47 protein-coding genes and 2 riboswitches (1 of these 49 running past the window's edge) are annotated in these 57,671 nt (G+C 45.5%); of the genes, 37 read left to right on the forward strand and 10 right to left on the reverse strand.

Annotated features, from left to right (window positions below; all coding sequences use genetic code 11):
- Positions 1–68: 68 nt before the first annotated feature.
- The 13 genes from Q5866_RS03400 (at position 69) to Q5866_RS03460 (ending at position 15,811) form a co-directional block, all read left to right on the forward strand.
- Complete coding sequence (locus Q5866_RS03400) at positions 69–383, forward strand: hypothetical protein (protein ID WP_303178797.1); 315 nt, start codon at positions 69–71, stop codon at positions 381–383.
- Positions 380–1,039 (forward strand): hypothetical protein, encoded by a 660-nt coding sequence (locus tag Q5866_RS03405; protein WP_303178799.1) that lies wholly within the window; start codon positions 380–382, stop codon positions 1,037–1,039. The genes Q5866_RS03400 and Q5866_RS03405 overlap by 4 nt, the downstream gene beginning before the upstream one ends.
- A 12-nt stretch (positions 1,040–1,051) precedes the next feature.
- Positions 1,052–1,588: a hypothetical protein gene (locus Q5866_RS03410; protein WP_303178800.1), complete on the forward strand. Its 537-nt coding sequence runs from the start codon at positions 1,052–1,054 to the stop codon at positions 1,586–1,588.
- A gap of 128 nt (positions 1,589–1,716) precedes the next feature.
- Positions 1,717–3,528 carry a hypothetical protein gene (locus Q5866_RS03415; protein WP_303178802.1) on the forward strand — a complete coding sequence of 604 codons (1,812 nt, stop codon included), beginning with the start codon at positions 1,717–1,719 and terminating at the stop codon, positions 3,526–3,528.
- A gap of 69 nt (positions 3,529–3,597) precedes the next feature.
- A riboswitch (cobalamin riboswitch) is annotated at positions 3,598–3,805 on the forward strand.
- A 52-nt stretch (positions 3,806–3,857) separates the two neighbouring features.
- Entirely contained in the window at positions 3,858–6,086 is a 2,229-nt protein-coding gene (locus tag Q5866_RS03420) for a TonB-dependent receptor (protein ID WP_303178804.1), read from the forward strand.
- Positions 6,087–6,096: 10 nt separating this feature from the next.
- The gene (locus tag Q5866_RS03425; protein WP_292267967.1) at positions 6,097–7,020 is read left to right on the forward strand and encodes a sirohydrochlorin cobaltochelatase; all 924 of its coding nucleotides are present in this window, start codon (positions 6,097–6,099) and stop codon (positions 7,018–7,020) included.
- Between the two features lie 4 nt (positions 7,021–7,024).
- Positions 7,025–8,503 carry a PepSY domain-containing protein gene (locus Q5866_RS03430; RefSeq protein ID WP_292267965.1) on the forward strand — a complete coding sequence of 493 codons (1,479 nt, stop codon included), beginning with the start codon at positions 7,025–7,027 and terminating at the stop codon, positions 8,501–8,503.
- A 250-nt stretch (positions 8,504–8,753) separates the two neighbouring features.
- Positions 8,754–10,160, forward strand: a complete 1,407-nt coding sequence (gene cobJ, locus Q5866_RS03435) for a precorrin-3B C(17)-methyltransferase (protein ID WP_303178808.1) — start codon at positions 8,754–8,756, stop codon at positions 10,158–10,160.
- Positions 10,161–10,289: 129 nt separating this feature from the next.
- Positions 10,290–11,483 (forward strand): precorrin-6y C5,15-methyltransferase (decarboxylating) subunit CbiE, encoded by a 1,194-nt coding sequence (gene cbiE, locus Q5866_RS03440; protein ID WP_303178810.1) that lies wholly within the window; start codon positions 10,290–10,292, stop codon positions 11,481–11,483.
- A complete protein-coding gene (gene cobM, locus Q5866_RS03445) occupies positions 11,476–13,290 on the forward strand; it encodes a precorrin-4 C(11)-methyltransferase (RefSeq protein ID WP_303178811.1) in 1,815 nt (604 codons plus the stop codon). Before cbiE ends, cobM begins: the two co-directional genes overlap by 8 nt.
- A gap of 57 nt (positions 13,291–13,347) precedes the next feature.
- The gene (cbiD, locus tag Q5866_RS03450; RefSeq protein WP_303178812.1) at positions 13,348–15,129 is read left to right on the forward strand and encodes a cobalt-precorrin-5B (C(1))-methyltransferase CbiD; all 1,782 of its coding nucleotides are present in this window, start codon (positions 13,348–13,350) and stop codon (positions 15,127–15,129) included.
- A gap of 132 nt (positions 15,130–15,261) precedes the next feature.
- A complete protein-coding gene (locus Q5866_RS03455; RefSeq protein ID WP_099290879.1) occupies positions 15,262–15,573 on the forward strand; it encodes a hypothetical protein in 312 nt (103 codons plus the stop codon).
- A gap of 22 nt (positions 15,574–15,595) precedes the next feature.
- On the forward strand, positions 15,596–15,811 hold the full coding sequence (locus Q5866_RS03460) for a hypothetical protein (RefSeq protein WP_099290881.1): 216 nt from the start codon (positions 15,596–15,598) through the stop codon (positions 15,809–15,811).
- On the opposite strand, the gene Q5866_RS03465 is transcribed toward Q5866_RS03460, so the two are convergent.
- The 3 genes from Q5866_RS03465 to Q5866_RS03475 are packed head-to-tail and all read right to left on the reverse strand — an operon-like array spanning position 15,776 to position 19,034.
- Positions 15,776–16,783, reverse strand: coding sequence for an ABC transporter ATP-binding protein (locus tag Q5866_RS03465; RefSeq protein WP_303178816.1), 1,008 nt, complete (start codon positions 16,781–16,783; stop codon positions 15,776–15,778). The two genes, Q5866_RS03460 and Q5866_RS03465, sit on opposite strands and share 36 nt — an antisense overlap.
- Before the next feature lie 46 nt (positions 16,784–16,829).
- Complete coding sequence (locus tag Q5866_RS03470) at positions 16,830–17,873, reverse strand: iron ABC transporter permease (RefSeq protein WP_303178818.1); 1,044 nt, start codon at positions 17,871–17,873, stop codon at positions 16,830–16,832.
- A 6-nt stretch (positions 17,874–17,879) separates the two neighbouring features.
- On the reverse strand, positions 17,880–19,034 hold the full coding sequence (locus Q5866_RS03475) for an ABC transporter substrate-binding protein (protein WP_303178995.1): 1,155 nt from the start codon (positions 19,032–19,034) through the stop codon (positions 17,880–17,882).
- Between the two features lie 20 nt (positions 19,035–19,054).
- Positions 19,055–19,250: riboswitch (cobalamin riboswitch) on the reverse strand.
- Between the two features lie 185 nt (positions 19,251–19,435).
- Here Q5866_RS03475 and cobI point away from each other — a divergent pair.
- From cobI to Q5866_RS03535, 12 genes are all read left to right on the forward strand, one after another.
- Entirely contained in the window at positions 19,436–20,152 is a 717-nt protein-coding gene (gene cobI, locus Q5866_RS03480; RefSeq protein ID WP_303178820.1) for a precorrin-2 C(20)-methyltransferase, read from the forward strand.
- 88 nt (positions 20,153–20,240) lie between these two features.
- Complete coding sequence (locus Q5866_RS03485) at positions 20,241–21,386, forward strand: BamA/TamA family outer membrane protein (protein ID WP_303178822.1); 1,146 nt, start codon at positions 20,241–20,243, stop codon at positions 21,384–21,386.
- Between the two features lie 16 nt (positions 21,387–21,402).
- Entirely contained in the window at positions 21,403–23,106 is a 1,704-nt protein-coding gene (locus tag Q5866_RS03490; protein ID WP_303178824.1) for a lipid A phosphoethanolamine transferase, read from the forward strand.
- A gap of 410 nt (positions 23,107–23,516) precedes the next feature.
- Positions 23,517–24,506 (forward strand): aspartate-semialdehyde dehydrogenase, encoded by a 990-nt coding sequence (locus Q5866_RS03495; protein WP_303178826.1) that lies wholly within the window; start codon positions 23,517–23,519, stop codon positions 24,504–24,506.
- Between the two features lie 251 nt (positions 24,507–24,757).
- Positions 24,758–26,122: a peroxiredoxin gene (locus Q5866_RS03500; RefSeq protein WP_303178828.1), complete on the forward strand. Its 1,365-nt coding sequence runs from the start codon at positions 24,758–24,760 to the stop codon at positions 26,120–26,122.
- 99 nt (positions 26,123–26,221) lie between these two features.
- The gene (locus Q5866_RS03505) at positions 26,222–26,788 is read left to right on the forward strand and encodes an RNA polymerase sigma factor (RefSeq protein WP_186974545.1); all 567 of its coding nucleotides are present in this window, start codon (positions 26,222–26,224) and stop codon (positions 26,786–26,788) included.
- Positions 26,789–26,871: 83 nt separating this feature from the next.
- Positions 26,872–28,002 (forward strand): FecR family protein, encoded by a 1,131-nt coding sequence (locus tag Q5866_RS03510; protein ID WP_303178830.1) that lies wholly within the window; start codon positions 26,872–26,874, stop codon positions 28,000–28,002.
- A 49-nt stretch (positions 28,003–28,051) separates the two neighbouring features.
- Positions 28,052–31,642, forward strand: coding sequence for a SusC/RagA family TonB-linked outer membrane protein (locus Q5866_RS03515; protein WP_303178832.1), 3,591 nt, complete (start codon positions 28,052–28,054; stop codon positions 31,640–31,642).
- A gap of 11 nt (positions 31,643–31,653) precedes the next feature.
- Entirely contained in the window at positions 31,654–33,228 is a 1,575-nt protein-coding gene (locus Q5866_RS03520) for a RagB/SusD family nutrient uptake outer membrane protein (RefSeq protein WP_303178834.1), read from the forward strand.
- An 11-nt stretch (positions 33,229–33,239) separates the two neighbouring features.
- A complete protein-coding gene (locus tag Q5866_RS03525) occupies positions 33,240–34,349 on the forward strand; it encodes a hypothetical protein (RefSeq protein WP_303178836.1) in 1,110 nt (369 codons plus the stop codon).
- A gap of 216 nt (positions 34,350–34,565) precedes the next feature.
- Positions 34,566–35,513: a TlpA disulfide reductase family protein gene (locus Q5866_RS03530; protein ID WP_303178838.1), complete on the forward strand. Its 948-nt coding sequence runs from the start codon at positions 34,566–34,568 to the stop codon at positions 35,511–35,513.
- 2 nt (positions 35,514–35,515) lie between these two features.
- Positions 35,516–36,595: a thioredoxin family protein gene (locus Q5866_RS03535; protein WP_303178839.1), complete on the forward strand. Its 1,080-nt coding sequence runs from the start codon at positions 35,516–35,518 to the stop codon at positions 36,593–36,595.
- Positions 36,596–36,819: 224 nt separating this feature from the next.
- Here Q5866_RS03535 and Q5866_RS03540 read toward each other — a convergent pair whose 3' ends face one another.
- Complete coding sequence (locus Q5866_RS03540; protein WP_303178841.1) at positions 36,820–37,497, reverse strand: 4'-phosphopantetheinyl transferase superfamily protein; 678 nt, start codon at positions 37,495–37,497, stop codon at positions 36,820–36,822.
- 222 nt (positions 37,498–37,719) lie between these two features.
- Between Q5866_RS03540 and Q5866_RS03545 the strand changes: the two genes are divergently transcribed.
- From Q5866_RS03545 to Q5866_RS03565, 5 genes are all read left to right on the forward strand, one after another.
- On the forward strand, positions 37,720–38,415 hold the full coding sequence (locus tag Q5866_RS03545) for an energy transducer TonB (RefSeq protein WP_099290897.1): 696 nt from the start codon (positions 37,720–37,722) through the stop codon (positions 38,413–38,415).
- Positions 38,416–38,617: 202 nt separating this feature from the next.
- Positions 38,618–39,301 (forward strand): energy transducer TonB, encoded by a 684-nt coding sequence (locus Q5866_RS03550; RefSeq protein ID WP_303178844.1) that lies wholly within the window; start codon positions 38,618–38,620, stop codon positions 39,299–39,301.
- A gap of 197 nt (positions 39,302–39,498) precedes the next feature.
- Complete coding sequence (locus Q5866_RS03555; RefSeq protein ID WP_099290899.1) at positions 39,499–40,185, forward strand: energy transducer TonB; 687 nt, start codon at positions 39,499–39,501, stop codon at positions 40,183–40,185.
- A gap of 63 nt (positions 40,186–40,248) precedes the next feature.
- The gene (gene hflX, locus Q5866_RS03560; protein WP_099290900.1) at positions 40,249–41,469 is read left to right on the forward strand and encodes a GTPase HflX; all 1,221 of its coding nucleotides are present in this window, start codon (positions 40,249–40,251) and stop codon (positions 41,467–41,469) included.
- 220 nt (positions 41,470–41,689) lie between these two features.
- Positions 41,690–42,403, forward strand: a complete 714-nt coding sequence (locus Q5866_RS03565) for an energy transducer TonB (RefSeq protein WP_303178847.1) — start codon at positions 41,690–41,692, stop codon at positions 42,401–42,403.
- Positions 42,404–42,526: 123 nt separating this feature from the next.
- Here the strand turns inward: Q5866_RS03565 and tyrS are convergent, their stop codons facing one another.
- Both tyrS and Q5866_RS03575 read right to left on the reverse strand, forming a co-directional pair.
- On the reverse strand, positions 42,527–43,819 hold the full coding sequence (gene tyrS, locus Q5866_RS03570; RefSeq protein ID WP_099290902.1) for a tyrosine--tRNA ligase: 1,293 nt from the start codon (positions 43,817–43,819) through the stop codon (positions 42,527–42,529).
- Between the two features lie 36 nt (positions 43,820–43,855).
- Positions 43,856–44,335: a CvpA family protein gene (locus tag Q5866_RS03575; protein WP_099290903.1), complete on the reverse strand. Its 480-nt coding sequence runs from the start codon at positions 44,333–44,335 to the stop codon at positions 43,856–43,858.
- Between the two features lie 189 nt (positions 44,336–44,524).
- Here Q5866_RS03575 and aspS point away from each other — a divergent pair, with 189 nt between their 5' ends.
- From aspS to Q5866_RS03610, 7 genes are all read left to right on the forward strand, one after another.
- Positions 44,525–46,273 (forward strand): aspartate--tRNA ligase, encoded by a 1,749-nt coding sequence (aspS, locus tag Q5866_RS03580; protein ID WP_303178849.1) that lies wholly within the window; start codon positions 44,525–44,527, stop codon positions 46,271–46,273.
- 95 nt (positions 46,274–46,368) lie between these two features.
- A complete protein-coding gene (locus tag Q5866_RS03585; RefSeq protein WP_303178850.1) occupies positions 46,369–47,496 on the forward strand; it encodes a DNA polymerase III subunit delta in 1,128 nt (375 codons plus the stop codon).
- Between the two features lie 140 nt (positions 47,497–47,636).
- Positions 47,637–49,052 carry a regulatory iron-sulfur-containing complex subunit RicT gene (gene ricT / locus Q5866_RS03590; RefSeq protein WP_303178852.1) on the forward strand — a complete coding sequence of 472 codons (1,416 nt, stop codon included), beginning with the start codon at positions 47,637–47,639 and terminating at the stop codon, positions 49,050–49,052.
- On the forward strand, positions 49,049–49,873 hold the full coding sequence (locus tag Q5866_RS03595) for a rhomboid family intramembrane serine protease (protein WP_303178854.1): 825 nt from the start codon (positions 49,049–49,051) through the stop codon (positions 49,871–49,873). The genes ricT and Q5866_RS03595 overlap by 4 nt, the downstream gene beginning before the upstream one ends.
- 12 nt (positions 49,874–49,885) lie before the next feature.
- Positions 49,886–50,809 (forward strand): rhomboid family intramembrane serine protease, encoded by a 924-nt coding sequence (locus Q5866_RS03600; RefSeq protein ID WP_303178856.1) that lies wholly within the window; start codon positions 49,886–49,888, stop codon positions 50,807–50,809.
- Positions 50,810–50,955: 146 nt separating this feature from the next.
- A complete protein-coding gene (locus tag Q5866_RS03605) occupies positions 50,956–51,981 on the forward strand; it encodes an endonuclease/exonuclease/phosphatase family protein (RefSeq protein ID WP_303178858.1) in 1,026 nt (341 codons plus the stop codon).
- A gap of 137 nt (positions 51,982–52,118) precedes the next feature.
- Positions 52,119–53,240 carry an ATP-binding protein gene (locus tag Q5866_RS03610; protein WP_303178859.1) on the forward strand — a complete coding sequence of 374 codons (1,122 nt, stop codon included), beginning with the start codon at positions 52,119–52,121 and terminating at the stop codon, positions 53,238–53,240.
- A 163-nt stretch (positions 53,241–53,403) separates the two neighbouring features.
- Here Q5866_RS03610 and Q5866_RS03615 read toward each other — a convergent pair whose 3' ends face one another.
- The 4 genes in view from Q5866_RS03615 to Q5866_RS03630 are tightly spaced (at most 47 nt apart) and all read right to left on the reverse strand, a layout consistent with a single transcriptional unit that may run on beyond the window.
- Positions 53,404–54,681: a thioredoxin family protein gene (locus tag Q5866_RS03615; RefSeq protein WP_303178861.1), complete on the reverse strand. Its 1,278-nt coding sequence runs from the start codon at positions 54,679–54,681 to the stop codon at positions 53,404–53,406.
- Positions 54,682–54,728: 47 nt separating this feature from the next.
- Entirely contained in the window at positions 54,729–55,487 is a 759-nt protein-coding gene (locus Q5866_RS03620) for a hypothetical protein (RefSeq protein ID WP_186974557.1), read from the reverse strand.
- An 11-nt stretch (positions 55,488–55,498) separates the two neighbouring features.
- Positions 55,499–56,167 carry a hypothetical protein gene (locus Q5866_RS03625; RefSeq protein WP_186974558.1) on the reverse strand — a complete coding sequence of 223 codons (669 nt, stop codon included), beginning with the start codon at positions 56,165–56,167 and terminating at the stop codon, positions 55,499–55,501.
- Positions 56,152–57,671 carry the 3' portion of a RagB/SusD family nutrient uptake outer membrane protein gene (locus Q5866_RS03630; RefSeq protein ID WP_186974559.1) on the reverse strand. It continues 106 nt past the right edge of the window, so only the last 1,520 of its 1,626 coding nucleotides appear in the window; its start codon lies off the right edge, out of view — the gene reads right to left on this strand; the stop codon is at positions 56,152–56,154. Before Q5866_RS03630 ends, Q5866_RS03625 begins: the two co-directional genes overlap by 16 nt.

A 57,671-nucleotide genomic window follows, 5' to 3' on the forward strand; every position in this document is an offset into this window, starting at 1 on the left:
GGATGAAGAGTATTCCCGCCTGAGTTTCAGCGAAACGTCAAGCACGAGAGCGAGCATGTTCTCCGGGAATGAAAGCGGGGGAGGCGGCATCGATCACGGCAAATGCCAACACGGCTACACCAAAGGCTTTTGCCCGTACGGTTGTTCTGCCGGAGTCGACGAGGTTGACGTCATCGTGTGCAGATATTGCGGCACGCGAGACGGGTGTGTTTGTTCAAGATGCTTTTATTGCGGGAACAAGGAACCGGAATGCTCGTGCACGAGATGTACGATATGCCACAAAAAGATGCCGGATTGTAGATGTTACGAGTACCCTGACCCCGATAAACCGATTAATCCACCGGGAGGAGGGGGTGGTGGAACTACAACATCCCCCTCAATGAGTGATAAAACTGCCGCATTATTCAAAAAAAATGGCTTAGGTGATGATATTAAAAAATTCAATGAATTAATGGATGAATTAGTTAGAGATTGCGCCTATAAAGCTATCTTTGAATACTTAAAAACAAAAACTCCTTTCGAAGAAGTCAAATATGATCCAAACATGGGTGAAGGAACACAATTTGCAGGAGCTAGTGCCGCAGCGAATAACAGTAGTCTAAAATTCAAAGATAAAGAAAGTATGAACATTGAAAGTTTGCGACATGAAATATTCCATATGTATCAATATCGTTATTTTGGAGTATCCAACTTAACACAGAATAGACACATGGTTGAATTTGAAGAAAGAATTTATGAGGATATCGCTGCATTCGTCCGCTACGGGGGAAACGAGGAAGTTGCGTTGGAATCTGGACATGCATTTTATTGTATCTATCCAGGTTTGTCAACGTACGAAAAAGAATACTATGCATTTCTAAAAAAGATAACCATCAATGGAGCAAAATACGGAACTTTGACTAAAGAAGAATTTTATCATTGGGCTAATATTTTTGGGAAAACAAGTAGAACTTATCCAGAAACATCTTATGATTACGCCGTCCCTTACGAACCTTCCATTAATGATTTATTGCAATCAATAGAACAAGTATGTAACTAATAGAAATAAATTATGAAATTAATATTACTTATATTCGCCTTTATCTTAGGAGCATTCTCGCTCACAGCACAGGAAGTAGACACCACTATACTTAAAGTAGACAGTGTTATCTACATGAAATATACAGGTTATGGAGACATTTATATCGAGAACACCAACCCAAAAATAAAAAAAGTACCGGCAAACTATGATGTACATGATCAAGCATATGGAATACATTATAGCGATAAAAACCTTCTTTTACAACTTATCAAGAAATGGTTTACACCGTATTTCAAAAAAAACGGAGTATTAACAGATATCCCTTCCTTTTCCAATAATATTATATTCAATCTTCACGCAGATACTGAAGGAAATATCATTGGAGTTGATTTCAAGTTTTCTGATAGATACGATATTCCAATACAACTTCTTCACCAATTCTCTTTAGATTTACAAAAAAGCAAATTCAAATTGACATATAACAAAAATTGGCATATATACAAGAATGCCAAAAGATTAGAACGAGTATTCGCTATAAAATGCTCTAATATACGCGATCTGAAATAATTAATAAGTACAAAAAAAGGATGAGGGATACTCATCCTTTTACACTTACTATTAAGTATACAACATAATCAGAATAACCCATTTTAAGCACAATCTCATTTTTAAACTTATGAGAATATAACACAAACATGAAACTGTCAATAATACTATCCAGTTACCTTATAACCATACTAACAGCTTGTTGCACTCCATCCAAGCTAGAACAAGCACTCACACTCAGCAGAGATAACCGACCAGAACTCGAGAAAGTGCTACATCATTATTCCGCACCCGCCGATAGCTTGAAATTACAAGCGGCACGTTTCCTGATCGAAAATATGCCGGGACATTACACGCTAAGGGGTGACAAAATAGATGCTTATCGACAAATAATAGATCAAGATACAACATGCTCTTACTACTACAAAAAATTGTACGATATTACACTCGATCATTTTATTCAAGACGATAAAAACATTCGACGTGAAGAAGACGTAAAATACATTACGGCAGACTACCTGATCCGACACATTGATGCCTCGTTTGAATTGATCAACAAGCAAGGGTTACTCGAGATCATCCCTTTTGATTTCTTTATCGAGTACATCCTTCCCTATCGTTTCAAGCATGAACGCCTAGACCTATGGCGAGATTCCATGCAGGTTACTTCCTTCGATATTCCCTTGTCTACACTCAAGCATGATCTCGAGAAACTAGCATCAAATTTCACGTTAAACGATCCTAAAAACGGGGGCTCTTCCATTTTCAAATTATTGAATCCGTTCGGGGACTGTTATTTCATCACATACAACACTATGCTTGCGCATCGCTCACTAGGTATCCCTTCTATCATTGATTGTATTCCTTTTTACTCGAACCGCAACGGTTACCATTATTGGTGCTCCGAACCACCATACCTTTATAAATCCTTCACCATTAAAGGTGCGTTTGACCGTAGAACCGCAAAAGTATACCGGAATACATTTTCTCGTAATCCTTTCCTCGTACCCGAAGAAGAAGAATTCATCCCCGAATTCTTCAAAGACCCGTTCATGCAAGACGTGACGGATTCATACTGCTACACCACCGATATCCAAATAGAAAACAATTCTTCCTATTCCCCTCGACACGCATACCTATGCGTGTTTAATAACCTTGAATGGAAACCTATTGCAGCCGGAAAGGTTTCAAATAACAAAGCGAAATTCAGTGAATTGGCAAAAAACATCGCTTACCTACCTGTCTATTACGATTCCACCGGCATGTATCATCCATTCAACTACCCGTTCATTCTTGACACAAAAGGAGATACCCACTACCTTATCCCTAGCCCCCAAAAACATACATTACACTTGGAACGAAAGAATCCGGATTTAACAAACGCCTTACACAAATATCTTAACACCTTAAACGGCACTATTATTGAAGCCTCCAACGATAAAGAATTTTCACGAGTGGACACGGTCTTTGTACTTGAGCCATCGAAAAAACTATTCTTCAAAGCCAGGAACATGCATCCCGATAAAAAATACCAATGGTACCGCATTCCCCAAAGCGGTAGAGAGAAATATATTGCAGAATTGTATTTTTTTAACTCGAGAGGTGAAAAACTACAAGCGATAACTGATTCTCTGTACCATGCCGCCATTGACGGCAACCCTCTAACTAATGTTTCGTTATACAATACATTTCTAACCTTACATTTCGATACACCCGTAACAATCGACGAACTCGTCTGCCTGCCTAGAAATGATGGCAACGGGATTTACCCCGGCAATTTATACAAGTTACTATACCACGACCGGGACGGCTGGCAATCGTTAGGCATACAAGAAGGATGCAATTTTTACCTAGAATATGACAACGTGCCAAAAAACGCACTATATTGGTTGCGCAATCTGACCACTGGCGTGGAAGAAAGAATATTCACGTATGAAAATGGCGTAATCACATTTTGGTAAAACAAGCATCCTAAAACCAATAGAGTACAAATTTTCTCCGTTTCATTGTATTTTTTAATGGAATCTGCATACATTCGCGGAGTCTTTGGTGATGTGTTAATATCCCATTAGCGCACAAGAGGGAAGTCGGTTAGAATCCGACACAGTGCCCGCTACTGTGATGCCCGTTTCTCCGCAAGGAGATTCAAAGGAAAGTTCTTGCACCACTGTCCTCGCGGACGGGAAGGTACTTTTCTTAGGCGTAGTCAGGAGACCTGCCAAAGCAAAACAGGTAATAGCGTATTCCCGGGGTCAGGAGTACCATTATGAACTTTTAAACTTAATCTTACATGAAGAAATTTGTAGCGCTGACTACATTATTCGTAGTAGCATTAGCGAGCGTCGCTTTTGCAGAAATCACCTTAAAGGGGAAAGTTGTAGATGCCAAAACCGGTAAAGCTCTTGCCGGGGCAAATGTTCGGTTAGTCGGAACAAGCATCGGTATCGCCACGAATAACAAGGGCGAATTCATTCTGGAAAAAATACCCGACGGGACTTACACGCTTCGTGCCAGCTACTCCGGTTACGAGGTCGGTTCCATGAAAGTGAACGGAAACAAAAGTGACATATTATTCCAGTTACTCGCCACCCCGGTAAACTTGAATCAGGTCGTGGTGACGGGAACAGGAACCCACCGCCGATTGAAAGATTCGCCCGTCCCGGTAGAAGTGATTAGCGGGTCGGACTTAAGGCAGGCAGGAGTAAACTCCTTCGAGGACGCCCTTCTGTTGCTGAACCCCGCGTTCAATATTCGCCCCACGGTCATGGGCTCGTACTTCACGCTCAACGGCATGAGCAACAAATACATCTTGATTCTCGTCAACGGGAAGAAAGTGGCGGGAGATGTTTCCAACAATACCGACTTGTCGCGTATTGACATGGGACGGGTGAAACGCATCGAGATATTGAAAGGTGCAGCTTCCGCCCTCTACGGTTCGGACGCCATCGCCGGGGTAATCAACGTTATCATCGAACAACCGAAAGACCCTATCAGCGTGCAGTCGAAAACCCGTTTCGGGGGAGAATCCAGCTTCTCGCAAAACGCCAGTGTTGATTTTAATTTCGGTAAATTCACTTCCTCCACCTCTTATCAAAGACGGCAAATGGGCGGATGGCAATTAAACCCCAATGAAATCAGCGGCGACACGGTCATCCCCACGAGAAGCGAATCATCCAGTAAATTCCATTCCAATATTGTTACCCAACACTTCACTTACGCGCCCAACGAGCAATTGAAACTTTGCGCGCAAGGAAGTTATTTCAACCGGGAAGTAAATCGTCCGGTACAAGAAAAGAAAAACGACGGGGCGTACCAATACGACCTCACCTACATGGACTACAATTTCGGCTTGGGCGGAAAATACTTCATGAACGATGGAGCGTACATCTCCCTCGACCTTTACATGGACAATTACGAGTACAACAAACTCTACACGGTTGCCCAACTTGACAAAAAAGACACGACATTCCGGGTTGGGGATGAAGAATTGACCAAGCGCCAAAAATATTACAACGGGAACCTGAAAGGCGTATTCCGGGTGGGCGAATACAACAAACTCACGCTCGGTACGGAATACGCTAACGACTACATGAAAAATCCCGGCAGCCTCGACGAACCGAAAGAAATCTACACGCTCGCCGTGTACGCGCAGGATGAAATCCGTGTATGGAAGAATCTACAAATCCTCCCCGGTTTCCGTTACGTTTACAACGAGATGTTCAAGAACCGCTTCACCCCGAAGATTGCCCTCATGTACACGCTCGGCTCGTTCAACTTCAGAACTTCCTATGCCGCCGGATTCAAAACACCCAGCATACAGGAACTATATTACGACTACGAAGCCCGGGGAGCCATCACCATCGGGAATCCCGACTTGAAACCGGAAAAAGCGAATTATTATAACGTGAACGTGGAGTATACCGGGAAATACCTCAATATTTCCGCGAACGGGTATATCAATGACGTGAAAGACATTATCGAGAAATACGATATCGGGGCCACGGACGAAGATAAAGCCAATGGAATAAAAACCCGTAACGTGTACCACAACCTCGACAAGGCGAGCATCAAAGGCTTCGACATCTCCGTGAACAGCTACCTCGGGGCAGGATTCTCCGCCGCGGGGGCTTACAACTGCGTTTACGCTGCCGACGGGGAAGGACGCCGCCTAAGCGAATCGGTAAGACACGCCGCCACCTTCCGGGGAGGCTGGACACACGAGTGGAACAAATACCGCCTGCACGTGAATGTCAACGGGAGAATACAAGGTTCGAAATACATTTACAAGGTAGACTCCAAAACAGGTAAAATCACCGACACCAGTGCTCCCAAGTACCAACTTTGGAACCTTGCCACCACGCATACTTTCGCACCCGTGGGTAACTTCCTGTTTGAACTGAACGCCGGGATTGACAACCTCTTCGACTGGACGGACGACCGCCCCAACGGCGTGAACTACGCAACTCTCAACCCCGGCAGAACATTCTTCGCCAGTCTTGTAATCCGTTTCACGAAATAAAACCGATATCATGAAAAACATATTAATAGCCTTTCTTTTATTAACAAGCATATCCGCCTTCGGTCATGGCGAAGGTTTCAAGGAATCCGATATATTCAAAACCCTCGGACCGAATGACAAAATAGCCCTTCTTATGGTTCACTTCGGGACAACACACGACGACACCCGCATCCTCACCATCGAGGCAATCAATAAAAAAGCGGCAAAGGCATTCCCCGGCATCGAAGTCCGGGAAGCCTACACCTCCCGCATGATTATGCGCCGTTTGAAAGAAAAAGGCATCGTGAAACCGAATCCCGTGGAAGCAATGAACCAACTCATAGCGGACGGCTACACCCACCTCATCATCCAACCCACGAACATCATCGAGGGCATCGAGATGGAAGCCTTGCGCAAGGAAGTGGCTCTCTACCGCGACAAATTCAAAGACATCCGGCTGGGCAACGCCCTGCTCTACACCCCGGAAGACTACAAGGCAACCGTACAAGCCCTTGCCGCATCGCTCCGGGGAAAGGCGAAAGGCGATTGTGTCTTCGTGTGCCACGGCACTTACCACCCGGCAAACTCTTCCTACGGGATGCTCGACTACGTGATGAAAGCACAAGGTCACAAGAACTACCACGTGGGAACCATCGAAGGCTATCCCGCCATGGATGACGTCATCCGGGAACTGGAAGCCAACAAGGCACGGGAAGTGACCCTCGTCCCCTTCATGTTCGTGGCGGGCGACCATGCCAAAAACGATATTGCCGGGGACTGGAAAGAGGAACTGGAAAAGAAAGGTTATAAAGTCAACGTCATCCTCGAGGGGCTGGGACAAAACGAGGCGATACAAGACCTGTTCATCCGTCACGCTAAATTCGCCTCTACCCACAAACGGGAAGACATCATCGTGAAGAAAAAGAAATACGAAAAGACCGACGACATAGACTAATCACATGATTACAAGATTACTCATCCATATCCACAGGATACTGGGAATCATTCTCTGTATCCTGTGCTTCTCGTGGTTTATCTCCGGAATCGTGATGATATACCATTCGTTTCCCCGTGTAAGCCAAGAAGAACGCTTCGCCCGCCAGCAAGCCCTTGACACCGCGTTATTACCCGACATGCAAGATGCGCTCCGCCGCCTGCCTGCCGATGTCCGCCCGGGCGGAATCAGCCTCGACAACCCGGAAGGACAAAACGTGTTCCATTTCGGGAACCGGCGAAAGAGTCATGATTTATACGCCGACACCAACGCCGTGGCACCGACAGTGAATTACGCCCTCTGTGAATGGCGGGCAAAAAACTGGTGCCCGAACAACAACATTACTCGGGTAGACACCCTGCACGCCCTCGACCAATGGATACCGCTTGCCCACAACAAACGGGAACTGCCCGTGTACAAATTCTTTTATGACGGACCGGAAGGATATCAATTGTACATCTCCTCCCGAAGCGGCAATATCTTGCAATTCACGGATTCCGACAAACGATTCTGGGCATGGTTCGGGGCAATACCCCACTGGGTATATTTCACGGTCATCCGGGAAAACCAGAACTTGTGGACGCGATTCATGTACTGGTCTTGCTACCTCGGGATGTTCATGTGCTTCACGGGATTCATCCTCGGCATTCGTTCCTATTGGCTGAACCGCCGGAAAGGCTTCCTTCGCACCCCCTACAAGAAACCGTGGTTCAAGTGGCATCACATCACGGGCTTCTTCTTCGGGATATTCGTCTTCACGTGGATATTAAGCGGATACATGTCCATGGCACCGCTTCCCTCGTGGCTGTTCGGCGAACAGAAACCCCGGGGCATGACGCGGCAAGGCACGCCGGACAGGGGGACTCCCTCACCCGATACCTACACGCTGGACTATCGCAACGCTATTGCCGCCGTCAGCCGGACACACGGTCCCGTGAAACAAGTGGAATGGACGCATTACGAAGGCATGCCCCTGTATAAATTGAGGACAGAGCGGGAAACCGTTACCCTCGACGCCTCTGCCGACAGCATCCGTCCCTTCCGTATCACGGAAGAAATGGTTTACGCCGCCATCAAACGCCTCACCCGGGATACCGTTCCCTACACGGTGACAAAAATGGAGGAGTACGACAATTACTACATTTCCCGCCGACGCCCGCTGCCGTTACCCGCGTACAAGGTCGAACTCGACAACGAGGCGAAGGATTGTTATTACTATAACCTCGAATCCTTCCAACCCGCGCACTACGACACGAACGGACGCTGGAAACGCTGGCTCTACCGGGGATTGCACACGCTGGATTTCAAGTTCCTCGTCGAACGCCCCGTGTTGTGGACCGTCGTTATCTGGACTCTCCTTCTCGGGGGAGCCGCCGTGTCATTCACGGGAATCGTGCTCTCGGTGAAATACATCATCCGGTTGTGCAAGAGGCGAAAGAGATAAATTCACCTCTATTAACACTTGCTTGTAAATCACCATAAGACGGCGAGGAAACAGGGGAGTTCTTTTGAAGTTCTTTTGAAGTTCTTTTGGAGTTCTTCTGACGGGGTTAAAAGAACTCCAGAAGATATTTAATAAAACACCAGAATATCATACCTTTTTCCCCGCCGTTTACTCCGGAATTTAGACCGGATTTGATTTGCAATCCAGCCGGTAAAAGTGTAATTTTGTCCGATACTTCAAAATTATGACAATGAACCAAGGAAAAATATACGTCGTCGGCATCGGACCGGGCTGTGAAGAAGACATCACTCCCGCGGTCCGTGCCGCCATCACACGCTCGGATGTGGTTGTCGGGTACAAATATTACTTCAACTTCATCCAATCCGTCATCCACCCGGGTACCGAGTGCATCGACACGGGCATGAAGAAAGAGAAAGACCGTGCCGCGCTCGCTTTCGAGTACGCCGAACAGGGAAAAACCGTTTGCGTCGTCAGCTCCGGCGATGCCGGTATATACGGCATGGCACCCCTTGTTCTCGAGATGAAACGCGAAAAAGCGAGTCCCGTCGAGGTGGAGATACTACCGGGGATAAGTGCCTTCCAGAAAGGAGCCGCACTACTCGGCGCACCCATCGGGCACGACTTCTGTATCATCTCCCTCTCCGACCTCATGACTCCTTGGGAGAAAATCGAACGCCGGATAGAGGCTGCCGCCTCCGCCGACTTCGTGACTGCCATCTATAACCCGAAAAGCGAAGGACGCTACTGGCAACTCCATCGCCTGAAAGAAATCTTCCGCCAATACCGCTCACCGGAAAACCCTGTCGGTTTCGTGCGTCAAGCGGGACGGGATGAACAGGAAATCAAGATTACCACGATAGCTGACTTCGACCCCGAGGAGGTGGATATGTTCACCATCGTGATTATCGGCAACTCGCAATCCTACGCGTGGGACGACAAAATCATCACTCCCCGCGGCTATTACCGGGAACAGGGCACCGATAAAGTGGGCATCGGGCAGGAAATCATGATGCGCAGCTTCCGCACCATCGAATCGGAATTACAAAATAAAGATATACCCCTCGGGCGAAAATGGGCATTGCTGCACGCCATCCACACGACCGCGGACTTCGACATGGAGAATATCCTCTACACGGACGACAACGCCGTGGAAACCCTCCATGCCCTCTTGCACGACGGGAAAACACGCACCATCATTACCGACGTCACCATGGCGGCTTCCGGCATCCGCAAGGGAGCCTTGGAGCGGTTGGGCATCGAGGTGAAATGCTACCTCTCCGACGAACGTGTAGCCGAAATGGCAGCCCGCATGAAAATCACCCGCACGCAGGCGGGCATACGTCTTGCCGCGGAAGAACACCCGGACGCCCTTTACGTGTTCGGCAACGCCCCCACGGCTCTCATGGAGCTATGCAAACTCACGCGCCTCGGCAAAGCACACCCCGCCGGAGTTATCGGCGCACCCGTGGGCTTCGTCAACGTGCGGGAATCCAAACACATGTTGAAATCGTTCACCACCATCCCGAAGCTCATCATCGAGGGACGCAAGGGCGGAAGCAACCTCGCCGCGACACTTGTCAACGCCATTCTTTGCTTTGACGACGCGGAAGGACTGCGACCGGGAAGGGACGTGTAAACAATTGAAAATGCAGAATTGAAAATTGAAAATGACAATACTGCATTTCTAAATTATAACCGATAATTGAAAATTGCCATGAAGTCTTCCTTCATTTTCAATTTTCAATTTTCAATTTTCAATTATCTTATGAACTTTACAATTATAGGAATTGACGACAACGGACAACAGGAGTTCTCCCGGGAAATACTCGGGCACATCGCTTCACGTACCGTATTCTCGGGGGGGAAACGTCACCACGGCATCGTGCGCCCGTTCTTACCGGAAGGTTACCGCTGGATAGATATCACGGTGCCGCTCGACAACGTCTTCCGGCAATACGAGGGTGAGGACGAGATTGTCGTTTTCGCTTCCGGCGACCCGCTTTTCTTCGGCTTCGCCAATACCATACGCAAACGGCTCCCGGAAGCGGGCATTCGGCTATACCCCTACTTCAATTCCTTGCAGATACTGGCACACCGCCTTGTGCTTCCCTACCACGACATGCACGTCGTTTCCCTCACCGGGCGACCGTGGCATGAATTTGACCGGGCACTCATCGAAGGACACGAGAAAATCGGTCTGCTTACCGACGAGCAACACTCCCCGGATGCCATTGCCCGCCGAATGCTGGCTTACGGGTACGACAATTACCGGATGCACACGGGAGAAATCCTCGGCAATGAAAACGAACGCGTACGCACCCTCTCGCCGGATGAGGCAATAGGACAACATTTCGTCGCTCCCAATTGCGTCATCCTGCAACGTACCCACGCGCATCCTCGTCCTTTCGGCATCCCGGAAAGCGAGTTTGAACTACTCGACGGACGCACCCGCATGATTACCAAAATGCCCGTCCGCCTGCTCACGCTCGGCATGCTCGACTTGCGGGAACGCCACACGCTCTGGGACATCGGTTTTTGCACGGGGTCCGTTTCCATCGAGGCGAAACTCCAATTCCCCCACCTTCAGGTGGTAGCCTTCGAGCAACGCCCGGAAGGAGAGCATCTCATGATAACCAATGCCGCCCGTTTCGGCACACCCGGCATAGAGGTACACATCGGTGACTTCACCGCAACCGACCTCTCCGGCATCACGCCCCCGGATGCCGTATTTATCGGCGGACACGGGGGTAAAATGGAAGAAATCATCTGCCGCCTGAACGAGGTTATCGTCCCCGGCGGCATTATCGTTTTTAACTCGGTATCACCCGAAAGCAAAGAACTCTTCATCCGCGGTGCCGCCCGACACGGTTTTTCCGTCACGGGAGAACACCGCCTCGCGGTAGATACCCACAACCCGATAGATATCATACAAGTACAAAAAACATCAGCACATGAATAAGATAGCTATTATCATATCCTCAGAACAAGGCTTACAAATCGCCCGCACCATACGGCAAGAACTGCCCGGTACCGAACTTTTCACCAAAGGAGAACAGGCGGATTGCACCGGCATCACGTCCATCACCGCTTTCGTGTCCGAACATTTTTCCCGGTACGATGCCCTCGTCTTCATCGGGGCTCTCGGTATATGCGTCCGTGCCATAGCCTCGTCCGTGCAGTCGAAATACACCGACCCGGCAGTCATCAACATCGACACCACGGGGCGGCACGTCATTTCCGTCCTGTCGGGACACGTCGGGGGAGCCAACCAACTCACCCGCCGGGTAGCCAACATCTTGGGTGCCGAAGCTGTCATCACGACACAAAGCGACAACACGGGCTTGTGGGCTCTCGATACCCTTGGCAAAGAACAGGGATGGAAAACCGAAACGACCGCACCGATGAACAACATCATCACGGCATTCGTCAACACCCGTCCCACGGCTCTGCTCCTTGACACGCGGGACGAAGGCACCCGTTATCTGGAACGTACCGCACCGGAACACGTGGAAATATTCTACCATTTCGAGGATATCGACTTCAGTAAATTCCAACTCCTCGTTGCCGTTACCCCGTTCCGGCACGAAAGCCCGATACCCGCGTTGTACTACCGCCCGGCAGTACTCCACTTGGGTGTCGGCTGCCGCAAAAACTGCAATTCCGAGGGAGTAACGGAATATATATTCCATAGTCTTGAGGCAAAACACCTATCTCCCCTCGCATTAGCAACCGTATCCACTATCGATTTAAAAGAGAAGGAATCGCTCGTTGACGAAATCACTAGAAAAGCCGGTGACATTCCTGTACACATTTACGACCCGATAGAACTTGCTGAAATCAAGATACCCAATCCCTCAAAGAAAGTAATGGAAGTCATCTCCGTACCGAGTGTTGCAGAAGCTAGTGCATTGGCAACATCTTTAAACGACAGATTATTAGTAGAAAAACAGAAAGGAAAACTATCCGAGGGCAACGACTTCACCTTTGCCGTGGCTCTCGACCGGGCGGCTGAACGCCGGGGATTCATCGAAATCGTGGGTGCCGGACCCGGTGACCCGGAACTTATCTCCGTGAAAGGCAAAAACTTCCTTGAAACGGCAGACCTCATCCTCTACGCCGGAAGCCTCGTGCCCGTGGAATTGACCTATTACGCCAAACCCGGTGCCACCGTGCGCAGTTCCGCCACGATGACACTCGAGGAACAATTCAGCCTCATGAAAGAATTTTACGACAAAGGACTCTTCGTCGTGCGCCTTCACACGGGCGACCCGTGCATATACGGGGCAATACAGGAACAAATGGCATTCTTCGACGAGTACGGCATGGACTACCACATCACCCCCGGCATCTCTTCCTTCCTCGCCGCCGCTGCCGCCCTGCAATCGCAATTCACCATACCCGAAAAGGTGCAGACCATCATCCTCACGCGAGGCGAAGGACGCACCCCCATGCCCGAGAAAGAAAAACTGCACATGCTGGCACGCTCGCAAAGCACCATGTGTATTTTCCTCAGTGCCTCCATTGTCGACCAAGTACAAAGCGAACTCCTGCAACACTACCCGCCCACCACTCCCGTGGCTGCATGCTACCACCTCACGTGGAAAGACGAACGCATCTTCCGGGGACAATTGCAAGACCTCGCCCGTATCGTGAAAGAAAACGACCTCACCCTCACCACCATGATTGTCGTCGGCGATGCCATCGACAACCGCAAGGGACTGTCAAAACTATATTCACACCAATTCAAACACCTGTTCAGAAATTAGATAATCATAAATCGTAAATCATAAATCGTAAATCATAAATCGTAAATCTAAAATATCATGGTCCTCATATTCGGCGGAACAACAGAAGGCAGAACGGCAGTCCGGGTACTCGACGAGGCAGGCTCCCCCTATTACTACTCGACCAAAAGCGACACGCAACAAATCGAGTGTAAGCACGGTACCCGTGTTGCCGGAGGCATGGATACAAGCGAGATGCAAGACTTTTGCACCCGCCATGACATCCGGCTTATCGTGGATGCCGCACACCCCTTCGCCTCCCAACTGCACGCCAATATAGCCGCCGTATCCGAACGCTTGGACATCCCCGTCATCCGCCTCGAGCGCCTCTATCCCGAGCGGGACGAATCGCTCGTCTGGTGCGACTCGTTCGACGATGCCATAGATTACCTTGAACACCACCACATCCACAACTTACTCGCCCTTACCGGGGTACAAACCATCGACAAGATGCGCCGCTATTGGGAAAAGACGCCTTGCTGGTTCCGCGTACTCGACCGGGAACAATCACTCGACCTTGCACTTCGGGCAGGCTTCCCCCGGGAAAGATTACTCTTCTGGCAGGACAAACAGGACGAGGCGGCTCTATTCCGGGAGATTCAACCGGACGCCATCATCACCAAAGAGAGCGGTGAATCGGGCTTCTACACCGAAAAAATTACAGCGGCAAAAGCCATCGGCATCCCCGTACTCGTCATTCGCCGTCCCGCGTTACCCGAAAGTTTTTACACCGTAAACGGGGAACACGGGCTACGCTACCGGGTGGAACGACTCGTGCTGGGATTCTTCCCCCTGCGAAGCGGATTCACGACAGGCTCCTGCGCCACAGCCGCCACGGTAGCCGCCCTGCAAGGACTCCTCACGGGCGAACCGCAACAGCAATCGACAATCACCCTCCCCAACGGTGAAACAATCACCTTTCCCGTTGCCTCCTGCACGTTTGCCCCGAACTCCTGCACTTGCGGCATTACCAAAGACGCGGGAGATGACCCGGACGTCACGAACGGCTACACGATATACGCGGAAGTTACTCCGTCCGCCACTCCCGGCGTCCATTTTCTACAAGGCGAAGGAGTCGGCACCGTCACGCTTCCCGGTTTGGGTATCCCCGTGGGGGAACCAGCCATCAACACCACACCCCGTGCCATGATGACCCGGGAAGCGGAACGTCTGCTCCGGGAGCATAAGGATATACCCGGCATCAACATCCGTATCTCCGTACCCGGCGGCAGGGAACTCGCCACCAAGACATTCAACCCCCGCCTCGGCATCACGGGCGGTATTTCCATCATCGGCACCTCCGGAGTAGTACGCCCTTTCTCCTCGGAAGCCTTCGTCAACAGCATCCGCAAAGAAATACAGGTAGCCAAAGCCCTTGGCTGTAACCACATCGTCATCAACTCCGGCGCCAAGAGCGAAAAGACACTCCGTTCCCGCTTCCCCGAACTACCCGACCAAGCCTTTATCCACTACGGCAACTTCATCGGCGAAACCCTCAAACTGGCAGAAACCGAGTCCATCCCCTCCGTCACCATGGGCATCATGATAGGCAAAGCCGTCAAACTCGCCGAGGGCAACCTCGACACGCATAGCAAACACGTCGTGATGAACAAAGCCTTCATCACCCGCCTCGCCGCCGAAAGCCAATGCCCCCCTTCATCCATAGCCCGCATTGCCGACATCACCCTCGCCCGCGAACTATGGGACATCTTCGCCCACACCCCCGCTTTCTTCGATACCCTCGTGCAGCATTGCTACACCCACTGCCTTCCCCTGCTCTCGCGGACACGTTTAGAGATTATTCTTATTCCGGAAGAATAAGTCCGTCAAAAGATTAAGCAATCAGCAACGAGGACAGGGCGAAAAGCGTTTTGACGCATTTGCCCTGTAACGAGAAAATCGAGTGATTAGATTATCAAAATAATTGCGTATCTTTGCCGAAAATAAATTAGAATGAAAGACACAAAAGAATCCATCATCAATCAACTTTCACCCTATCTATTCTGGGATATAGATAAGGCAACTCTTGATATGGATACTCACCGTGCCTACATTATTAAACGTGTTCTTGAATACGGTCAACTGGAAGATTGGCACGCCATTCTCGCTTATTACACGCAACCGGTCATCATCGAAGTAATCAAAAATGTCCGGGAGTTAGACCCACGGGCTCTTGCCTACATTGCCACGATAACAAATACTCCAATACACCAATTCAAATGTTACACCACACGACAATCGAACCCCACACACTGGAACTTTTAAAAACACATTTACAAAAACAGACATGAAAAACAAAACCAAAATTACTCGGGAAGACTACTTGAAAGCAACGAGGAAAGCCCGAAGGGAAGAAGAGATACGGGAGCATCTCCATCCCGTGAACATCAGCAGGGTTCACAAATCAAAGAAAGTTTACAACCGCAAAAGAAGCAAGGCGGCCCTGAATAAGGAGCTGCCTTATTTTTTACCCTTCCGGCAAGACAGCAGGCATAGCGCTTAACAACTCTTCAATCGTCTGCACCTCTATCACGGGCTTTCCCGGCACGTTAATCTTGAAACCCGAAGTTGTCAAATCACCCGTTTCCACGTACACCTCCGACTCCACGTTCCGGTTTGCCAACATTCCGTTACGCTGCAACGCCTTCCGCACCATGGCATACTTTTGCCCGTGTCCCTGTAAGCGCACACGCGAAGTATATTGATTCTCTATCCGAAACAACCCTGTTTCCATATCAAAAACAATCCCCTTACGGGCAAAAAAACTACTCAAATGTCCCTCCAACGCCAAATCTTCCGGTGTGCCTATCGTGATGCCGTGTTGCTTATCCATCAGCCATATCTTGTCAGCAATCTGCAAGGCGAGTTCCAAATCATGCGTCGAAAGAAATATAGTCTTCCCGGTTTCCCGTGTCAACCGGTGAAGCAACTGCATAATCTCCACCTTACTCGGGAAATCCAAAAATGCCGTCGGCTCATCCAAAAATATCACGGGTGTCTGTTGTGCCAACGCTTTCGCTATCATCACCTTCTGCCGCTCCCCGTCACTCAGCGTGTGTACCATACGGGAAGCCAGATTCTCAATCTTCACCAGCGCTATCGACTCCTCCACTATCCGGCTGTCCTCCTTGTCAAGCGTTCCCCAGAAACCGGTATACGGACTTCTTCCCATCCCTATCAACTCCCGGGCACTCATATTGCGCACGTCGCATTTCTCGGTCAGCACTACACCTATCGTCTTCGACAACTCCTTGTCTGAATAAGTACCGAGCTCCCGCCCCATAATAAAAATCTCCCCTCCCAACTTCGGTTGAAACGCCGACAAGGTGCGCAAAAGCGTGGACTTCCCCACTCCATTCGCCCCCAAAAGACAAGTCAACTCCCCCTCGTTTATCTCCGTGCAAATCCCTTGAGCCACCACCTTCGTGTCGCTCTTACTCTTGTACCCGATAGAAAGATTTACCAAACGAACCATAACCCAAATTTAAAATCACAAATCGTAAATCATAAATCGCAAATTATTAAATTTCCACCTCATTCCTCTTCCGCTTCCCGAACAACACCGACGCCACCACCGGCGCCCCGACCAATGCCGTCACCGAATTCACGGGCAAAGCCCCCTCGAACCCCGGCAAACGGGCTATCAAATTACAAAGCAACGCCAGCGAAGCCCCCACCAGCATCGAGGTCGGCATCAATACCCGGTGGTCTGAAGTCTGGAATATCGCGCGACACAAGTGAGGCACCGCCAACCCCAAAAAGATAATCGGACCGCAATAAGCCGTAACAATCGCCGTCAACACCCCGGAGCAAGTAATCACCCACACCCGGGCACGATTGATATTCAATCCCAGATTACGGGCGTACCCGTCCCCCAGCATCAACAGATTCAACGACTTAATCAACAAAAAAGACAGCGGGATAATCACCGCCATAATCGTCACGAACAACATCATCTGGTTCCCCGAAACCCGGGCGAAACTACCTAATCCCCAAATCACGTACGCCTTGATATCCTCCTCCACGCTGAAAAACTTCAGTACCCCGATAACGGCATTCGCGATATACCCTATCATCACCCCGATAATCAAGAGAGTAACACTCCCCCGTATCTTCCGGGAAGCGAAAACGATTAATCCCATCACGGACAACGCCCCCGCGATAGCCGCGACAGACAGCGCCACCTCCCCGATAAATCCCAGACGACTCAAGGCCACTCCCCCCAGTTTACCGGCCGACGCCGCCACGAAAGCCACCCCCAGACTCGCCCCCGAACTGATACCCAGCACGGAAGGTCCCGCCAACGGATTACGGAAAATAGACTGCATCTGCAACCCGCTGATAGAAAGTCCCGCACCCGCCACCAACGCCGTCAACGCTTGCGGCAACCGGGACTTCAAAATTATATTCTGCCAAGCCACCGGTTCATCCCCGCTACCCGTCAGCACGTTCCAAACCGAGGAAAACGGGATAGACACCGAGCCCAACAACATATTCAATAACAAAAACACCACAATAGACACCGTGATAAAAAACATCCATATCGTATTTCTCCCTCGTCCCATGCACTCTTATTTATTAAGCAAATCGTAATACACCGGTTCATGGTCGGGCAACACACCCGGGTGAAACACCCGAATCATATCGGCAAGCACCACCTCCGGTTCAGCGGGCATACTCTCGTAAAACGGCTTCTCCCGCATGTTACAATAAATGACACGTTTATCCTTAAAAGCCTTGAAATCAGCGTAACGCTCGTCTTGCGCCTTCAATGCGGCATAACAATACTCCCCGGCAAAACTATTCGCGATTCTCCAGTAGTCGGCACTCTCCGCCTGATTGTACACCGTCTCGAAATCCAACGTCACCCCACCCGAACGGGGGTCGTCTTTCAAGAAATAATCCGCCCCCGCATCATGGAAAAGCTGTGCCAGAAAACTCTTCCCCCCCACGGCATACCACACCCCGCCCCTCAACTCCCCGCTAAACACCACGGGACGGCGTTCCACGTCACCAACCATCGCTTTCAACGAATTATACCGATTCTCTATCCGGTCAAATTCCAATCCCGCCTTATCCTCCATTCCCAGCAACAACCCCACAAACTTAATCCATTCCGCCTGCCCGAGAGGAGTCATCTCCTTGTACCCGAGATGCGGCACCAGAGGAATCCCGATATCTTTCACAGCATCATACCCCCCGCGTTTAAAAGGCGAAATCAACATCAGGTCGGGATTCAGGCTCATGATAATCTCGTTATCAAAATTCCCCTCTATCCCGATACGGCGAGTCTTCCCCTCGTCCACCTGCTTCTGCATCTCCCCGTTAAAAAGAAAACGGGTACTCGTGATACCCACCACCCGGTCCGTCGCGTCCAGTTTGATAAAATTAGACAACTGCAAAGAAGTCATGCACACCACGCTCCGCACCGGAACCTCCACCACGGGCACCCCCGCCGGGGGTTGCACCTTCTTCCCCCGGGGAATCAAAGCGTACTGGTAACACGTGTGGCTACTCTCCTGCGGGTCTTTGACATTCAACACGGCATACCCGTCCCGGTACTCCAACCAAAACCCTTTAGCGTACTTAATCCGAACCCGGGGAATCGAATCGCTCCCCGCCTGAACGGTCTGTTTCTCGACCGACTTCTTACTCGTTTTCGACTTGCAGCAACAAAACACTCCGCAAGCACACAAAATACACAATAAACGTACTAATCCATTCATCTCTTTTCCTCCGAAAGTATTAATCATTCGTGTCATCTGGCAGGTTTTCTGGCTTGTCATCTTTTCTCCTTCCCGGATTCCAATCCAGTGGTTTTATAGAAAAAATCTGCCCACCTTCGAGGCAGGAAACGACTTTACAGCTGCGGGGACAGCCCCGGAATTTCACCGGATTCCCTTTTCTTCCAACACGGAAGCACCAAGACGCCTGCAAATATATAAATATTATTTTGAGCGTATCCGTTTTTTAACGACTTTTGCACCCGGAATCAGTTCAAAAGGTCCATAAAGTCCATAAGGTCCATAAAGTCGTAAAGTCCCAAACACCAGAAACATCACGACAACTTCGAGAACTGACCTTATGGACCTTATAGACTTTACGGACTTTATAGACTTAATAGACTATGAAAGTAATCAGCATCTCCCTCGGTCCGGGCGATCCGGAGTTAATAACGGTCAAGGCATTAAAAGCCTTGCAGGAAGTTGACGTAATCTATTGCCCCGGCACGAAAAGCAAAGAAGGGACTTTCAAATCGTACTCCCGGGACATCATCCTGTCCCTACCCGTCGAGGCTAATAAAATCCGAATCTTCCACGTCCCGATGTCCAAAGACCGCACGTTTGCCAACCGGGCTTACGACGAGCTCTGCCTCGAAATCGCCGCACGGGTTGCCGAGGGGAAAACAGTTGCCGTCACAGCCGAAGGCGATTCCGGCTTCTACTCTTCCGGCAACTACATGTTCGAGAAACTCGCCTCCATGCACATCCCCACCTCCGTCATTGCCGGAGTACCCGCGTTCATCGCCGCGGGAGCGGTATCGGGACTTCATATCGTGAAACAGGAAGAAAAACTCGTCGTCCTGCCGGGCAAAACAACACCGGAAGAACTTCACGAGCTCACCACCACGAACCACGTTATCGTCATCATGAAATTATCGCAATGCACCGATACCGTCCACGAATTCATCCGTCAACACCCGGATGCCGAATACCACTATTACCAAAACGTGGGTACCGCGAACGAACAACATGAAACCGACCGGAACGCCCTCGTGGAAATCGAATTCCCTTACTTTTCCCTAATGATTATACGACCTGCCAAAAGAATCTCTGTCGGCTAACCCAACAATTGGCACAAATATTGCGTACAAGGAAATCACGAGATGAATGATTGTTTAATCTATGCTAATTTAACTTTATCAATCTGAAATGATTCGACATACACTATATATCGCGTTATTATGCGTCCTGTCGCTTTCCGCCACCGGGCAAGACACGGTCACCGTTGACACCACACCCGTGAAGACCGGATTCTTCCATCGGTTCTACCGTTATTTCGCGGACGCCAACAAAGAGAAAGCCGAAAAGCGATTCGACTTCTCTATTATCGGGGGACCGCATTTTTCGAGCGACACCAAACTGGGGCTCGGACTCGTGGCATCCGGGCTGTACCGTATCGACCGGCACGACAAAACCATATCCCCCTCCAACGTCGCCATCTACGGGGACATCACCACCACGGGTTTCTACCTGCTGGGAATCCGGAACAATAGCATCTTCCCGCGTGACCGTTTCCGGCTCAACGCCAACATGTACTTTTTCTCCTTCCCCAGCGAATTCTGGGGCATCGGTTATGAAGCCGGCAGACATGAAGACCGCAACACCGAATATAAACGACTGGAACAACAAGTCAAACTAGAACTCCTGTGGCGTCTGGCACCCAACCTCTACGTGGGTCCCAACCTCATGTTCCGCAACGTGAATGCGAAAGATTTCGACGACATCAGCTTCCTCAACGGGGCACCCAAGAACGTCACCACCTTCGGGCCCGGAATCATCATCTCGTATGACTCGAGAGATTTTATCCCGAACCCTTACAAGGGAATCTACGTACAACTGGAGCAACAGTTCTTTCCCGGCTTCCTCGGTAACGATCAGGATTTCAAGCGTACCAGCTTCGACTTCCGGTACTATCACAAAGCGTGGAAAGGAGCTATCGTTGCCACGCAATTACAAGGAATATTCAACTACGGGGACACCCCGTGGAGTATGGTTGCCCTGATGGGCGGTTCGTACAGCATGAGAGGTTACTACGAGGGACGCTACCGGGACAATGACCTGATACAGGCGCAAGTAGAACTCCGTCAAAAAATATACAACCGCCACGGCATAACCGCGTGGGCAGGTGCCGGAAACGTGTTTCCGGACATGGACAAGTTTAAATGGAGCCACACCCTGCCCACTTATGGCATCGGCTACCGTTGGGAATTTAAAAACAGAATTAACGTAAGATTGGATTATGGTATCGGCAAAGGCGTCAAAGCATTCTACTTCAATATTAACGAGGCTTTCTAAAGGACTTGTCAACTTCGTGAAAAAGAGCAAAACCCTGTTCTGGCTCTTCATCGTGTTGAACCTTGTCCCCAACTTCTGCCTGATATTCACGGAACCTCTCTCCGCGATCGGGAAGATCATCCTGATTCTTGTTCCCTTGAGCATCTACATGATCGTCTTCTCGCTCTTCAAACGGGCGGGACTCATGCAACTCATACTCATCCCCGTGCTTATCCTGCACGCGTTCCAACTCGTGCTATTCTACCTCTTCGGGGAATCCGTCATTGCCGTGGACATGTTCCTGAACCTGCCCACCACGAACGCGTCCGAGGCGGGCGAACTGCTGGGCAACATCTGGCCCTCCATTATCATCGTGTGCGTCCTCTACATCCCGGTCATCGTGCTAGCTTCCATCGCGGTCCATCACAAGGTAGTCCGCCCTGCCGCTTTTCGCCGGAAAATGATCACGTGGGGACTCGTGTTACTCATCATCGGCTCCGGTCTTACCGCTTACGAGAAAAGACGGGACAACACCTACGAGGTAAAAACAGACCTCTACCCGGCAAACGTGATGTACAACTTCTACTTTGCCTGCAAGAAATGGAACCGCAGCATGGATTACCCCGTCACCTCCAAGGACTTCACGTTCCGCGCCACACGGGATACCGCCCATGAACGCCGGGAAATATACGTCCTCGTCATCGGGGAAGCCGGACGTGCCGAGAATTGGAGCTTGTGGGGCTATGAACGGGAAACCAACCCGAAGTTGAAAAACGAGGCTAACCTCGTCTTGTACAAAGACGCCATCACGCAATCGAATACCACGCACAAAAGCGTGCCTCTCATCCTGTCTGCCGCCGACGCCTGTCATTACGAGCGCCTGTACACCCAAAAAAGTGTAGTGACCGCTTTCAAGGAAGCCGGATTCAAGACCGTGTTCCTTTCCAACCAAGTACCGAACCGCTCGTTTACCGACTATTTCGGCGAGGAAGCTGATTATTACAAAAACATCCGCCCCACCGAGGACGGCGGTTTAATCACGATCAACAATTACGACGAAGCCATGTTACCTTTCATGCAGCATTATATCGACTCGCTGGCAAACGACAACCTCCTCATCGTGTTCCACACTTACGGTTCACACTTCAATTACAAGGAACGCTACCCGGAAGAGTTCGCTCACTTTACCCCGGCTGACGCCACCGAAATCGAATACAAAAACAAGGCACAACTCGTCAACGCCTACGATAACAGTATCATTTACACGGATCATTTCCTGCACAACGTGATCGAGATATTACGCGCCTCCGGCAGCGACGCCACCATGATTTACTCCCCCGACCACGGGGAAGACCTACTCGACGACAGCCGGAAACGCTTCCTGCACGCCTCGCCGATCCCGACCTATTATCAGCTACATATCCCGTTCATGATCTGGTTCTCGGACAATTACATCGAGGCACGTCCCAATTTCTATCAAGTGGCACGCTACAACAGCAACGCACCCGTTGCCACGAACCATATTTTCCATACCCTGCTGAACCTTGCCGAGATCAACACCTCGCACTTCGAGCCGGAATTTTCGCTAATCAACCCGATTTTCAAACGACAACCGCGTATGTACCTCGGTGATCACGACAACCCGATCAATTACTACGAAGTCGGTTTGAAAAAACAAGACAAAGAGATGGTGCAACGGCGAGGCATGGATCACACGGTAAACACTTCCTGCAAGAACTAAGGATATACTCCTGTAAACCAACTGTTACATAACCCCGACAGGTGACTTTCGGGTGAGTATTGGGCGGGTATTAGGCGACATCGCCTACTCATCGCCCACAGTTTGCCCACTCTTCGCCCACGATTTAGTAAACAATAGGCTTTTTTAACACCAACGACATGCCTGTTCTCGCAATGATTCACCGGACAATAAATTCGCACGTGCCACAGATTGAGATTAAAGAAGGGGCATTCAAGGGTATGTCAACCGTTCTGTTACAATTTTAACACGGGGACACAATATTGAAAAAATACCTCGTTCCTATTGCCGAAGCAATGCTTATTCACTATTTTTGACCCGGTAATAAAACAACTAACTTATATACAAGAAATGCCGTAACAGGCTTTCAAACAATTAAAAATCCATTCGAAATGAAAGTAGCAGTAGTAGGCGCAACAGGTCTTGTAGGAAGAAAAATGTTGCAGGTTTTGGAAGAAAGGAATTTTCCGGTAACAGAATTGATACCGGTCGCCAGCGAGCGTTCCGTGGGTAAAGAAATCACCTTCAAGGGAAAAAACTATAAAGTCATGGGAATGCAGGACGCTATCGACATGAAACCCCAAATCGCTATTTTCTCCGCCGGGGGGGACACCTCCCTCGAATGGGCTCCCAAGTTTGCCGCCGCGGGAATAACCGTGGTCGACAATTCCTCCGCGTGGAGAATGGACCCCACGAAAAAACTCGTGATACCGGAGATTAACGCCGACACGCTGACCCGGGAAGATAAAATCATAGCCAATCCCAATTGCTCGACGATACAGATGCTGGTCGCCTTGGCTCCCCTGCACAAGAAATACGGAATCAAACGCGTGGTGGTATCCACTTACCAATCCGTCACCGGAAGCGGTCTGAAAGGCATCAACCAACTGGAAGGTGAACGGGAAGGCAAAGAAGTAAAGAAAGCCTACGCACACCCCATCGACCGCAACTGCCTCCCGCACTGTGACTCGTTCACCGAGAACGGGTACACGAAGGAAGAGATGAAACTCGTGAACGAAACGTGCAAAATATTAAACGACGACACGATTAAAGTAACCGCCACAGCCGTGCGGGTTCCCGTCGTGGGCGGACACTCCGAGAGCATCAACCTCGAATTCGAGAAAGACTACGACTTGGACGAGGTTCGCACCCTGTTGGCTCAATCCCCCGGCATCGTCGTGCAAGACGAGCCCATGCAAAATCTCTACCCCATGGCAATCACCGCCAACGAGCGGGACGAGGTCTTCGTGGGACGCCTCCGCCGGGATTTCTCCCAGCCGAACAGCCTCAACCTGTGGGTCGTTTCCGACAACCTCCGCAAGGGAGCCGCCACGAATGCCGTGCAGATAGCGGAATACTTGAACAAGCATAATCTAGTATAACACGAGGGCGTGTCGCAACACGCCCTCTCGTCCATAAGGTCTAAAAGTCCATCATGTCGTAAGGTCAAATGCACAAGTAACCAGTATATTATAACACTGACCATCAAAGTATTATCAAAACACTGACTTTATAGACTAGAGGTGTGTCAAAACACACCTCCATGTTGCAAATTTTTCTTCTCTCTCCTGTCACCCTCTAGCATTTTTTGGGATTAGTATAAGTAGTAAATCACTTAAATAAAATCTAAAACATGAAATGCTATTATTTCTTTTTACTTTTCACGCTAATCTCTTGCGCCACCTCACCACGTCACGGGAACAATATAAAAATCTCCATTGACGTCGACGAACTGCCGGAAATCGGGCTGGGCATATCAACAACAGAATATGACGTAAGAGTCATTGAATTCGACTCCGCCAAACACGGAGAACGTATCATAGACAACGCCGAGGCAATCTACCTAACTTTACACAACGGATTCAGTGAACGCAAACAAATTTACGCGGAGAAAGGGGATCATATCCACCTTACATTCGATGGTAAAAAACTTCACGGCACGTCTAAGCTCACAGGGGACCGTCCTCCTATCACGGAATACCTCTCCCGCTGGAAAGCCGTATTCCCTTCCCGTAACATTTATTCTTTGCCCTTGCCAGAATTTGAAACAAAATTGAAAGAAGCGATACAGGAAAATTCACGCTTGCTAGATTCTTGCGAAAACACACTGAAAAAAGCAAGCAAGAAATTCGTGAAACTGGAACACGCTCGTATTAAATATTTACTCGGCTCCGTTCTTTTGAATTATCCTTACGCTCACGGCTGGAAAAAGAAAGAAGAAATCGAAGCCAATTATTACACCACGCTCGAAAATTGGATCGAGGAAGACAAAGATTACCTTGACCTTCAAGAATACCGGAACTTTATCACGCACGCATGTTCTTTCCTCAGCGCACAGAACGAAGCCAAGGCAATAACGCCTTACGAGAACGTGTTACAACGCATACAATACATCTCTCGAAATTTCAAACAAGATGAAGTGATTCAATACTTCATCTCCACTTGGGCAAATGAATACGTGCAACGCAACGGAATTGTACAAATAGAGGAACTGGATAAAATAACACGCGAAAAACTAACGAACCCGGAATTATTATCCCGATACACGGACGTTTACGATAGCTGGGTTCGCATTGAACCGGGTAACGAAGCGATAGATTTCTTCGCAAGGGACTCGACGGGAAAAGAATTTTCCTTAAAAGATTTCCGGAACCAGTACGTCTGCCTTTATATCTGGCAGAACGTTTTTCCTTGTATCGCCGAATTTTCCTACCTTAATAAATTAACCCCATTATTCAAGGAAAAGAATATTCAACTGGTTAACCTTTCCATTGAACCCAAGAATGAATATTGGAGGGAAGTTATCAGGAACAAAGATATCCAAACAGGCACACACCTGTATTTGGAAAAGACAAGGGAATTCCTCGCGGGATACCACTATAATCCCCAGACTATTTTCCAATTTATATTAATCACCCCGGACGGGAAAATCGCAAGGATTAATCTTCCCAAACCCTCATCCGGCGAATTTGAAAAATACCTGTCAGAGCAACTTTAAAACAATAAATATAATGACAAAGTACAATCATTAACATGGTTGTATTTTGTCATTTCTACTGTTTTTTGTTTATTTGCAAATAGAAGAACAGCCGCAATCATGACAAAGCCCGATAAATTCATACAAGGAATAAACAGCAAAGACCCACTCGCGTGGAAAGAATTGTATCGCTTTTATTACGGGGCATTGTGCAATTACTCGTCTTCTATCATAAACGAAACAAACATAGCGGAGGACATTGTTCAAGAATGTCTGGTTACAATCTGGAAATCAAGCCTACATTTTCAAGATGTCAAAATATTGTCATCCTATCTATACCGCTCGGTGTATAACAACACGCTAAAATACATCCGGGACCAAAAAGTGGAAGACAGGCGAAAAGCGGAATGGAGTTCGGTGCAAGCGGAAGAAGAGGAAGATGTATTCTATCAAGCTATCGAGGAAGATGTCATTCGCAAATTACGGATGGTCATAGCGCTTCTCCCCGAACAACGCCAAACCATACTACGGTTAAGCATAGACGGGCTTTCCATTCAGGAAATCGCATCACAACTTGGCATTAGTGCTAACACTGTCAAAACGCAGAAAAAAAGGGCATATTTATTTATAAAAGAAAATTTAAAAGAGTATTTCGGTTTATTGTTGTTACTGGAAATATTAAAATAATCACGACAAGAAAAAAAAATCACGTCAGCTGTCACCCGCCAAACCACTTTTGGGATATAGTGTACAACAAAAATGACTATATCATGAAGTGGAACTCTTTACATGAAAAATCCGATTGGCTGTTTCGCCAAGTCTTGAACAAGGAAAAGCAATCCTCACACGAGGATTCCCGACTGGAAGATATTGCCCGGAAATTTTCCGATGACCGATACCTACGCCGGAAAATAGAGGCTCAGGAACGGTTCGATTATTTGAAAGCTTATCACAAAAATATCACCCCGACGAAAATAACGCCGAAGTATACCTATGTAAGAATCGCTGTTGCCATTCTAATTTTGATTGGTTCGGGAACATTTTTATTCATGCGTCAAGGACACAAGCGACACGAGCATTATAAGGAGATATATTTATCGGACATTCATCCCGGAAAACAGCAAGCGTTACTAATCACACACAACGGTCAGAAAATCAAACTGAATCGCACGACCCACCAAACCATAGAGCAAAACGGGACAAAACTCCAAATCGACACAACAGGTTTGCAGTACGAACCGACAAACCTCGTTCCAACGGGAACTATCCACAACACGTTGATTGTACCCCGGGGTGGGGAATTCACGCTGACCTTGTCTGATGGTACAAGAGTGTGGCTGAACTCCGATTCGCAACTCACTTACCCGGTTAATTTCACCGATTCTACCCGAGAAGTAACCATATCGGGAGAGGCCTATTTCAGCGTCAATCGCTCGACGGCTCCCTTTATCGTGAAAACAGACAGGGGTGACATCACCGTGCTGGGTACGGAATTCAACGTGAACAATTACCCGGGAAACCGGGAAACCATAACAACCCTAGTAAACGGAAAAATAGCCTACCTCACTCCCGACGGGGAAAAGTTTATCTTGACTCCCAAGCAACAAATCGTTATAAAACAAGACGGGCAAAAAGAAATAAAAACCGTGGACACACGTTACGCCACCTCATGGAAAACCGGCATGTTCCTATTCCAAGAAATGAGGCTGGAAGATATTATGAACCAACTCGAAAGATGGTATGACATTCACGTGTTCTACACGGAAGAACGGGTAAAAGACCTACACTTCTCGGGTGACTTAAGTCGTTTCAAAAATATCGGTACATTCATCGAAATGTTCGAGAAAAGTTCGGATGTAAAAATCGAAGTCAGAGGGAAAAATATCATCGTCGGAATATAATACACCAGAGGTAACTCTGGATAATCATACCAAATAATAAAACAACATTATGAAAAAGAAGAAAAGAACAGCGTACATCTTTGTCAGTTTTTTATTCTTATCCGTTTCATTATTGTGCAGTAAAATAACTTACGCACAAGATACAACGGTAAACCTAAACTACAAGGATGCCTCTTTCGTGGAAGTCATTAACGAGTTCCGTAAACAAACCGGTGTCAAATTCATGTATAACCTCGAAAAGGTAAAAGACAAAAAATGCAAAGACCTTGTGGTCAAGAATACTCCCGTGAAACAAGCCATTGACATCGTACTGAAGCATTTCGGGTTAGCTTACTCGATGGTAGAAGGAGTGGTCGTGGTTAAAGAAAAAGCAGAAGAACCGCAAACGAAAAGAATCATTAAAGGGACCGTGGTTGACGAAAACGGGGAACCGCTTCCCGGGGTGACGGTTCTCATCAAGGGAACAACCGTGGGTGTTTCCACTGACGTGAACGGAAATTTCAGTATCGCCCTGCCCGGGAAAAGCGACAACAGCCTGATATTCTCTTTTATCGGGATGGAAACGAAGGTAGTGAAATGCACGGATGACACCCCCCTGAAAGTTACCTTAAAGCTGGATGCGTCACAACTGGACGAAGTGACCGTAGTGTCTACCGGGTACAGTAGCCTTCCCCGGAAAGACATGGTGGGAGCATACACTACCGTAAAAGCGGAAGATATCATGATGCCGGCATTCAACTCCATCGACCAGATGCTGCAAGGACAAATCCCGGGAATGGTGGTGGTTAACTCGTCTTCCCGAATCGGCAGTAACCCAAAAATAACGATTCGGGGTACATCTACCGTTCTCGGTAACTCTGACCCGTTGTGGGTTGTAGACGGAATTATCCAACCTGACCCGCTCCCGCTAGACGCCACTGCCGCAGTCACGGAAGACATGAAAAACCTGATCGGTAACCAAATCTCATGGTTGAACCCTGCCGACATAGAAACCATCACGGTTTTAAAAGACGCTTCCGCCACCGCGATATACGGTTCCAAAGCCTCCAACGGCGTTATCGTAATTACCACCAAGCAAGGAAGCACCGAGCGAACCAGCATCCGCTATTCTAATAATTTTTCACTCCGTACCCGCCCGAACTATGGCATGTTCAATTACATGAACTCGAAAGAACGTATCCAGTTCAGTAAAGAAGCTTACGATTCGGGAATCCGGTACCAGAAAGATCCCCTTCCCCAGATCTATACATACGAGGGCTTGATGGCCATGTTTAACAATCGCCTGATTGGTGAAAGCGATTTCATGAAACAAATGGAAAGACTGGAAACATGCAACACGGATTGGTTTGATTTGCTATGTCGCAATTCATTCAGCCACAACCATAACTTAAGTGTTTCCGGGGGAACAAAAAAAGTGACTTACAACGCCTCTTTCGGCTACTCGTCAAATCATGGTAGCCAGAAGGGTGATGATATGACACGCTTCACCTCCCGCTTGAACATCAGAGCTCAATTTATCGAATCTTTAGCGGTTACTCTCAATATAAACGGTTCTGTCGGGGAGAAAAAAGGATACGGTCCGGGGGTTAGCCCGGAAACTTACGCAAAAAATACCAGCCGGGCAATCCCTGTACACGAAGAGAATGGAGAATTGGCATTCTACAAGCAATACTATCAATACAAGCTAAATAGAACGGGTGTACTGGAATACGGTTATAACATACTGCACGAAATGGAAAACAGTTATTCCAAAAACGATTCCAAAAATTTCAATATTTCGCTCAACGCCGATTGGAGTATCACGAATTGGCTGAAATACCAGTTCGTGGGAAGCGTAGCGTACGGGATGAATAATGCAGAGTCATTCGCAGGTGAAAAAACTTCTTATATCGAGCTGAACTATCGCGGTTATCCTTATAATTCGGAAATTGCAGGTTCCGACAGATTTAATGCAGCCATGTTACCGTTCGGGGGAGAGTTAGCCACAAACGAAACGAACACCACCTCCTATAATATGCAAAACAAAATATTGGTTTCCAAAACTTTCAATGATATTCACCGCATCAACGGGATGGCTGCCATGGAAATTCGTTCGGAGGAGAATAAAAATAACACGAACACTGTATGGGGATACATACCCGAACGCGGAGAACTTCTGGTTAGCCCTACAATCCCGACAGAAATTATACCCGTGGGAGGCGTCGAACCGATTAGCTGGGGAGCATTGGATAAACTCTATCAAGGTGGTTGGAAAAATACGTCTATAACGAACAATTTCGTTTCTTTTTTTGCCACATTCGCCTATTCCTTGAAAGACCGCTACGTAATCAACGCTAACGTGAGATCCGATGCCTCGAACCGATTCGGGCAAGATGCCAACAAGCAATTCGACCCGACATATTCATTCGGTGTATCTTGGAGAATGGCAGAAGAGGAATTCATCAAAATTCATCTCCCGTGGCTCAATCAATTGAATTTCCGTGCTACATACGGAGTTCAAGGAAACGTAGTAACTTCCGTAAGCCCGGAGCTTATTGTCCGCCATCGAGGAATCCTCCAACATTACAAGGAGTATTACTTGACAATATCCAGCATACCCAATCCCCTGTTGAAATGGGAACGGACAAAAACTTGGAATCTGGGATTAGACCTACAATTATTTAATGGCATCAACATGAGCCTAGAGTATTACGGCAGACGTTCAAACGCTATTATCAGTCAAGATATCGCTCAAGAATACGGAATGGCTAGCATGAAACTGAACGGAGGACGTATTCACAATCACGGAATAGAGTATTCCATCAATTTAACCCCCTACAAGAGAAAAAATTTCGCATGGACTATCAATATCAATGCTTCCAAGAACTGGAACAAAGCACAAAATGACGATATCAGAACAAGAGTGGATAAAATCAACAAAAACGATTTTATTAACGGGAACCGCGAGCGTTTATTGAAAAAAGGCTATCCAATCAGTGGCTTCTGGTCTTACTCTTTCGCCGGCCTAGACCCGGAAACCGGATACCCGACCTTCAACAAGATTGATTTTGAAGAAACGGATTCCGATATCGACCCAACCACCTTCCTCGTTTATTCCGGACAAACCGACCCTTACTTTTCCGGGGGAGTTTCCACACGTGCCCGTTATAAAAGTTTATCCGTAGGAGCAAGTTTCTCTGTGTTGCTGGGTGGTAAAAAACGTCTTCCAAACCCTTATAGCAGTTTTAGTCACGGGAAACTACCGGAACCTTATAACAATCTATCAAAGGATTTGTTAAAACGTTGGCAAAAACCCGGAGATGAAAAACACACGATTTACCCGGCATTGTACACTTCCGTCGAAGATGTTATCAACATACAACTCCCGGACGGCACCACGGCAAATTCCATCTATGGAATGTGGGCTAATTCTGACGCGATGGTGGTAAACGCATCTTTTTTACGTTGCACGCAACTTTCCCTAACATGGAATCTTCCGGTGCAGTTATGTTCCAAATTCGGTGCCACCAACTGTTCCGTTAGCGCAAACGTAAATAATCCGTTTGTTATCGGTAGCAGTCGCTTTAATGGCTTTGACCCGGAATTAGGAACCAGCGTTATGCCCAAGGTTTTCTCGTTTGGTTTGAGTGTAGGATTTTAATAAAAGCAGTCATGAAACAAAGAATTATATTTACCCTTATTATCAGCTTGATATTTGGCGGATGCGGAGATTTTCTTGAACCCAAATCCAAGAGTGAATTCGTACCTAAAGACGCAACCTCCTTAAATGAACTTTTGCTGGGAGAAGCTTATCTACGTTATACCAGCACGGGACTAAACCTCTTCCTTCAATTATTGGACGATGACGTCACCGCCGCTCCTTACCAAGAACCCAAGGTTGGTGCAGATCCAAATCAATGGTGGGCACCCTACTCTTGGCAATCAAATTTGTACGAGGTAATGAAATCTACCGGACAAAATCATACCAACATTTATAGCGCTTACTACTCCGTGATACTAGGGACAAATGCCATCCTAGATTATATTGTTGATATAAAAGATGATATAAACATTATCAATATCGTAAAAGCTCAAGCATTTGCCCTTCGCGGATTCGCATACTTCAATCTGGTAAACCTTTTCGGAACTCCCTATAATAGCGATAAAACGGCATTAGGCGTTCCCTTGAAATTAAACAGTGGTATTGAAGAATCTGAGCTAAAAAGAAATACGGTAGAACAAGTCTATTCACAAATACTAAAGGACCTTCAAGAAGCCGAACGCTTGTACAAATCATTACCCGTAGATCAACAATGGCAACCGAATAGAAGAACAAGCCTCCCCATGGTACAACTTCTTCTTTCGAGAGTTTATTTATACATGGAACAATGGGAAAATGCAGCGACTTACGCCAATTACGTCATTCAAAACGAGAATTTTCATTTACTGGATTTAAACACGATTGCAACTCAACGTCCTTCATATCCTTACGATCCCACGTATTTGGATTATCATTCATACACCAATTCTCCTGAAACGATATGGGTCTATGGAAACATGAGCGATGTCACTTACTATGTCTATAACGCCAGTGCAGGAAAAGAAGGACGTCCTTTTTTCAGAGCCTCGGAAGAGTTGATGAAATGTTTTGACGAAACTCCGGGTGATCTCCGCAAGGAGCGTTATGTTATTCGCCATCGATATGAAATCGTCAACGAAAATAATGAATTGGAAAAAATGCCGCAAGCATTCGGGAAATTACATGTAAGTTCCTCATTGTACTATCAACCAACTTCAGGTAATGGTATCTTTAGTAGAAGTTTCCGTTTATCGGAAGCATATTTGAATTTATGCGAAGCAAAAGCCATGTTGAACAGAGCCGGGAATGCAAACGCGGGAACGGAAGCCCTGCGTACACTGAATGACTTCCGGAAATATCGTTTCCCCGCCGACTACCAAAATGAAAGCATATCAGACCCAGACGAGTTGATCACGTTTATACATAACGAACGCCGTAGGGAATTATGTTTCGAGGACCACCGCTGGTTTGATCTACGTCGCTGGGGAATGAAAGAAATAAAACACACGTGGTATCCGGATGAAACATCTACGATCGTGTACACACTTCAAGAAAATGATCCCGGTTTCACTCTACCCTTGCCCGATGATGCATTGGAACTGAACAATTTACTAGAACAAAACCCGTTAGCTCCCGCTCCACGTGACGGTAATTTAACCTCTAATTAAAACAACTATTTATGAAACAGCATTTATTTATAGTACTAAGTTGTATTTTCATGATAACATCTTGTTATCATGAAAATGATGTGACACCTTCCGGCAATTACTCCGTTCTTCGATTCGAATTTCCTCAAGGCAATAATCCATGGGATACGGAAATTAAAGAGATTCATGATACTTATGGAGTATATTTACTTTATAAAGGTATTACCCCTCAAGACCTTAATCGACAATGGACCTCTTTAGGAACAGGTAAACTTTATTATGGCAACGATCTTACCGATGAACAAGCACCTTATTATCTGGGCTTTTTGAAAAATCACGTCTTCAATTACGTGACTCCTAAAATTGCACAGCTTGTATTACCCGCAAAAATATATATGCTCGATAATCTAAGAGGGCTACAACCGGGGGAAGATCCTGACGCTGATAGTGGTTCCGGGACAGGAACAGGAACCGGAACTGGAACTGGGACGGGAACCGGGACAGGAACTGGGACGGGAACAGGAACGGGAACTGGAACGGGAACTGGAACGGGAACTGGGACGGGAACCGGAACTGGGACAGGAACGGGAACTGGAACCACAAATCGGAATTTTGTTGCATTAAAAACCGACGGTTTTGATTATTGGGCTATCAGTTTCACAGATGATGAAATAGCGCATCCGAATGCTCAATCACTTAAAATCAGACGCGCAACTTTCCTCTACTTAATGATTGAAGCCGCATTACAAAATGGAACTTTTATAGAACCAAACGATTTCAAGAATGGCATTGATTACACGAAGAATCCAATTCTTTCTAAAGACTATGAAAAAGACGATCCTAATTATTATATGAACCGAGGATTTATAAATATCGTTCACCGCAGTTTTAACCAAAAAGAAACTGTTCCAAGCAGTTTATCCCACTATACAAACCCAAATTGGGAAAAAGAAGCTTACCCTTACCGGGATTTCCTCAGTTATATAAGAGCAGCCATGTTCTATACCAGAAAAGAGTTTCAAGTAAAATATCCACCGGAAACTTACCCGCTTATTAATCAAAGGTATGAAATCGTGGTGAATCATTTAAAAAACAATTGTGGCATTGATCTAGAAGGAGTAGCTCAAGGTCCTCAAAATTAATCATCTAAATTTATAAGGTATCAAAAGTTCTAATAGAATTTTTGATACCTTGTTTTCTCTTATTATAAAAACATGAAAATAAAGATTCTCATTTTCCTACAACTATTTCATTTTTCCCTTTTCGCACAGAACAATAATTTTTATCAACATCTTAAACAAGAATGGACAAAAGAATTTTCCGATGCAAAAGATATTATAAAAACCTATCGTGAAAATATGAAAGAAACGGGTAAAAGAAATACACCGTCAGCCATTCAGAACAAGTGCTTCATGCTCATCCAAAGTGGAAGATATATCATCCAAAACAAAGGTGAAAAGGCCGATATTAAATTTTTACTCCGGGAAATTCCTCCCATCAAGTTAAACAACCCGACAGTTACAGCCTTTATCCAAGAGAATAACCCGGGACAGTTCACGGATTATTATTACATGATTCAAGCATTGAAAAAAGGGGAATCTTTCGATGAAGCAAGAGATGGAATTTCCTTTTCCACACAATTTCCCGTCAGACCCCTCAATCACAACGATTATACCAAATTGAAAGAGATTCTGTCCGGCAATAATACCTTATTACATCAAATCTATCTGAAAAAGCTGAAATTCTTATTCCAAAACAACGGATGCCCGAAAGAAATCGCAGACTTACGTCCGAGCATTGAATCACACGTGGTAGATTCCCCCTTGAAACAAGAAATATTGAGTCTTTACGAACAATACGCACCCTTACGAGAAGGAATGCCCGCCCCATTGTCTTCACTGCAAGACGCAAATGGCATACTTTACACTTTCAATGACTTCAAAGGCAAGGTTATTGTTGCGGATATATGGGCAACATGGTGTTGTAGTTGTATCGAGAAAATGCCAAAATTCATACAATTGCAAAATGAATTCCGCAATCAAAAAGACATCTTATTTATAAGCATTTCCATTGATCAAAAAAATGCACGCAACAAATGGTTAAAAGCCTTGGAAGAAAATAAAATGACAGGACTTTTGAATCTTATTTCCGCCCCGACGGAAAATTCTCATTTTGAAACGGATTATTATATCATCGGAGTACCCCGTTACTTTATTATAGATAAAGAAGGAAAAATCGTGACCGTTTTTGCCCCCGGACCCGGTAAAGAAATGAAAAAATTAATACGAAACACGTTAAAACAATAACCATGAAATTCATTTACCTTATCAGTTTGCTATTATGCCTTACAGGAAACTGCATCGCCCAAGAAGGAACAAATTTTGAAGACCTGACTTTTGATGAAGCATTGGCAAAATCAAAACAAACAGGGAAAAAATTATTCATCGATTGCTACACAAAGACCTGCGGACCATGCAAATACATGGTCAATTTCATCTTCCCGCTGAAAGAATGCGGCGACTATTTTAACAGTAATTACATCTGCATCATGAAGGATATGCAGGAAGGAGAAGGAATTGATATCGCAAAAAAATATCAAGTACAAATCTATCCGACTTATCTGATCTTAAATCATGATGGAAGCCTTTTCTGTCGTATGGATGGTGGTGCGGTATCTAAACCTGAAGACGATTTCGTGCAGAAGGTCAAAAATGCGGTAAAATTGACCGCAATGAAACAACAATACGAAAAGGGCGAACGAAGTGACACCTTTTTAAAAGAATACATCGCTTTTCTGCAAATACACGATAAAAAACAGTTACAAGAGGTTTTGAGCGGAACGATGCCCTCACTAGGTATCAACGAGTTATGCAAACCGGAGAACTGGAATCTCATTAAAAATGCAATTGAAAGTATCGACACCCCAGTTTTCCGCTATCTCATGAACAACCGAAAAGCATTTAGTAGAAAACTGGGACGCCAAGAGGTAGAAACTAAAATCATGAACACGTACAAAAATGAATTTCGTATGATGAAAATGATGAATATGAATTTCGACAGTCGGCTAACAGATCTAAAACAACTGGAAAAGGATAATTACAAAGGGGCACGAGCATTAAGATACAGTATGCTATTCCGGCAAATCATCAACAACAAACAGACCAACCGGGTCAACGAAATCCTCAAAGTGCTACAAAGTCTGCCTCAACAACTCCCGGACGAACAAGAACTCGTAAGCGTTTTGCAAGAATTAAAAAATTTCGAACAAATCGCCAATCAACAACAATTGGAAAAAACTCGCACCTGTTTGCAGGAAATAAGTAAACGTGTTCAACCCGAAAATAAAAATCAAATAAACCGAATTATGGCAAGCCTTTCAAAAGGATAGATACTCAGCATTTAGGATGTGTCAAAACACACCTCTAGTCTATAAAGTCCATAAAGTCGAGCCTTCGGCTCCTAAAGTCTATAAAGTCAGTAATTTGATAACACTCTGATGAACAACATTATAATATATTGGTTACTTGTGCATTTGACCTTACGACATTATGGACATTTAGACCTTATTGACGAGAGGGCGTGTTTTGACACGCTCTCATTCTTTCGAACCACTCAGCATATCAATTCTTGTAAGGAAACGGCACAGAGTGCAGGCTTCTCATTATATTCTCCGCAAACATAACAAGCATAACCAGTATCTATCAAACAAGGATAAACATACAAAGGCAATTCCCTCATTCCCTCTGACAATGAAATTTTTCCATCTGAAAACCGTACGGCAAAACTACTCAACGGGCGGGTTAATCCCGTACCGGTATATTTAAGGAAACTCTCCTTGACCGACCAGTAATCGTAGAACAATTTATCTTGTTCAACCCCAGAGGCAACTTCCAATTCCCGTACTTCTTGCGCATGAAAAAAACGCCCGGCGACTTCCATTCTCGCCTTCGACCGCTTTTCAATATCCACACCAATCTCCCCGTCGGAAACGGCACAGACCACGTAAACCCCCGAATGAGAAATATTAAAAAAAACATCCTCCCGCTCCGCGACAAAAGGCTTTCCTTTCTCCCCCCGGGCAAACCGATAACTCCCGAAGGGCATCCTGAAATATTTCCTTAAAGCGAAAACAGCTAAAGCTTCGCCAAGTACCCGACGTATAGCAACACCCTTATTTCTAAAGCTCCCCGCCTCAACCAAACACTCTTCCGACACTTTATCTTGCAAAGAAGTGAACACCTCGTCATACATTTCATCTGACGGCACCCGGATAAATAATACTTTTATCATGATGCAAAGTTAGAAAAGATATAAATAACACCTCCCTCCAATGAACAAATATTCCAGAAAACCTAATAAACACGGGACTCTTAACGTTATTTTAAAATACAACGAAGAAAAATTTAAGAAAATATTCACATTTATGGTCGAAAAACTTGTTTATATCATTTTTATCTTCTACTTTTGAAACATCAAATTAACGTTTAGATAACATTTCAAAAACGCAAGGTCATGGAAGCAAAAAAAACATCCCGTTCCAATTTGGAAAACAAGCGGTTCATTTTCCGCGAGATAGGACTTGTTGTAGCTCTTGCAGTCGTGTTTTTTGCCTTTGAGACAAAATTCTACCAAGAAGAAACAAAAGAAATCATTCTCGTGGATACAGAGACCATTGAAGATGACGTTCTTCCGATAGTAGTACCTCAACAAGCATCCAGACCGTTACCCAAGATCAAAATGATGCCGATCGATTATATCGACATCGTGAACGAGGAATTGGAATTGGATGATCCGGACATCATTGACGTTACCGAAAGTCAAAACGGCTCGATAAACGGCATCGAAGGTATAGAAGATCAATATTCGACCGGTACGGGAGATGAAGAATTTGATGAAACTATACCATTTCTTAACCCGGAGCTCATGCCCAAATTTAACGGAGATTTAAACAAATGGCTTAGGAAAAACTTAAATTACCCGGAAAGAGCAAGAGAAAGCGGAGTTCAAGGAAAAATATTTATTGAATTTATTGTTGAAAAAGACGGTAGCATTACTGCGGCAAAAGTGTTAAGATCCGTTCATCCGGACTTGGATCGCGAAGCACTTCGAGTGGTAAACTCCATGCCGAAATGGAAACCGGGAATGCAAAGAGATAAGACCGTAAGGGTGAAATTTACTATCCCTATCACATTCCGCATCAGTTACTAGAAACATACAGTGATTTACATACAATACGAACATCCCGAAAAAGGACAATCCAAGTGGTTGTCCTTTTTTACTTCTCTTTATTCATGAAGCTAAATCTAACATTTTCAATAAAAAAAAGAGCGAAAAATTTGCATTTGCCACTAAATTTTATTATCTTTACAGATACATTATGCGAGAGTTACAGAATCTAAACAGCAAGAATATGGAAATCAAAAAAACACCCAAGGCAAACCTCGAGGGGAAGAAAGGTATCTTCTTCGAGATCGGTTTGGTCGTTGCTCTAGGTATTCTACTTTGCGCTTTCAACTGGAAGGCGACCACCGAAGTAGAAGAAGGTTTCAATACCGTGATAGATACACCTATGGATGAAGAAATCATCCCGATCACTCATTCGTACTTAAAACCTCCCCCACCCCCTCCACCAGCCCCTAAATTAACCGATCTGATCGAGATCGTTGACCAAGAACTGGACATTGGCGACGAATTAGAAATCGAAGATGCCGAAGCGGACGTGGAGAATCAGACAAATTATTCTTATACCGAAAACGGAAACGGATACGATGACGACGGGTACGAACCTGACATCTTCGTAATAGTGGAGGATATGCCCACATTCCCGGGAGACATTAACAAATGGTTAAGCCGAAACGTGAAATATCCGGTTATCGCTCAAGAAAACAATATTCAAGGCAAAGTTATCGTGCAATTCGTGATCGAGAGAGACGGAAGCATCACCGACGTGCAGGTAGTAAGGCCTGTCGATCCTTCATTGGACAAAGAAGCCATTCGCGTAATAAAATCCATGCCCAAATGGAAGCCCGGTAAACAAAGAGGTAAAGCTGTAAGAGTATCTTACACGGTACCGATCAATTTCAGATTACAATAAAAATCCAATACCTTCTGAAAAAGAGACTGCCAATACAGACAGTCTCTTCTATTTAAGAATATTTAAAGGAAAATCAATCCTATATTTAACATTTTCTTCAAAAAAAAGAAGAGAACTATTGTGGTTTATACCGAATTTGATTATTTTTACCGACGCAAATTGAAGAAATATAGAGCTTATAATATTAAACTAATAACATGGAAATCAAAAAAACACCTAAGGCAGACCTAGAAGGAAAGAAAGGTATTTTCTTCGAGATCGGTCTGGTAGTGGCTCTAGGTATTCTACTTTGCGCTTTCAACTGGAAAGCCAACACGAAAGTAGAAGAAGGTTTCGTTACCGTAGCCGAAGAGCCCGTGGAAGAGGAAATCATTCCAATTACCCAACAGATGATGAAACCGCCTCCACCTCCTCCTCCAGCTCCCAAGTTAACAGACTTGATCGAGATCGTTGACCAAGAATTGGATATCGATGAAGAACTGGAAATCGAAGACGTGGAAGCTAACGTGGAAAACCGCACTGATTATAGCTATGACTATGACGGAACCGGTTATGATGAAGGGGATTACGGTGAGGAAGATATTTTCCAAGTAGTAGAGGATATGCCCACGTTCCCGGGAGATATTAATAAATGGTTAGGTAAAAACGTGAAATACCCGGTTATTGCACAAGAAAACAATATCCAAGGTAGAGTTACCGTACAATTCGTGATCGAGAGAGACGGTAGCATCACTGACGTGAAAGTATTGAGAGGTGTTGACCCTTCTTTGGATAAAGAAGCCGTTCGCGTGGTAAAATCCATGCCGAAATGGAAACCCGGAAAACAGAGAGGTAAACCCGTACGAGTATCTTACACTGTACCTATCAACTTCAGATTACAGTAAGAAAGACACTTTAAACTAATAAAGGGGCTGTCGTTCATCGTCAGCCCTTTCTTTTCCTTATATATGAGCGATTATTTTTACACGAAAAAAGAAGCAGAAAAAGCAATTCTTGTAGGCGTAGCACTACAATCAGAAAATATCAGCTACGATACCATGTGCGAATACTTGGACGAACTCGCTTTTCTGGCAGAGACAGCAGGAGCGGAAACCGTGAAAATATTCACACAAAATTTGGATAAACCGGTAACGGCAACTTTCGTAGGGAAGGGTAAGCTGGAAGAAATCAAAAACTATGTTGAAGAAAACGACATTGACTTGATTATTTTCGACGATGAACTCAGCCCGACACAACTCCGGAATATCGAACGGGAATTAAAAGGCAGGAAAGTCCTCGACCGCACGAACCTGATCCTTGACATTTTCGCTAAAAGAGCCCGTACCGCAGAAGCAAGAGCCCAAGTGGAACTTGCCCAGTACCAGTATTTACTCCCGCGACTGACAGGTATGTGGACTCACTTGGAAAGACAAAAAGGAGGTATCGGTCTACGCGGTCCCGGGGAAACGGAAATAGAGACCGACCGACGCATCATCCGGGACAAAATTACCCGCTTGAAAGAACAACTGGAAAAGATCGACAAACAAATGGTCACGCAGCGCAAGAACCGGGGTAAACTGGTACGTGTGGCTCTCGTGGGATATACCAATGTCGGCAAATCCACCTTGATGAATCTTTTAAGCAAATCGGAAGTGTTCGCGGAGAACAAACTCTTCGCCACGCTCGATACAACCGTCCGGAAAATCGCTATAAAGAACGTACCGTTTCTTTTAGCCGACACGGTAGGATTTATTCGTAAACTTCCTCATCATCTGGTAGAGTCCTTCAAATCGACTCTGGACGAAGTGAGAGAAGCCGATGTGATTCTCCATGTAGTAGACATATCACACCCTCAATTCGAAGATCAGGTAAGGATTGTGAATGAAACTTTGAGCGAACTCATAGATACCCCGAAACCAACGATCACCGTGTTCAATAAAATAGACGCCTTTACCTACACGAAAAAGGACGAAGACGACCTGACACCCATTGAGCGCAAAAATTACAGCCTGGATGACCTGAAACAAATGTGGATGTCCAAGCAGGGCGGGGAAACAGTCTATATCTCGGCAAAGGGGAAAGAGAACATTGATGAACTAAAGGAAAAACTATACGATATCGTGAAAGATATCCATTCCGCACGTTTCCCTTTCAACGATTTCCTGTATCAAGAATACGAAGAAGAATAGTTCGGGCAACTATTTTAACCGTAAAATCCTTATAATTTATAAAGTCCATAAGATCAGCGTAAAGCGGCTATCTTATGGACTTTACAGCTTTGCCAACCATAACAATTCCAGACTTTTTTGACTAATTCACTTCTTTTACGGAAAAGTAAATCAACATATTTGGTTTTTCGGCTAACTTTTTGTATATTAGAGGTAAAAGCTTAACTAAGACAATTAAGTTATGGAAGTAAAGAAATCATCTAAAGCGAGTCTCGAAAACAAAAAGGGTATCTTCTTCGAGATAGGTCTAATCCTAGCATTAGCCTCTCTACTCTTTGCTTTCGAATGGAGAACTAACGTGAAGGTTGAAGAAGGCTTCATAACGGTCGCGGAAGAGCCGCTGGAAGAGGAGATTATTCCCATCACCCAACAATCACTGATGAGACCACCCCCTCCCCCTCCTCCCGCTCCAAGGCTGACTGACCTTATGCAGATTGTTGACGAAGAATTGGATATAGATGACATGCTGGAAATCGAAGACGTGGAATCCAATGTCGGGAATCAAAACTCATACGGTAACAATTATTCCGGAAGTAGCATGGGAGACTATGATAGCTATGGAGATGGTGAATACACGGGAGAATCGGATATATTTGTAGTCGTGGAGGATATGCCCAGATTCCCCGGTGGAGATGTACAGGCTTGGCTGTCGAAACATGTCAAATATCCGATTATAGCGCAGGAGAACAATATTCAAGGTAGAGTAGTCGTGCAATTCGTTATCGAAAAGGACGGCAGCATCACGGATGTAAGAGTCATCAGAGCTGTCGACCCATCACTCGATAAAGAAGCTGTGCGGGTTATTCAAACCATGCCGAAATGGATACCGGGGAAACAAAGAGGCAAAGCCGTGAGAGTTTCCTACACGGTACCTATTAATTTTAAACTACAATAAAAGAGAGGCTGCATCGCAGCCTCTCTTCGTTTATAAAGTTTATAAAGTTCGTAAAGTTCGTAAAGTTCATAAAGTAATAGAACCTTATAAACTTTACGAACCTTATAAACTTTATAAACCTTTCTATTTCACCGTAATCAAGAAATAATTCTTTTTCCCGCTCTGCAAGAGGATGAACTTATCATCTATCAAGTACTCGGGAGTAACAATCAATTCCTGATCCTGCACTTTCTCTTTATTAATACTAATAGCATTTCCTTTTAGAGCGCGCCTAGCCTCTCCCTTGGAAGACATCATGGAAGTCTTTTCCGCCATCAAGTCCACAATATGGATACCTGCCTCCAGATCGGCTCTCTCGACATCAAATTGAGGCACCCCCTCGAACACGGACAATAAAGTATCTTCATCCAATCTCTTCAAAGCATCTGAAGTAGCATTGCCGAAAAGGATTTGTGAAGCTTCCAATGCGGACTCGTAGGCTTCTTCATCGTGAATCAAACAAGTCACCTCTTTCGCCAATACCTTCTGCAATTTTCTCAAATGCGGAGCCTCTTGATGTTCGGCAATCAGCGCATCAATTTCAGCCGGAGGCAATATCGTGAATATTTTAATATATTTAGCGGCATCCTCATCCGTACTGTTCAACCAGAACTGGTAGAACTTGTAAGGAGAAGTCCGTTTCGGATCTAACCAGATGTTACCCGATTCCGTCTTACCAAACTTCTTTCCGTCACTTTTGGTCATCAACGGCCACGTGAATCCGTAAGCCTCACCCCCGTCCTTGCGGCGGATCAACTCACCCCCGGTTGTGATATTTCCCCACTGATCGGAACCTCCTACTTGTAACAAACAATTATAATTCCGACGTAAATAAAGGAAATCATATCCCTGCACCAATTGATAGGTAAATTCAGTAAAAGACAATCCTTGTGTAGAATCAGCACTCAACCGTTTTTTCACGGACTCTTTTGACATCATATAGTTCACGGTAATATGCTTTCCCACCTCCCGGATAAAATCAAGGAAAGAGAAATTCTTCATCCAATCGTAATTATTCACCATAATTGCGGCATTGGATGCATCCGAGTTGAAATCAATAAACTTGGATAATTGAGCCTTGATCCCCGCCATATTCTTTTGGATCGTTTCTTCATCAAGCAGATTACGTTCCAAGGATTTGCCGCTAGGATCACCGATCATTCCAGTGGCTCCCCCGATAACAAAGATGGGTTTGTGACCTGCCATTTGCAAATGCTTCATCATCATCACCGAAACCAGATGCCCGATATGCAATGAATCAGCCGTCGGATCGATCCCCACGTAAGCAGTCGTTAACTCTTTTGCAAGTTGCTCTTCAGTACCCGGGATGATACTATGAACCATCCCTCTCCATCTTAGTTCTTCTACAAAATTCATCGATTCTTAAATTTATATGTTCGTATTCGTTCCAAATTATTTAAAAGCGCTCTCGTAAACGCCATTCGCGAAGTTAACAAAAGGTTGATACAATAGACTATCACTTTTTGTTTTTACTGAAATAAATTCATAACGATTGTCCATCGCATTCACGATAAAAAGAATCACGCATACCACGATTGCCGATTTCAACACGCCCATCACGATCCCGAACAGTTTATTAAACAACCCGAGCGAAACCATATCAATCAACTTCGTGAGCAATTTTCCCAACAAATGAATCACGATAATAACCAGCAAGAAGGTAACCGCAAAAGCGATATAATAGGCATACGACTCCGGCATCGCTATAAAGTCTTTCAAAAAATCCTCCATGTTCACGGCGTATCTCAAAGAGATAAAAACCCCCAACACCAACGCGAACAACGTTGACATCTCAACTATCAATCCTCGACTAAACCCTTTATAAGCCCCGTATACTAACGGGAGCAATATTATCACATCAATGTAATTCACTGTTAATTATTTAATCACATCATTTCAGCACCCAAAGATAAGGAATTGTCTACTCTTACACGAGTATTCAAACCAAAATTATTCAACAAAAATATACCCGCGTTCAATTTTCAGCAGTTTATGTCTTTAAACTGACAAATTCTTACTATTTTCGCAGGATATTTATGCCAGAATCTAAATTTGATAATTATGTATAGAACACATACTTGTGGGCAATTAAGGATAGAAAACGCGGGAGAGAGCGTTTGTCTTAGCGGATGGGTACAAAAGGTAAGAAAACTGGGAGCCATGACTTTCGTGGATCTACGTGATCGTTACGGCATTACCCAATTGGTGGTTGAAGAGTCCGCACCCGAAGAAATTAAAAACAACGTGGCTAAACTCGGACGGGAATACGTGATTCAGGTAAGAGGAACCGTGATCGAGCGAGCCAGCAAAAACAATAAAATCCCGACGGGAGATATCGAGATATCCGTGAACGAGCTTACCGTGCTGAGCGAGTCGGAAACTCCTCCTTTCACGATAGAAGACCAAACAGACGGCGGTGATGAACTCCGTATGAAATATCGTTACTTGGACTTACGCCGTCCTATTGTACGCAAGAACATCGAATTACGCCACCGGATGGCGCAACTGGTAAGAAATTACCTGAGCAACCAGAATTTTATCGAGGTAGAAACTCCCGTGCTTGTCAAAAGCACACCGGAAGGCGCACGTGATTTCGTGGTACCTTCCCGTATGAACCAAGGTCAATTCTACGCTTTGCCGCAAAGTCCGCAGACGCTAAAACAACTGCTGATGGTTTCCGGTTTCGACCGTTATTTCCAGATCGTGAAATGTTTCCGGGATGAAGACCTCCGCGCAGACCGTCAACCCGAATTCACGCAAATTGACTGTGAGATGTCGTTCGTGGAACAAGAGGATATTCTGGATACATTCGAGGGATTGATCAAGCATTTGTTCAAAGAAATCCGGAACGTGGATATTCCCGCGCTACCGAGAATGACGTGGATTGACGCCATGGAGCAATACGGCTGTGACAAACCCGATATCCGTTTTGACATGAAATTCGTCGATTTGACAAACGTGGCAAAGGGAAAAGACTTTGCCGTGTTCAACGAGGCGGAATACATCGGGGCGATCTGTGCGCCGAAATGTGCCGGATACACCCGCAAACAAGTGGACGAATTGACGGAATTCGTGAAACGCCCGCAAACAGGAGCAAAAGGATTGGTTTACGTGCGTTACAACGAAGACGGCACATTCAAATCATCCATCGACAAATTCTATACCCCGGAAGATCTGAAGACTTGGGCGGATGCCTGCAAAGCAGAACCGGGCGACTTGCTGTTGATTCTCGTCGGACCGAAATTCAAGACGTTGGCTCAACTTTGCGATTTACGCTTGGAAATGGGTTCCCGCCTCGGTTTAAGAGATAAGGATGTATTCAAACCTCTGTGGGTGGTAGACTTCCCGTTGTTGGAATGGGACGAAGAAACCCAGCGTTTCTACGCAATGCATCACCCGTTCACCTCCCCAAAACCGGAAGACATTTCCTTGATGACAACCGACCCGGGTAAGGTTAGGGCAAACGCCTATGATATGGTAATCAACGGCGTGGAAGTCGGTGGTGGTTCTATCCGTATCCACGACTCTGCACTACAATCCAAAATGTTTGATTGCTTGGGAATCTCGCACGAGACAGCGCAAGAACAATTCGGTTTCCTCATGGGTGCGTTCAAATACGGGGCTCCTCCTCACGGCGGTATCGCTTTCGGGTTTGACCGTCTTGCTTCCATGTTCGCCGGACTCGATTCAATCCGCGACGTTATCGCTTTCCCGAAGAACAACTCCGGTCGTGACGTCATGCTTGACGCTCCCTCCGAGATCGCGAAAGAACAATTCGATGAACTAGGCATTCAATTGAAAACAAATTAATTTACGATTTATGAATTACGATTTACGATTACAAAAGCGTTGGCTTGCGGACGAGAAATCTAAAATCATAAATCTTTAAATCTAAAATTGATAAGGTGTTTTTTAAAGACGTCATAGGACATGAAGAGATAAAGCAACGACTGATATCTTCCCTGCAATCGGGAAGAGTCAGTCATGCTCAACTTTTTGCCGGGGAAACGGGAGCGGGTTCACTGGCTTTGGCCTTGGCTTTCACACAATACCTGTTTTGCACGGGAGACAAACACGAAGATGCCTGCGGTGTCTGTCCCGAATGCAAAAAAATGCAGAAGTTGATTCACCCGGATCTGCATTTTGTGTATCCTGTTGTAAAATCCACGAGGATAAAAACACCTATCAGCGACGAGTATATCAACGAATGGCGAAAACTCTTGCTCGAAAGTCCCTATATAGACCTTGAAAAATGGTTAAGTGCCATGGGAGCGGACGAGAACGCCCAAGCCATGATATACACGGAGGAAAGCGGCAACATTCTCCGCAAACTAAACTTGAAATCATTTGAATCGGAATACAAGGTGATGATCATCTGGTTGCCCGAAAAAATGAAAGCGGAATGTTCCAACAAACTACTCAAGATACTGGAAGAGCCTTACCCGAACACGCTTTTCCTGTTAATAACGGAACACGCGGAAGAGATTATCAACACGATCCTCTCCCGTACGCAGCGAATCAATATTCCGCCATTAACACAACAAGATATCGCGGAACAACTGGTACTGCAAAAACGACTGGTTCGGGAATCCGCCGAGGAGGTGGCTCACGTGGCTTCCGGGAGTTGGCTGAAAGCACTCCGGATGTTGAACGAAACTGACGAAACGATATATAACCAAGAGAAATTCGTACAGATGATGCGCTTGTGCTGGGAGCGCAAGATGCTTCCTGTCAACGAATTTGTCAACGAATTGGCCTCTCTCGGGAGAGAGAAACAAAAAAGTTTTCTAATCCATTGCACCCGGATGTTACGGGAGAATTTTGTCCGGAACTTTGGGATAGAAAAAATTGTATACATGACAGAAAGAGAGAAGACTTTCTCCACGAAATTCTCTCCTTACGTGCATGAAGGAAATATCATTCCTCTTTTCGAAGAATTCGAGAAAGCATACAGCGACATCATTCGAAACGGGAACGGGAAAATTATCCTCACGGATCTTTGTATCAAAGTGATGCAAAACATCAGACCGTGACGGGAGAACTAAAAAATAAAAGGTAAAAACTAAAAATTGAAGCATTGGAAAAACGAAAATATTTACTCGAAAGACAGAAGTCCACTCATTTTCAATTTTCAATTTTCAATTTTCAATTTTCAATTTTCAATTAATACACTATGAGCGAAATAACTGAAGATAAACAAGAAAACATTGAAAATAAAGATATAAAGCAGCACCCCACGGTTGTTCCGGTAATTGACCATCGCCTGTTGGCAGGAAAACTTACCGTCTACAACTGGATGCAGGACATTCCGGAAGGTTGTACCCCATCCGATATCGTGGAAGTAAGATTCAAAAACACGCGCAAGGGCTTCTTCTTGAACAACAGCAACTTGAAACTGAATATCGGGGACATCGTGGCGGTTGAAGCGGCTCTCGGGCACGATATCGGAATCGTATCGCTCACGGGTGAACTCGTGAAAGAGCAAATGCAGTTGAAAAGGGTTGACTTGGAGCGCAATCCGTTGAAAAAAGTATACCGGAAAGCCAAACCGCACGACATCGAGAAATGGCAACAAGCCATCGCGTTGGAACACGATACCATGATCCGATCGCGAATCATCGCCGCAGACCTCAATCTTGACATGAAGATTGGGGATGTGGAGTACCAAGGAGACAAGACCAAAGCGATATTCTACTACATTGCCAACGACCGGGTGGATTTCCGGAAGTTAATCAAGATTCTGGCGGAAACATTCCATATCCGCATCGAGATGAAACAGATCGGTGCCCGTCAGGAAGCCGGACGTATCGGTGGTATTGGTTCATGCGGGCGTAAACTATGCTGTTCGACCTTTATCACGAATTTCATTTCCGTATCCACATCCGCAGCGAGATATCAGGATATTTCATTGAATCCCCAAAAACTCGCGGGACAATGCGGCAAATTAAAATGCTGTCTTAATTACGAGGTGGATGCCTACATTGACGAACAAAAGGACTTCCCCTCATCCAATGTATGGTTGAACACGGGCGAAGGTATGCTCTATCACCAGAAAACAGATATTTTCGGACGGAATATGTCCTACTCCTTTGACAAAGAAGGACGCGGCGCACTGATCAAATTACCCGTGGCACGAGTAAAAGAGATCATCGCCTTGAACAAGAAAGGGATCATTCCGGCGAAAGCACTTGAAATCGACAAGAACGAAGCGGTAAATATCAAATATACCGACGGTGTCGGCGAGGAGAGCTTGAATCGCTTCGACGAAAAGAAAGAGCAAGGTGGCAGACGCCGTAATAGAAACAGGAACCGGAGAAATCCTCAAAAAGAAAATAACAACGAGGAAAACAAACCGAGAGAAAAAGACGTAAATGCCTCCGGGGAAAAAGCCGAAAAGAAGACTTTGACCAAGAACGAGAACAGACCCGGCAACAGGCAAGACAATCGCCAAGGCAACAATCGTCCGAACAACCGTCAAGGTAACAATCGGAATCCCCGAAGACAAGGAAGTAATCAAAATAACAGACCGGAAAACAAAAACAATAATAAACCGGAGAATAAAGAAAATAACAAACCAGCTGAACAATGAACAACTATAGACCATTCGCGGGCATGACTCCCGCAGTAAAGGTTATCATCATTATAAACGTCATCATATTCCTATTGATCAACACGGTAGGACAGAAACTGAATTTAGATCTGGTGAACATATTCGGCATGCACCTGCCGCAATCCCCGGATTTCAAAATATACCAGTATATCACGCACATGTTCACGCAACAAGGGCTCGCGCACCTTTTCTTCAACATGTTTGCCGTGTTCATGTTCGGTCGTATTCTTGAATCCGTGTGGGGTACCAAACGATTCGTGATCTACTATTTCGTTACCGGTTTGGGTGCCGCGGCACTCCATTCACTGGTAAGCTGGTACGGGGTTCATAACATGCAGGAACAATTCTATGCCTTTCAAAGCACTCCCGAACCGGGACTGTTGGCCGAGTTCGTCCGGGCGCACGTGAGCAACCCGAAATTCGTGTCATACGCGATGCAGATCGTGGATCAGTGGAATCAATATCCCTCGAACCCCCAGTTCGCGCAAATGGGTGAAGAAATATTCAGGAATATCATACAGGCATACCAGAATACTCCGACAATCGGGGCTTCCGGTGCCGTATTCGGTATATTGTTAGCGTTCGGAATGTTATTCCCGAACACGGAACTCTTCCTGATGTTCATCCCGATTCCGATCAAGGCAAAATATTTCGTGCTCCTTTACGGTGCAGCCGAATTATTCTTCGGGCTTCAAAATTCAGTAGGGGACAACGTGGCACATTTCGCTCACCTCGGTGGTATGTTATTCGGATTCTTCCTGATCCTCTATTGGCGGAAACACAGTAAACGATTTTATTAGAAATAAACGGATATGTATAACAACTCGTATGGTTCGAACTTTTCAGAAGGAATTTGGGGCGGGATAAAAAGCTCGTTCAGACAGGGTTCTGCACTGACCAGACTTATCTATATCAATATAGGAGTCTTTATCATCATCAAGTTGATTGCCGTCGTGATCACCTTGACAGGTGGAAAAAATGTCGACGCCATGCTGTTGCCCTACATGGGAGTCCCCGCTCTACCGGAAAATCTTCTCCATACCCCGTGGACCATCATCACCTACATGTTCACCCAGTTCGGATTTATCCATCTACTGTTCAACATGCTATGGTTATACTGGTTCGGGTCTATTTTCCTGAATTATTTCTCCGGCTCGAAACTCACGGGAGTATATCTTCTGGGGGGTATCAGCGGGGCAATCGTGTATATCGCCGCTTATGCCATATTTCCGGCATTTGAGGTCGAACGGTTCTACTCGTGGGCTATCGGAGCTTCAGCCTCCGTCATGGCTATCGTGTTTGCCGTTTGTACCTATCTCCCGAATCACAAGATATACGTCTTTCTGATCGGTCCCGTGAAGTTAATCCATTTGGCCATTTTCACGGCAGTAATTGACCTTATCAGTATCCCGTCGGGAAACGCGGGAGGACATATCGCCCATTTGGGAGGTGCCATATTCGGCTATTTGTTCACGTTGTCCATGCGCCGCAACCTTGACCTCACGGGCGGTCTTATGTCACTCCTCGACAAACTGGGTAAACTTTTCAGTAAACCGAAAAAGAAAATGCATGTCAAATACAAAAAGAAAGTATCCGATATGAACGACATAGAATACAACGAGTACAAGAAACAAAAAGACATCCGCATCAACGACATTCTGGATAAAATCTCCAAACACGGCTACGAAAGCCTGACAAAAGAAGAAAAAGAGATTCTGTTCAAATCAAAAAATTGAAAGTTGAAAATTGAAAATTGAAAATGACAGGTCACCGCTCCTCCTCTGTTTATAGAGAAGGTGGCTGCGAAGCAGACGGAGGAGTTCAATCTAAAATTTAAAATCTAAAATCATAAATTAATTTGGTTCGTCTATTTAACACGGTTATGAGGATCATCACGATTGCGGCAATGATCGGCTTGCTGGGAAGCTATACTTCCCCGTATGTAAACCCGAACACGTTTTATCCTTCGTCACTACTGGGACTCGCTTACCATTACCTGTTAATAGCAAATATCATATTATTCCTCTATTGGCTCTTCCGGTGGAAGAAGATCGCCATTCTTTCTTTTTTAGTCATCGCTTCCGGGTACCCGTTTATCACAACTTACTATGCCTTAAACCCCAAAGTAGCACCGGACGCACCTCACGATCTTTCCATCTTGACTTACAACATCCGGCAAATGAACGCAAATAACTGGATGCAGGAGAAAGATGCACCCAAAAAAATCATGGATTACATCAACAACAGCGATGCAGACATCGTGTGTATACAGGAATTTCCCAACCGGGACGCTTCTTTCCAGAAATTTCCGGAATACAAATACCGCTATCGCAACAAGGATGTTGCCTTAATCTCCCGTTATCCTATCATCCATAAAGGAATAATCAAATTCCCTCCCGGCAATGCCGCCGCTTGTATTTACGCGGACATCGACGTGAAGGGTGACACCGTCCGGGTATACGCCATTCATTTGGAATCCTATCGTCTTGGCAACAAAGAAGAACAAATCTATAAAAACCTAACTAGCGGTAACACGGAAAACGCCACGCAAGGCGTCAAAAAAATATCCTCACGCCTCGTTCACGCGAACCGCAATCGAGCCAACCAAGCCGTTGAAATCAAAGCCCACATGCAACAATCCCCTTACCCCGTGATCATATGCGGCGACTTCAACGACACGCCTCTCTCCTATGCCTATCATACTTTATCTACCGGAATGACCGATAGCTTCAACGAAAAAGGACGTGGCCTCGGGAACACTTACATCGGGGAATTTCCCTCGTTCCGTATCGACCACATCCTGCACACACCATTATTCAAAACTGTATCCTATACCCGGGATACTGTCAGGTATTCAGACCATTACCCAGTGAAAACGAAACTAAAATACGCCCCTTCGCATAAATAAAAGAAAGAAATTATCATGTAATAAAACTTTCGCTATATCATATTTTAACCAAATTCTGTGGTTATAACCGCAGAATTTATATGAATTTTGCGGTTACAACCACAGAATTTCATATATTTGTCCAAAAGAAAGTTTATATGATAAACAGGGAAATCTACAATTCAATACTCGCCGATTTTAAAAGAAAAAAAGTTATTGTACTTCTAGGTGCAAGACAAGTCGGAAAAACAACATTACTGGAAAGGCTATCTTCCAAAGAAAAGAAATGCTTATTCTTAAATTGTGACAACCTTGATGACAAGTTGTTGTTAGAGGAAAAAACATCGACAGAACTCAAGTTATTGTTATCATCTTACGAGATCATTTTTATTGATGAAGCCCAAAGAGTAAAGAATATAGGTCTGACAATTAAAATGATCGGTGATTTAAAACTAGCCGGACAAGTGATTGTTACAGGTTCTTCTTCTCTTGATATGGCAAATGAAATAAATGAACCGGCGACAGGACGTATCATAGAATATCAACTATTCCCATTCTCGTTATCCGAACTTGCAGCTCATACATCCGAAAGAGAAGAACAACGTTTATTGGAACAAAGAATGATTTACGGTCTTTATCCTGAAGTTATTAACGAACCGACCGATGCCAAACGAACTCTAGTAACCCTTGCCAACAATTATCTCTACAAAGACCTTTTCACTTACAAGGGAATGAAGAAGCCTGACATCTTGCAAAAATTAGTCAGGGCTTTAGCATTACAACTAGGTAGTGAAGTATCATACAACGAATTAAGTAATTTATTAGGAGTGGACAAGGAAACCGTGGAAAACTACATCAATCTCCTTGAAAAATGCTTTGTTGTCTTTAGACTGGATTCATTCAATCGTAACCTTAGAAACGAAATAAAAAAAGGGAAGAAAGTATATTTTTACGATAATGGAATCAGGAATGCTGTCATTTCTAATTTTGCACCATTGGAACTACGGAATGACGTGGGTGCGCTTTGGGAAAATCTAATGGTATGCGAAAGAGTAAAACGTAATTCTTATTCCAAAAACTTTGCCATTCCATATTTTTGGCGTACCCATAACCAAAAAGAAATTGATCTAGTAGAAGACCAAGACGGAATACTAACAACCTTCGAATTTAAATGGAACACTAAAAGTAAAACTTCCATACCGAAAATCTTTGCAGAAACTTATCCAAACTCCATTTTCAAAGTGATAACACCAGACAACTTTTGGGAATTTGTCAAATAAACGGGAAAACCGATAGCTTCAACGAAAAAGGACGTGGTCTCGGGAACACTTCATCGGGGAATTCCCCTCGTTCCGTATCGACCACATCCTGCACTCACCATTATTCAAAACCGTATCCGACACCCGGGATACGATCAAATATTCAGATAAAGCACACTACTTTCTATAAACCTTCCATATATTGTTTTATCATCCGTTGCATATATTGCATCTGCATCTGGTCAGCAATTCCGGCACTTACCACGAAAGCTTGGTTCAAACATTGCTTGGCTTTCTCCACGTTGTCCGTGTTCTGGAAACATTGAGCCAGTATCACCAAAAAGCGAGTATGCATTTCCGCATCCATATCTTTCTTTTCCAAAGCCTTCGTGATCCAATCAATGGACTTCAGGTAAGCATTCTTTGTCAACTGCCCGTTATAAGCCATCGATAAATCCTCTAACGCCTGCCCGTAATCTCCCGACTCCACTTGATCACCTTTTCCGGCAAAATATTTATCCATGTTTTCGAAAAACTTTGCCTCGTCATGCCGGTGCAAATAATAAGTAGCGTCCGCCAGCAGCGTGATAGCATCCAACACGCTCAACGAACCGAACGAGATCTCGGAATACACCGGTTTCAAATCCTTGTTCACCCGATCCAAACGAGCCTTGTAAGCCAAATCGCCTTTCTTACATAACTGAACAATATACCCGTTATTCAAGGCGATCAAGTACCCCGCAACCTCTTCTTTTTTCACCTCCTGAGCGAATTTATCATAATTGGCGGCAACGAAATCGAACACCGGATCCTCTTTAGAAGTCTGCGGATGATATAACATCAATATCTGAAAGTCCTTCTCGTTAATCATGTCCTCCAACTTCTTATTTTTCAAATAAGTTGTGAAAAGGCTCTCGATCCGGGTCGTCCACTTCTGCCGGTCATATTCCTCCTGTGTCGGCAAGAAAAGGGGAGCATCCAATAACAGTTGTTGATGTAAATCCAAATCGTTCTTTTTCTTCTTGAACTTTTCATACAATTGCGTGAAACTCAACTCTTCCCCTCTCGCGATCTTCGCTTCTTTCAGAAGAGCTGCCGCCTCCATGGCTCCCTGTACCCGTCTCAACTCTTTGCCTTCCCCGCTGATAAATACCATCGTGGGTAAAACCTTCACGTCATATTTTTTCGCCACCGCGCTATTCTCCTTTGCCTCCACGTTCACCTGCACGCAAACAAAATGAGCGTTAAAATACTCTCCCACCTCCGGCAACGTGAATATCCGTGTAGCCATCGCCTTGCAAGGTCCGCACCAGTCCGCATAAAAATCAACGAACAAATCCTTTTTCTCCTCCTTCGCCTTCTTCAAAGCCTCGTCAAAAGAGCCCTTGAACACCACCATCTGGGCGGACAAATTTCCCAGCATCCCGATCAGGAACACTAACATATAAAATAATTTCATCATAAACTCTGATTTAATTTACTAAAGAATCAAATTCAAGATTTATCATACTATTCCTCCAGAATAAACGTAAACGCATCCTCCAAAACCGCACGTTGTCCCTCGTTTTCAACGACAACTGACACGGTATAAGTTCCCGCGGGAGCCTCTACATCAAACGCGACAAACATGATTCCTCCTCCCATGATCGACAGGGATTTACGGAACAACTCCGCGTTTTCCGGTTTTTCGTTCTTTATCTCGCCAATAGAATAAGTCATAGGTTGGGTTCCCAATATTCCCCCTAACGGAGAGGTATTCCACGGTATATTATACTTCAATGTATTCTCCAACTTTGCCACCCCATCCGTAATCTGTGCGGCAGAATCGAAACCCAGTTCCTTTGCTATTCGCTTAAGTTCGTCCCGCTTGTCCCATCTTTCATTCTCTAGTTTTCTAATTTCAGCATTGATACCTTCACGTTCCTCCATTAGCCTGTCATATTCAGCCCGCATCTCATCAGTTGCAGTTCCCGCCTCTATCTCGTAATTAAGATCATACAATATATCATCAATATCATATATTTCATATCGTTTCTCTTCTATCTCCTCTTCTATCGCTTCAAGCCGCTGATTTATAGGACCTGCCTGTTCATTAAATTTTGCCTCATATTCCTTATACTCCACCAGCCGCTCCTCCACATTGTAAAGGAATAGCGTGTCTATCGAATAAACGGCATTATTAGTCTCCAGATATCCCACCTCCACCTTTTCACAAGCAGAAAGGCCGAAGACAAAACCTAACATCAATACATACATAATTCTTTTCATAACACACCTGTTTAAAAGTTTTTGAAGTCGAAATCGTAATTCAAAGCTTGCACAATCCCGTTCGTGGTCTGTATATCCGTTGAAGCGACTACTTCATTTTTACCACCTATCACGTTATGGCTGGCAACAAACAAACTAACGGCTCCGACATCCTGTACATTTTCCCATGTACTTCTCACTGTCCAAAGAAAAAGTTCACCCCGGATACTCTGTAAAGTAGTTCCTTCCCTCTCGTCGTAATCGTTTGAAATTCTCACCCGGTTACCCCTGGGAATATCTTTCAACATCACTCGTTTCGGGACAACCAACTTTTCCAATACATCTTTGCATTTAGCAGCAGAAATATCCGTCACCCGATGCAAGAAATTCGGATCATTTTCCTCCAGATTCTTGTTAATATCCAACATATACCCGCGGATACTGTGATTTGTCAAACCGAAAAAAGTAATCTCTTTGTACTCTCCCGTACCGTCGAAAAGAGATTTTAACCCGGCGTGCTCGATCATAATAATCGTGGAGTCCCAATCATAACCATCCGTGTGAAAATACTCCCACATAGAACAATCATGCTTCCCGTTCGCCAAGCCGCCATCGATATAATTGTACTTCGTGCAGGAACTTCCTAACACGACCATCAGGGCAACAAAGCCCATAAATGAATATCTTAATTTTGATGCCATAACCAATATGTATTTTGTTTCACTGATGTGTTCTCTTCCATAGATTTTCTCGCTACCGGTAAATATAACGCCCCGTTTTTCACGTCTTCATCCGTCAATGCCGCGTACTTGTATGACAGGAAATAACTTTCCCCGTACATATCCGCATACGGGTATTCCTCCCGGTAGTAACCATTTCTCACGATGTCAAAATAACGTTGTCCTTCCCCGAAAAGCTCCCGCTCCCGTTCGTAGAAAATCTCCTTTCGCAGGATTTCCGAGTCCGTACTTCCCGAGTATTTTTCCAATCCCGCACGTTCCCGAACCCGGTCTAAATCCTCCACGGCAGTAGCCATTTTCAAACGTGTCCGGCATTCCGCCCTTAGCAAAATCAAATCCGCCAACCGCCATACCACCCGATCGCCGTCCATCGCCAACAAAGAAGACTCTCCTCCCTCAATAATAGTAGGATTAGTAGAATTAATCACCTTATCCCACTTGTTTAAAAAGGCGTATTGAGAAATAATTTCCACTTCTTCTTCCACGTAATCATCTAACTCCGGGTCATAAACCCAGTCTATACTCGGGAAAGTCACTTCTCCCAAATCTTTCCAGTACACCGCCTTTCGCGTATCGGCAGGATCCGAATAAATATTCTCGACGGTTTCAACCGTTATCTTCGGCACGTAAGCATAATCGAAATCTTCCACGGTAACACCCGTGTAAGGCCAAGCCAATAAAAGTAGCCCCGAATAACGACACTCAAAAAAATTATTCCAATAGCGATCTTCGTCTCGCGAATTTATCGCGATACTAAAAATCGTTTCATCGCTATTACGACCGACACCCAATGCTTTATCTCGCATCTCCCCAATCGTTTCTTCCAGAGCGTAAGAACCGACCTTATTATCAATAACAAGCGAAGCATGCTCTTCCGCTTTTTTCCAGTATTCCTCCTTGCCGTAAAGTCCACCCATCCAGGCATAGATATTGGCTAGCAACGTGTGTACCGTACCTAAACTGGCATACTGTTTCGAGGAAACACTATTTCCGTTAGCATCCGTCAGCTTGTCATGCGTGGGAAGAATCAAGGCTATTTCCGCGCACCGTATCGCTTCCCTCAAAATCGTATCCACGGAACTTTTTGGCACCTCGCTGATCGATTCCGTTCCGGGAGCCAAGGGAACATCCCCCCAGTTACGCGCCAAATCGAAATACATATAGGCTTTTATAAAATTAGCCTGGGCAATCCAATAATCCGCTCTTTCTTCGGAAATATTTTCAAAACGGAAACGATTTTCTTCAAGCATATTGGTTAGATAAATAGCGTTATATTGCAGGGCCCAATTCTCTTGCCTTTGCATATTAAAAAAGCTATTTTTATCCAATTCCCGGTATCCGTTCCGTTCTGCCAGATCATCACACCTTAAACCCGTGTAGTCGAATGTCCGAGAAATGACATCCCCACATACTCTCTTCTCATAACCGAACATCGCTATCAACGTGCTTTCCAAATCCTGTTCGC

The organism is uncultured Butyricimonas sp., assembly GCF_959596855.1.
In the GTDB taxonomy this organism is placed as follows: domain Bacteria; phylum Bacteroidota; class Bacteroidia; order Bacteroidales; family Marinifilaceae; genus Butyricimonas; species Butyricimonas muris.

Coding starts and splice junctions, on each gene's coding strand:
- Q5866_RS03610 (WP_303178859.1), top strand. CDS start 52,119: ATGATAAACAGGGAAATCTACAATTCAATACTCGCCGATTTTAAAAGA.
- Q5866_RS03565 (WP_303178847.1), top strand. CDS start 41,690: ATGGAAGTAAAGAAATCATCTAAAGCGAGTCTCGAAAACAAAAAGGGT.
- Q5866_RS03475 (WP_303178995.1), bottom strand. CDS start 19,034: ATGAATGGATTAGTACGTTTATTGTGTATTTTGTGTGCTTGCGGAGTG.
- Q5866_RS03520 (WP_303178834.1), top strand. CDS start 31,654: ATGAAACAAAGAATTATATTTACCCTTATTATCAGCTTGATATTTGGC.
- Q5866_RS03620 (WP_186974557.1), bottom strand. CDS start 55,487: ATGAAAAGAATTATGTATGTATTGATGTTAGGTTTTGTCTTCGGCCTT.
- Q5866_RS03605 (WP_303178858.1), top strand. CDS start 50,956: ATGAGGATCATCACGATTGCGGCAATGATCGGCTTGCTGGGAAGCTAT.
- Q5866_RS03500 (WP_303178828.1), top strand. CDS start 24,758: ATGAAATGCTATTATTTCTTTTTACTTTTCACGCTAATCTCTTGCGCC.
- Q5866_RS03495 (WP_303178826.1), top strand. CDS start 23,517: ATGAAAGTAGCAGTAGTAGGCGCAACAGGTCTTGTAGGAAGAAAAATG.
- tyrS (WP_099290902.1), bottom strand. CDS start 43,819: ATGAATTTTGTAGAAGAACTAAGATGGAGAGGGATGGTTCATAGTATC.
- Q5866_RS03600 (WP_303178856.1), top strand. CDS start 49,886: ATGTATAACAACTCGTATGGTTCGAACTTTTCAGAAGGAATTTGGGGC.
- Q5866_RS03515 (WP_303178832.1), top strand. CDS start 28,052: ATGAAAAAGAAGAAAAGAACAGCGTACATCTTTGTCAGTTTTTTATTC.
- Q5866_RS03400 (WP_303178797.1), top strand. CDS start 69: ATGAAAGCGGGGGAGGCGGCATCGATCACGGCAAATGCCAACACGGCT.
- Q5866_RS03545 (WP_099290897.1), top strand. CDS start 37,720: ATGGAAGCAAAAAAAACATCCCGTTCCAATTTGGAAAACAAGCGGTTC.
- Q5866_RS03595 (WP_303178854.1), top strand. CDS start 49,049: ATGAACAACTATAGACCATTCGCGGGCATGACTCCCGCAGTAAAGGTT.
- Q5866_RS03405 (WP_303178799.1), top strand. CDS start 380: ATGAGTGATAAAACTGCCGCATTATTCAAAAAAAATGGCTTAGGTGAT.
- Q5866_RS03505 (WP_186974545.1), top strand. CDS start 26,222: ATGACAAAGCCCGATAAATTCATACAAGGAATAAACAGCAAAGACCCA.
- Q5866_RS03485 (WP_303178822.1), top strand. CDS start 20,241: ATGATTCGACATACACTATATATCGCGTTATTATGCGTCCTGTCGCTT.
- cbiE (WP_303178810.1), top strand. CDS start 10,290: ATGAACTTTACAATTATAGGAATTGACGACAACGGACAACAGGAGTTC.
- Q5866_RS03525 (WP_303178836.1), top strand. CDS start 33,240: ATGAAACAGCATTTATTTATAGTACTAAGTTGTATTTTCATGATAACA.
- hflX (WP_099290900.1), top strand. CDS start 40,249: ATGAGCGATTATTTTTACACGAAAAAAGAAGCAGAAAAAGCAATTCTT.
- Q5866_RS03420 (WP_303178804.1), top strand. CDS start 3,858: ATGAAGAAATTTGTAGCGCTGACTACATTATTCGTAGTAGCATTAGCG.
- Q5866_RS03415 (WP_303178802.1), top strand. CDS start 1,717: ATGAAACTGTCAATAATACTATCCAGTTACCTTATAACCATACTAACA.
- Q5866_RS03465 (WP_303178816.1), bottom strand. CDS start 16,783: ATGGTTCGTTTGGTAAATCTTTCTATCGGGTACAAGAGTAAGAGCGAC.
- Q5866_RS03455 (WP_099290879.1), top strand. CDS start 15,262: ATGAAAGACACAAAAGAATCCATCATCAATCAACTTTCACCCTATCTA.
- Q5866_RS03410 (WP_303178800.1), top strand. CDS start 1,052: ATGAAATTAATATTACTTATATTCGCCTTTATCTTAGGAGCATTCTCG.
- Q5866_RS03535 (WP_303178839.1), top strand. CDS start 35,516: ATGAAATTCATTTACCTTATCAGTTTGCTATTATGCCTTACAGGAAAC.
- cobJ (WP_303178808.1), top strand. CDS start 8,754: ATGAACCAAGGAAAAATATACGTCGTCGGCATCGGACCGGGCTGTGAA.
- Q5866_RS03625 (WP_186974558.1), bottom strand. CDS start 56,167: ATGGCATCAAAATTAAGATATTCATTTATGGGCTTTGTTGCCCTGATG.
- Q5866_RS03530 (WP_303178838.1), top strand. CDS start 34,566: ATGAAAGAAACGGGTAAAAGAAATACACCGTCAGCCATTCAGAACAAG.
- Q5866_RS03555 (WP_099290899.1), top strand. CDS start 39,499: ATGGAAATCAAAAAAACACCTAAGGCAGACCTAGAAGGAAAGAAAGGT.
- cbiD (WP_303178812.1), top strand. CDS start 13,348: ATGGTCCTCATATTCGGCGGAACAACAGAAGGCAGAACGGCAGTCCGG.
- cobM (WP_303178811.1), top strand. CDS start 11,476: ATGAATAAGATAGCTATTATCATATCCTCAGAACAAGGCTTACAAATC.
- Q5866_RS03470 (WP_303178818.1), bottom strand. CDS start 17,873: ATGGGACGAGGGAGAAATACGATATGGATGTTTTTTATCACGGTGTCT.
- aspS (WP_303178849.1), top strand. CDS start 44,525: ATGTATAGAACACATACTTGTGGGCAATTAAGGATAGAAAACGCGGGA.
- cobI (WP_303178820.1), top strand. CDS start 19,436: ATGAAAGTAATCAGCATCTCCCTCGGTCCGGGCGATCCGGAGTTAATA.
- Q5866_RS03615 (WP_303178861.1), bottom strand. CDS start 54,681: ATGATGAAATTATTTTATATGTTAGTGTTCCTGATCGGGATGCTGGGA.
- Q5866_RS03425 (WP_292267967.1), top strand. CDS start 6,097: ATGAAAAACATATTAATAGCCTTTCTTTTATTAACAAGCATATCCGCC.
- Q5866_RS03550 (WP_303178844.1), top strand. CDS start 38,618: ATGGAAATCAAAAAAACACCCAAGGCAAACCTCGAGGGGAAGAAAGGT.
- Q5866_RS03510 (WP_303178830.1), top strand. CDS start 26,872: ATGAAGTGGAACTCTTTACATGAAAAATCCGATTGGCTGTTTCGCCAA.
- ricT (WP_303178852.1), top strand. CDS start 47,637: ATGAGCGAAATAACTGAAGATAAACAAGAAAACATTGAAAATAAAGAT.
- Q5866_RS03460 (WP_099290881.1), top strand. CDS start 15,596: ATGAAAAACAAAACCAAAATTACTCGGGAAGACTACTTGAAAGCAACG.
- Q5866_RS03430 (WP_292267965.1), top strand. CDS start 7,025: ATGATTACAAGATTACTCATCCATATCCACAGGATACTGGGAATCATT.
- Q5866_RS03540 (WP_303178841.1), bottom strand. CDS start 37,497: ATGATAAAAGTATTATTTATCCGGGTGCCGTCAGATGAAATGTATGAC.